Source organism: Nonomuraea sp. NPDC049480 (assembly GCF_044465905.1).
In the GTDB taxonomy this organism is placed as follows: domain Bacteria; phylum Actinomycetota; class Actinomycetes; order Streptosporangiales; family Streptosporangiaceae; genus Nonomuraea.
The window spans coordinates 1-43838 of record NZ_JBITMD010000049.1; the positions used below are offsets into that span (position 1 = coordinate 1).

Consider the following 43838-nt stretch of genomic DNA (forward strand, 5'->3'; position numbering starts at 1 on the left):
TGAACGCCTTCGCCATCACTTTCGAAGGCCGCCTGACCCCGACCACCCGATAGCCCCAGTCAAGATCGAGATACACCGATCGCTGGACAGACCCCACCGCTCGGCTGGTGCTGATTCCCTGGCAGCAGCGCTTCGCGGAGAACCTCATCCAGATGTCCAGTGACGAACGGGTGATGAGGTTTGTCGGCAGCGGCCAATGGAGCCGGGACTACGCGTTTCAGCGCCACGAGCTTGCTCTACAGCAGTGGGAACAGCGCGGCTTCGGGATGAGGGCCATCACCGAGCGCGACGACGGAGCGTTCCTCGGCTTGGTTTCCCTTGGCGACGGCGAGGCCTCGGGACTGGAAGCGCCGGTGCTGGAGATTGGCTGGTGGGTGGAGCCGCACGCGTGGGGTCGCGGCATCGCGACCGAGGCCGCGGCGGCGGTACGGGACGAAGCCTTCAAGCGGATAGGCGCCTCGTCGCTCACGGCCTGCTTCCACCGTGACAATGTCCAATCGAAACGGATCATGGCGAAGCTCGGTATGAGCTTCGCTGGCGAGGTTACTGACCGATACGGGAAACCCGCCCGCATGTACGCCCTGCGCCGTGCTAAGTGGATGGTGGCTACCAACGCCAACGCCAACGCCTCGCGTCCCTGACGCAATATGCAGGAGCCAGACGGACGATGAGCTTGAATTGGGGTGAGCGACCGCGGCTTCGGCGGCGGCCACCGCCTCGACGTCGCACCCGGCCGCTCCGTTGATCTGGTCTACGGCCAGTACTCCTGGCTCAACGACAAGTTCTCCTGGCCGGCGGGAACAGGGGACTCCAATTCTTCGGCATGATTCACGCCCGCCCGCGGTTGCCCCGCCGGAGCGGGTCGCGCGCGGCGACGCCGTCGAGATCGCCAGAGTGTCACGGCCGGCCGCGCCGGTCACCTGCCGGCCAGGAGACATCCGAAGACGCTGATGGTGACGCGATCTGCCCTGGTCGGGACTGGAGATCGTCAGCCCGCACGACCCCGAGGCCCGCTACTGCCGCAAAGAAGCAAGACGACCACCAAGACCGAATGGGTCGGCTATCGCGACCACCAGAGCGAGACCGGCCCGGTCCCACAGCCCCTTTTCAGCAACTCTGCCAGAACCCGCCATCCACCCACTGAAGATCGCCGACAGCATCCGGCGGCTGTGACAGATACCACCACTGAGTCGGCCCGGCCCGGGCGAGCGCCGAGCTGGGGTTTTCGCACGCCGCCGGTCGTGGAGCCGCTCCGATCGGTTCAGTCGTTCCTGCCTCGCCTGAAATTCTGCCGTCGGCCACGGACACGTAGGAATTGAAAGCCCGCAGCGTTCGGAAGGTCTGACGAGGATGACGCGTGAGTGAACAAGACGACCGGTCCCGGTTTGAGGCGGTGTACCGGCGAACCTATGAGCAGATCCTCGGTTATGCCGTGCGGCGGTGTTCGTTTCCCGAGGACGCCGCCGATGTTGTGGCCGAGACCTATGTGATCGCCTGGCGGCGGATAACCGAGCTTCCCGACGGCGAGGCCGGCAAGTTATGGCTGTACGGCGTGGCCCGTCGGGTCCTGGCCAACCACCGCCGTAGCGAGCGGCGCAGGCTCACCCGGCACGCCGAACTCACCGACGAGATCGAACACCTCTACGCCGCCCCCTCCCACCACAGTGAGCAGCACGGCGTGGACGAAGCCATGGACATGCTCGCCGACAGCGATCGTGAACTGCTGGCCCTGACTCTCTGGGAGGGGCTCGACCCCGGCGAGATCGCCACAGTGCTGGACTGCTCCCGCAACGCCGCCCGTATCCGCCTGCACCGGGCCCGCAAGCGCTTCGCCAAGGCCCTGGAGAAGACCCGCCCATCGGCCCCTGGTTTCGCATCACGGCCGCTCATCGAGAAGGAGTCAGGGTGAACAACGACCAGATCTTCAAGGACCGGGCGCGAGTGCTGGACGAGGACCTGGCCGGCCGGGCGTCCACCGCGGGGGCTGACACGCTGCTGGCGGAGATCGTCTCGCTGGAGCGCGTTCCGGCCCGGCGGCGGCTCATGCCCTCTCCTGGCCGCGCTCTGCTCGGCCTGGCCGCGGCCGCCGCCGCGGTAGCGGTTATCGCCCCTGCGATGCTGTCTGACAGCACGATCTCTGTCGCACCTCAGCCCAGCACGTCGGTGTCCGCGACGGCCGAACCGACCGCCCGGCAGATCCTGCTCGCTGCTGCCGTCGCCGTGGAGAAGGCCCCTGCGAGCGGCGACTACTGGCGCACCGCGACCGTCAACCAGTGGATGTTGACCGACCCCACCCGCAGCTATGTGCTCGAGGGCAGCCGGTCCCTTGAGACGTGGCTGGCGAAGCGGCCGGATCTGCAGTACTGGCGCATCCGGCAGGATCTCGGCGTCAAGCCCGCGACCCCGCAAGACGAGGCGGCCTGGCGGGCCGCGGGGGCGCCTACCAGCTGGCGATACCCCAAAAACATGAAGACGGAGGAGCTGTTCTCCGTCCCGTCCAAGCCGCTGGAGGCAGCGGCAGGTGAGCGGACCGCCGAACGGCTTTACGGCAAGTGGAAGGGCTCGGCCGGCGACATGGCGGGGGAGTCGATGACCTGGAAGGAGGTGCGCGCGATCCCGGGCGAGCCCGACAAGCTCCGGAACTACCTGGAAGAGCGCATCGGCCGGCTAGAGCTGGCCGGATCCGGGATGGACGTGGAGGAGGCGAGGGCGCACATCCTTCTGCGAGACTGTGTGGGCATCATCAGTGGCCTGCCGGCCTCGCCCGAGGTCCGAGCATCCGCGTACCGGATCCTTGCGTCTCTGCCCGGCATACGGGCCGAGGGGGAGATGACAGATCCGCTGGGCCGGCGCGGGCAGACGCTCAGCTATCAGGAGGAGATAGAGCCGGGCCTGTTCACCCAGGTTCAGCTCGTGGTCGATTCCAGCACCGGCCTGCTTCTTGCCGAGGTGAGGACGAACACCACCAAGCTCGCGAACGGGCGGCAGGTGGAGCTGCGTCTCTCCACCTCGTTCCAGGCGATCGGCTGGACCGACGAACGCCCAGAACTGCCCACGTATCGGAACTGAGCCGCTCGCCAATCCGCGCGCGAGGGTCGGCGACGCATCGTCTTCTTAGTGATCACCGCCGCCGACGCTTGCCAGGGCTGGCGGCGGGCGAATAGTTGGGCTGGTAAGCCGGCGGCGACGAGGCCACATCGTCGGACACGACAATGTGCCGTCAGGTCGGCTCCTGGCGCGGCGGTGGCGGTGGTGTCCCGCGCCGTGTGCGGGCCACCACCGCCTCAGTGGTTCAACCACCTAGATCACTTACGTCCCCTCTCCACCACCGCAGCGGCATCGAGGACGAGTCGCGAGAACTCGGCGGTGTGGGTCAGTGGCAGGTAGTGCCCGGCGCCCGGCACGATGAGCAGCCGTCCGTCAACGCAGGCCTCGAGAAAGCGGCGCTCGTGGCGCCGGAAGTGGTCGCGGGCGCCGTTGATCAGCCATACGGGGCCGGGATACTGCGCGAGTTCCGTGAGAACGTCGAAGTCGTCGAAAGCCTTCGCCACATCCGGGATCACCTCGGTCGCGATCCCGCCTCCCACGACCGCGTCCGCAACCGGTCGTGGGAGAGCGGCGTTGAACTGCCAACGGCTGATCCACTCACCGCGGTCCGGAAGCCGCATGAACGCGCGGTGCGCCAGCTGGAATGGCCTTTCCAGTGCCCGCCCGGGAATGAAGCTCGAACCGGCGACGACCAGACCGGCCACGCGTTCGGGGTGCCGGGCGGCCGCGGCGATGGCGACGTAGCCGCCGAGCGAGTGGCCCACGACGAGAGCCGGCTCGTCGATGGCGTCGACGACTGCTTGTACCGCATGGGAAAGCGTGAACGGCGAGCCGCGATGGGCGCCGTGGCCAGGTAGGTCGATCGCCCTCACGGGATGCCGCGCACCCACTCTCTCCACCTGCTCGACCCAAGCCGAACCGCTGATGCGGATGCCATGAACGAATACGACGGGGACCACAGGACCTCCAAACACAACGCACCGTTGCGCTGCACAGTACCCATCCGCTCGAACACAACGCAACGGTGCGTTGTATTTCTCGACGGGTTCTGGCCGCTGGCGACCTTCAGCGTCCCGCTGTCGATCTTCGGCTTCGGAGCCGCCGTGATCGCGGTGCTCGTGATCGCAGCCCACATTGCGCTCGCTCTCTGAGCATGGCGGACCCGCAGAATGATGTGCGCGGCCGTGAACCTGAGCAGCTTCTCGCCCGACTGTGCAAGGTGACGGAAGGGACGAGATGACCGATGAGCTGCTGGTGGTCCGTGCCCAGTTGGGCGAGCGGGCTGCCTGGGCCGAGTTGGTAGCCCGATGGCGGGTGCCGGTGTGGACCTACGTGCGGCGGATGCTGGATGCCGAGCGGGCCGACGATGTGACCCAAGAGATCTGGCTGGCCGTGGTCCGTGGCCTGCCCGGGCTGCGGGAACCCGGCCGATTCGCACCCTGGCTGTTCACGATCGCCCGCCGCTCGGTGACCGACCGCCTGCGCGGCGAATACGCCAGGGAGAAGGAATGCCTGGCGACCGACGAGGTGATCGTTGAGGACCCCGTCGAGGCCATGGCGGATCGCGCCGAGCTCATCGCCGCCTTGACAGGGCTACCGGTCCTGGAGAGGGAGATTCTCGTCCTGTTTTACCTGGAGGACCTGTCGATAGAGGAGTGCGCGCAGATCTGCCTCGTCCCGGCCGGCACGGTCAAGTCCAGGCTCAATCGGGCTCGTCGGCTGCTGCGGGAGCACCTGGAGGAAAGGGGATACCGGCCGTGATCGAGGAGGAGCCGCGTCTGTCGGCGCAGGAGATGATCGAGCGGCTTGAGCCGTCGCTTTCGCCGTGGCGGCGTGTGCGCGCCGTAGCGGCGCTGCTGGCCGGGCTGGCCGGTGTGGTGTTCGTGGCCGCGCTGTGGTGGAGTGAGCCGGGTCCGTTGCCCGGCCGTACCCACGGGGCGTTTACGCTGTTCACCGTGTTCTGCCTGGCGTGGGCCGGCTACGGCTGCTGGCTGCTGACGCGCAGGGTGCCGTTGTTCGCCACCGACCGGGTGATCGCCGCCTGGATCGCCCTGGTCGCCTCGCTGGTCACCACCGTGGGTGTGGCGGGCATCGCCGTGCAGCGCGGTATCGGCCTGGGCGCCGCGTTGGCGGTGGGGGGCGTGTTCGTCGCGGCGGCGCTGGCGCTGCTCGTGCGGGCTCACGCTCGCCGGGCCGAGTTGCTGCGCCGCAAGCGCGAGCTGACCGGCGGGCTTGCCGGTGGAGAGCAAGCGTGAACGCGCTGGAGACCAGCGAACTGGGCAAGCGCTACAGGCAACGCTGGGCGCTACGTGAGGCCACCATCGAGTTGCCCACCGGGGCTCGGTGCGCGCTGGTCGGGCCGAACGGGGCGGGCAAGACCACGCTGCTCAACTTGGTGACCGGGCTACTGGCGCCCACCACCGGCCAGGTGCGCGTCTTCGGCAGGCCGCTGGAGGTATCCAGGGTCGCGTTCGTGGCTCAGGACAAGCCGCTGTATCGGCGGTGGAGCGTGGCTGATCTGCTGCGTTTCGGCGCCGCGACCAACCCTCGCTGGGACCAGCAAACCGCCACCTCGTTCCTGCTCGCGCATGATATCCCCGTCAAGCAGCGGGCAGATCGCCTGTCAGGTGGACAGCGCACTCTGGTGGCGCTCGCCCTGGCGGTGGGCAAGCGGGCCGATCTGCTGGTGCTGGACGAGCCGCTGGCCGAGCTGGATCCGCTGGCGCGCATCCAGGTGATGGACGCGGTGCGCGAGCTGGAAACCACCGTCCTGCTGTCCTCGCACATCCTCGCCGACCTGGCCGAGGTGTGTGATCACCTAATCCTGCTCGGCGTCGGCCAGGTCCGGCTGTGCGGCGGCTTCACCGAGCTCCTGGCCTGCCACCCGGCCACCACCATGGAGGACCTCGTGCTCGACTACCTGCGCAACCCCGGACCGGTCCGATGACGGGACCCATCGTGGGGCCGCTGTGGGTGGCCTGGCGTGGACAGCGCGCCCAGGCTGCCGCCATCGCCGCCGTCGTGATGATGTACGGCGTGGCCGCCGTCGTGGAGCACGTGGAGCCGGACCTGTCCGGACTCACCGAACAACTGGCCGGCTTGCTGCCAGGGGCAGCCTGCCTGGTGTGGGGCGCGCCGCTGATCTCCCGCGAGTTCGAGACGGGAACGCACAAGCTCGCTTGGACCCAGAGCCTGACCCGCGGCCGCTGGCTGGCCGCGATCCTGGCCACCGCGGCCACCGGCGCTCTGGTCGCGGCAGCGCTGCTGGCTGCGCTGCTGGCCTGGGCGCTGCCCCCCACCGGCGGCGATCCGATGAACTGGCCGTACTACGAAAGCCACGGCCCGGTGCCGTTCGCCAGAGTGCTGTTCGCCCTGACACTCGGAGCCGCCCTCGGTGCCGTGACCAGGAACACCCGCATCACCATGCCCCTGTCCGTCCTGCTGGTCGGCATCAGCCAGCTCACCGGCCGGGCGCTGCGCGGCCACCTTGAGCTGCCCTACTGGCCAACGCAGTGGATGGAAACGGCCTCCTATCTCATCCTCACACTCGTCCTGACCGGCGTCGCCTATCTGGCGATCCGACGGCGACCCTGAAGCATTCTCGCCGTCAGGCGCCACCCCTGGCTGACGCATGGCCTGGAAGCGGTACCCCGGGCTGCGGTTTCCGGCTACAGCTGGTCATAGACTAGTTAAGAATTGACTTATATAAGTCGCAGGTGGCATTATCGCTCCGTGCAGGCCTTCGACGTGCTCGGCGATCCGGTCAGACGCCGGGTATCGGAGCTGCTCGCCGACGGCGAGCAGACCGGAGGCGCGGTCAGCGGGATCATCCGGGCGGAGTTCGGGATCTCGCAACCGGCGGTGTCGCAGCACCTGCGGGTGCTGTGGGAGTCCGGGTTCGCAACCGTCCGCGCGGACGGCACCCTCGCCGGTACGCCGTCGGCTCGGCGCCACTACAGGAGGTCGACATCTGGCTGGAGCGCTTCCGCCGGTTCTGGAGCGAGCGCCTGGACGCGTTGGGCACCGAACTCGCGCGCGGCAAGCGCGAGCGCCGCGAACAGCACGAAAACACTGCCGGGACATCGTCCCCCGGACAGACAACCGTCTACGGAGAACGAGGAAACACGTGATCGACATCGTCAACCAGATCAACGCCACCCACCGGGAGATCGGCAACCTCGCGGTCGCCACCGGCCAAGGACGGTCGCTGCTGCTGCGCCGCACCTACGACGCCGCGATCGAGGACGTGTGGAGCGCCTGCACCGACCCCGACCGGATCAGCCGATGGCTGGCCCCGATCGACGGCGACCTTCGGCTCGGCGGCACGTTCCAGCTCAAGGACAACGCCGGCGGTGAGATCCTGCGCTGCGAGAAGCCCCATCTGATCAAGGTGACCTGGGCTCTCGGGGACGGCATGAACACCGAGGTCGAAGTCCGCCTCGCGCGTGGCGAAGACGGCGGCACCGTCGTGGAGTTGGAGCACGCCTCTCCCGCCGAGATCGTCGACGAGATGGTGCGCGCCTACGGGCCCGGCGGCGTGATCGGTATCGGCGGCGGCTGGGATCTCACGCTGCTCGGCCTCGACCTGTTCCTCCGCGGCGCGACGTTCGACCCCGCGACCTGGGAAGACACGCCCGAGGCAAAGGAGTTCGCCACCCGCAGCTGCCATGCCTGGGGACCGGCGATCCAAGCCGCCTGGGGAACCAGTGGCGACGATCTCGCCGCGGCCATCGCGTTCGGAGTGCAGCACTTCGCCCCCGAGACCACAGGGGACGACAACGGCTGACCGCCGCCCGGCGGAGGCCGAACTGCCCCGTCAACCCCGAAGTGGGCGAGGTGCCGTGTCTCCTGGATCTCGGGGGACGCGGGAGGCGATCCATGCGGCGTCCGGCAAGGCGGAGGAGGCACCGATAGCGGAGCTATCGGCGCCGACAACGCAGCCGGCACCGCCCAGTACGCATGAGAGGCGCAGACCGATGACCGAGAACGTCACCGCAGCGGCCGGTAGGCCGCCCGATGCGGCCGCAGGCTCCACGAGGACGTTGCTGATCTGCGGCATCGTCGCCGGCCCGCTCTACATCGTCGTGGTCGTCCTGCAGATGCTCACCAGGGACGGGTTCGACATCAGCCGGCACCCGGCCAGCATGCTGAGCAACGGTGACCAGGGATGGATCCAGATCGCCACCTTCGCGGTCAGCGGCCTGCTGTTCGTGGCGTGCGCGATCGGGCTGCACCGGGTGCTGGGTCCGGTGGCGGGCCGGGGCGGCACCTGGGGACCGCGGCTGATCGGCGTCTTCGGCGCCGGGATGGTCGCCGCGGCCTTCTTCTCCGCCGACCCCGCCGACGGCTTCCCACCGGGCACTCCGGCCGGCCCACCCTCGACCATCAGCTGGCACGAACTGGTGCACTTCCTCGTCGCCGGGGTCGCCTTCCTCGCACTGATCACCGCATGCTTCGTCTTCGCCCGCCGGTTCGCCGTGGCCGGCCGCGGTGGCTGGGCGGCCTTCAGCACGGTGACCGGCGTGCTCTTCCTGGCGACCTGGATCTCGATCTTCGCGCTGCAGGGCGCCCGGGCGGCCAGTGTCGCCTTCGCCGGCGCGATCGCGCTCGTCCTGGCATGGACGTCGCTCCTGGCCGCGCACCTGCTGACCCGATCCGGCGGAGAGTAGCGGCCGTCCTCGACTTGAGGATGCCCGACCGCGGCGCTCGGAGACACCTGTCAAGCGTTGGATAGGCCAGCTCGGCCGTGAACCATACAAGCCCTCGGCGAGCTCGGAGTCAGGTGGATGAGCGCGATCCGGTTGAGCTCCGTACGCCCGTAGCAGAGGAAAATCGTGAGAGATCGGGTGGCACTAGCATGACCGCCATGCATCCGCCCGCGCCCCACACCCCATGGAATCAGCCGCCCCAACCCGTTCCCGCCGGAGCGCAGGCGCATCTCGTACTCGATGTGAAGCGGCATTGGCTTGGCGTCATGCTGGCCATGATCACGCCCAACATCATTCTCAACGGCCACCAGATGCTGGGCCGATGGGGCCGTAACACGATCCCGCTTCCTCCTGGCCAGTATCATCTTCACGTCCACCTGCCCTATTTCCTCCCCGCAAAGATCGGTCCTGCGGACCTGACGGTCTGGCTCCAGCCGGGGATGGCGCTCGAACTCGAATACCGCGCCCCCATGTGGGCCTACTCCCGCGGCGCCCTCGGCCCCGCCCCTCAGCCATGGAACGGGAAGGGCTGCATGATCGCCTTACTGGCGATCGCGGGCGGCTGGTTGGCGCTCCTGCTGATTCTGATCGCCGTTTCGGTACTCTCGCTCGGCTAAGTAGTGGGTCTCACCGGTTCGGTGGACGTCGAACCGGCGGCGGTGTCATGAACCCGGTGAAACCTGTCAGTTCCGCCTTGATGTGACCACGGTTGATGCGCCTGACCTGCTACTGGCCAGTTCTATCTGAACGGATTGGAGGCCGAGGCGTTCCTCTGAAGTGGCCATTTGTGAGAGAGGTTTGGGGTTCAGCCCGCATAAGGTCAAACCCACATTCGGTGGATCATGAACGGGTGTTGGAGTGCTCTTCCTCGCACCACGCGGGGCACTGTTTCATGTGGTCGGGCCTCATTCCGGATGGATCGTCACTACGTTCCAGCGTGCTGGCATGCCGTCGCCATGGCACTCCACCGCGGTCGCTGACCTGCCGCAATCAGCATGCCGCCATAAGGGACGAGCTCTATGATCAGGTTCGTCCTGATCATAGAGCTCGGAGAAGATGTCAATCACATGCGTCGTGCCATGGTCCTTCTGGGTGGCGTCGCCCTTGCCGTCGGCGCGTTCGCCCTCTTCTACCGGGGCCCGGGACAACCGTTCATCCGCGGTTACGTGAGCGACGTCGGCGCCACCATGCTGGTCTACGCGTTCGTGGGGCTGCTGTGGCGCACCACCGCCGCACGCCGCACCCTGGCCACGGCCGCGATCGCCGCCGCCGTCGAGTTCTACCAAATAGTCGGCATGACCCCGCCGGGCATCGGCGGTGTCCTGGTCGGCGCGTTCCCCGACCCATGGGATCTGGTCGCCTATGCCATCGGTGTGGTCGCGGCCCTGGCCTGGGAACGCCGATTCGTCCGATCCGGTGATCAGACCGGCTGACTCTCGGACTCCACCCCACCGGCACGCTGACGGTACGGATGCCCCACAGCGGCGAGGTCATCGGGTTCGTCCTGCGCGGCGGCCAGCGCAGGACGAGGTCCGGCCCATATAAGTCCAAAACCCACATTCACCAGGTGTTGCCACTGGCGAGGAGCCTGATGGGCGGCGCGCGGCGGACACGGGTTGATGTACCGGATAAGGGGCGGTTATCCGGTACCGGCGGAGGGGCCGTGACCGGCGCCACGGCGGTGACCACGCGGGCCCAAGGTCCTTGATCTCAACTGTGGTTGAGGTTGCAGGATGAGCGATCAGGACCTGCCCTGCGCCTGACCATGAGGAGCGCCTACGTGACCACGGATCCCGGCTTCTATTCGATCATCGACTACACCGTTGACGGCTTTGACACCCAACACGAGCTCGTCGAGGCGTTCGCGGAGATCCAGGAGCGGTGGGTGCGTTTCTATCCCGGCTACCGGTCGGCCCGTTTCCACGTGAGCACGGACGGCACCCGCGTCTACAACATCGTGCACTGGGACAGCGAGGCGGACTACCGCAACTTTGTCGAGACCTCCGACGCCGAAGGCCGGATGGCCGCCATCCGCAAGGCCCTGGAGGGCTTGTCGGGCAAGGCCGAACCGCGCATGAGCGGGGTTCCCACCTACACCGTCGTCCGGGAAGTCGGTCCCGGGCCGCAGCGCCTCGACTCCTGAGCACACCGGCGTCCGCTCAGAGGGCGCCCCCGCCAGCCTGGGGAACGGGGCGACGCGGGGACGAGGCGGGCGCCTGTGACCCAGGCCGCCAATCACATCAAAGGACGTTCATGAAGGTCGAGATTTACGCCGATGTGCTGTGCCCGTGGTGCTACATCGGCAAACGACGATTGACGACAGCACTGGAGATGGTCGCCGACCGGGACCAGGTGGAGATCGTCTGGCGCAGTTACGAGCTCGCCCTGGAGGAAGGCCGGGTCCCCGGCTCCACGGCCGCCGAGGCCATGGTCGGATGGTGGGGTGACCAGGCGTCGGCCCGGGTGGCGCGGATTCAGGCGCTGGGTGCTGCGGAAGGTCTCGAGCTGAACCTGCACCTGGCCCGGCCGGTCAACACCTTCGACGCGCATCGGCTGTGCCATCTGGCCGCCGAGCACGGTCAGGCCGACCAGATGATGGAGCGGCTGCTTCGCGCTTACCACACTGAAGGGCTCAACGTGGCCGACCCGCAGGTGCTGCAGCGCCTGGGTGCCGAGGCCGGCCTGGATGCCGGGCGGGTGGGCGCCGTCCTCGCCAGGGACGACTACGCCGAGGCGGTGCGGGCCGACCGGCGGCGCGCGGCCGAGCACCGTATCACCGGCGTCCCCTCCCTGGTGATCGGCGGCAGGCCGCCGGTCTCGGGCGTCCAGCCCGCCGCCGAGCTACGCCGGCTGCTGGAGCACGGCCTGACCAGCCCGCACGATGCCCCGGCGGGCGGGTGAACGACACGGCGGCGCCGCGTGGAGGTCAGCGGCGGGCAGGAGTTTTCGCGGTCGTGCGCCAGGGCGCCTGGTACGCCCATTGCCAGGCCAGTTCGAGCGGGCCGCGGTCGTACCGGCGCAGCCACAGCGTGGACAGCGTGATGAACAGCAGGCAGATGACGGCCCACGCCGCGGGCACCCACCACGGACGCAGCGGGTCGAGCTGGGCCGCCAGGCCAAGGCCCCAGCCGTAGCAGAGTGCGCCGGCCGCCAGGTTCTGGAAGACGTAGCTGGACAGCGCGGTGCGTCCGACGTTGGTGACTCCTCTGAGCATCAGGCCGGGTGCTCTGTCGCGCTTGAGCAGGATCGAGGTGATCAGTCCCAGTAGGCCCAGGGCGACCAGTGGCGCGAGGAGGTAGCGGTCGACGGCGAACCAGGCCGGCCCGGCGTACGAGGTGAGGAGGTTCAGTGGCGCGCCGACGCCGAGCCCCGCCACGGTGAGCCTCCTGCGCAGGGCCGCGCCGCGCTCCTCGAACAGGCCCCCGCGCAGCAGCAAGGTGCCCAGAAGGAACAGCACGATGCCCATGGGGATGATGAAGATCAGCTCCACGCGGTACACCGCGGCGTTGTGGAGGCGGGAGAGCACCTGGTCGAGCCAGCTGCCCTGGGTGTACAGGGTCCCGGCGGCGCCGGCGAAGGCCTCGTCGTCCGTGGCCAGCAGGGCCAGCGTGAGCAGGCCCACCAAGGTGATGTGGAGCGCACCCGCGGCTGTCATCCAAGCCCTGATGGCGCGGTGGCTCCTGCCGATCACATAGGCGACGATCATGGAGGTGACCGCGTAGCCCATGAGCACGTCGAACTCGAAAATCAGGATGAAGTGTAACGTGCCCTCCACAAGCAGCAGGGCGGCGCGCCACAGGTAACGGCCCGGCCAGGCCAGCCCCTTGCGCACCGCGCTGCGGTACTGCAGTTCCATGCCGATGCCGAACAGCAGCGTCAGCAGGCCCAGGAACTTCCCGTTGGACAGGAACCGCAGGAATGTCTCCACAGCTCCGGTGTTGTCGAATCCCAGGAAGCCGGCAGGGCCGGCGGGATCGGTGAAGATCCAGATATTGGTCCCGAGCGTGCCCATGATCGCGATACCGCGCAGCACGTCCAACGCGTCTATTCGTTTCGCCACACTTCAAGCCTCGTGGGGAGAATTCCCGTCGGCCTCGTCTCACGAGACGAAAACGGCCGTACATCGATCGATGTACGGCCACATTCCTTGGTCGCGAGCCCGGCGATACCTTGGTCGCGAGCCAGCAGATCAGAGTGCCTCGTCATCTTGGATATGAAGCGGAAACTGCCGTGGAGCTCATCGCCCAAGTGTCAGGTGTCGGAGTCGTGCGGGGCCAGCCCGTGCTCGTACGCATAAATGACGGCGCGCACCCGAGTGGGCAACCCGAGCTTGCGGAGGAGACTGGCGACATGGGTCTTCACCGTCCCTTCCTCGATGGTCAGGGCTCTGGCTATCTCCGCGTTGCTCAGTCCTCGGGCCAGTTGCCGGAGCACCTCGAGCTCGCGAGCGGTGAGCCGCCGCTGGGCGTCGTCGGCGGGCGAGGGTGAAAGCATGGCGAAGCGGTGGATCAGGCGGGTGGTGACCCGCGGGTCCACCAGCCCGTGCCCATGGTGCAGCGCTCGTACCGCCTCCAGCAGCAACTCCGGGTCGCTGTCCTTGAGCAGGAATCCCGCAGCCCCCGACTGGAGCGCGCCGAACAGATATTCGTCGGTGTCGAAAGTCGTCAGCGCGAGCACCCGCGGCGGCGTGTCCACGTCGGCGAGCTGACGGATCGCGGAGATCCCGTCGACGTACGGCATGCGCAGGTCCATCACCACCACGTCGGGCCGCCGCCACAGCGCCTGGTGCACGGCCTCGGCCCCGTCGGCGGCCTCGCCGACCACCTCGACGTCAGGCTCGCCGTCGAGCGTCAAACGCAATGCCTCTCGTACGGCCGGCTGGTCGTCGGCGATCACCACCCGAATCGTCATGCCGCGCCCTCCCCGATCGGCACGGTGGCCTTCACCAGCCAGCCGCGATGCTCTTCTGGGCCGGACAGGAGCGTGCCGCCATGCTGGTGTACGCGTTCGCGCATGCCTCTGATGCCCTGCCCCTCCGCGCCTGCCCGGGTGTGGCCGATGCAGCCGTTGTCCTCGATCGAGACCGTCACCGTGCCAGGGCTGCGCCGCAGCCGCACCTCCACCTCTGTGGCGTCCGAGTGGCGGGCGACGTTGGTGAGCGACTCCTGCACAACGCGGTAGACCGTGCGACCGACGCCGGGGGGCAGCGGCGTGCCGGTGCCGCTGCGGCGGACCATGATGCGCAGTTGAGGGGTGGACAGCCGCCGGGCCAGGTCCTCGATCTCCTCCGCGTCCGGCCCGGCAGGTGCCTTGCGCAGGGTGTCGAGCAAGGCGCGTACCTCTCCGAGCGCGGAGGAGGACAGGTCGGCGATGGTGCTCAGCGCCTTGTCGGCGGCCGGCGCCTCGCCGCGCAGTGCCCTGCGGGTGGCCGTGGCCTGCATGCGGATCGCCGTGAGGTGGTGGCCGACGCTGTCGTGGACGTCGCGGGCGAGCCCGGCGCGTTCCTCGGCCATGGCGCGCCTGGCCTCGGCGTGGCCGAGCTGGGCCGACTGTCGGGCCCGCTCGCCGTGCAGCCGCAGTGCATGACCGACCGCGACCGGGGCCACGCCCATGATGACCAGGTCGGTGACCACGGAGAGCCCTTTGTAGGCCTGCGGTATGTGCAGGCCGTATCCGGCGGTCCACACGATGGACAGGCCCATGACGAGCCACGGGCGGCGCGGGAGGTGAAAAGCCGCCGCGCCGAACATGACCATGGTCACCAGCCGGCCGGGCCAGCCCGGTATCACGAGACCCAGCAGCGCTAGGGCAGCTGACAGCAGCGCACCCGCCAGAGGGAGCCGCGCCCGCAACGTCAAGGGCAGGGCGGCGGCGAGGCTGGCGCCCGCCAGGAGGGGCAGGCCCTGCCCCGGCGACTCCCCGTCGAGGACGCCGTCGAGCGTGGCGAACCCGATGAGCGCGGCCGTGGCTGCGAGCACGAGCAGCCCTTCTCTGACGAACACGGCGGCTACGCTACTTCGCCGGCCCGCAGGAGGCGCCGCGTGGCGGCAGCTCGCCCGTAGTGAGGTAGCGGTGCACGTGCTCGCGTACGCAGGGGTGGCCGGAGAAGTAGAGCGCGTGCCCGCCCACCGCCTTCAGGTAGTGGGCGCCGGGGAGCGCGGCGGCCAGCTTTCGGCCGTCGGCGGCCGGGGTGTTGTCGTCGTATTCGCCGTTGGCGATGAGCACGGGCGGCAGTCCCGGCGCCTTGATGGTGTGAGGCGGGTACGTCCTGGTGGGCGGCAGGCCCGCACAGTGGTTGGCCATCGGCCACACCGCCCGCCAGCCGATGTGGGGCGTGTCGCGGCGCAGGCTTTTTTCCAGCTTCACGAGCCGGTCGTAGCCGGGGTAGGGAAGGTCCGCGCAGAGGATGACGCGTGACAGGTTCGGGTCCGGAATACCCTCCACCTTGGCGAAGAACGAGGCGTCGCCGGCCTGTGCCCGCGCGAGCCCGGCGGCCAGGCGCTCCCAGGTGGCCTCGTGCGTGAAAAAGGCGCGGGAGGCGATCTGGGTGTCGCTGATGCTCACGTCGGCACCGGCTTCGGGCGCGGGGATGGGCTCGCGGCGGGCCGTGGCCATCACCTCGTCCCAGACGGCCACCGGGTTCTTGCCGTGCAGCGCGCAGGTCGCGGTGGTCTCGCACCAGGCGGCGAAGCGTTTGAAGTTGGCCTCCAGTGCCTTGGCCCGCCGTGGGAGCCACTCACCGAGGTCGGGCGTGGTGTGGTCGACGACGCTGTCGAGGTACATCCGGCTTACCTTGCGGGGGAACAACTCGGCGTACGCCTGCCCGAGCACAGTGCCGTGCGAGTTGCCCAGGTAGGTCAGCTTGGCCTGGCCGAGCGCCTTTCTGATGGCCTCCATGTCGTGCGCGATCTGCCAGGAGTTGAGGTTGCCCGACAGCTCGCCGGCCTCCTTGGCGCATGCCTTCCCGAAGGTACGGTTCTTCGCGGCATAGGCGTCGTAGGCTGATCTGCTCGGGAACACCCACTCGGTGGCGAAGGGCGCGGGGATGGGGCAGTTGATCGCGCTGGACTTGCCGAACCCCCGCGGGTCGAAGATCACCACGTCGAACCATTGAGTCAGGTCCGCGAAAGCCTTCTTCCATTGGTGGAGAAGCGTGATCTGCTCGCCAGGCCCACCCGTGTTGACCAAGAGCACTCCTTTCTTGGTCGCCTGATCCTGGGCGGGCAGCTTGGCCACGCCGATCGTGACCTTGTGCCCTGACTGGCGTGCCCAGTCGGCGGGCACCTGGATCTGCGCGCACTGCAGACCGTCCCCGCAGTCCTGCCACAACGACGGGGTGGCCGTGACCGGCGCCACGGCGGTGACCGCGCCGATGACGAACGAAGCAACGATGTTCATGCAGGAAGGATCGCCGGGGCGGCGGCGACCGCGCGTCTCTCTTTCGGCAGATCTTTCACTGCGCTGCCGGGGCCAGGCGGGCTACTGGAACCACGGCGGGTCGTTGACGCGGACCAGGTAGTCCGCCTGATCGCGCGGCAACTCCTCACCGCCGTCCACTACGCCATCGAACCGCTCTGACGTCAGTCCCGGTGCAGGGACAGGGGCCCGCAGCATCCGGCGCAGAAGATCTCTCGTTGAACCAGGTCTGCCCCTTCTGAGATCGAGAAGTGGCCGTAGCAGGGTTTTGCTGGTCGATTCCTTCGGGGGTCAGTAGCTGAACGTCGTCGCGCCGTCGCCGATCCAGCGCCACATGGGCACCGTGCCGCCGATCTCGGCCGACTTGATCAACTGGGTCTCGTCGAGTCCCTTGGCGGTGAAGCAGATCGGGCAGACCAGGAACGTTCCACCTGCGTTCTGGTACCGCTGGACCAGGTCGGGCAGCGGCGGGCAGCCGTTGCAGGCAACCCCGGTCGCGACGCCGTGCAACGCCAGCCGCACCGCCTCCTTGGTCAGGAACATGAGCGTCGGCCGGCCTTCCTCGGCCGCTCCGACCGCGACGAGGAACGCCACGGTGACCCGCTCGGGGTCCTCCAAGCCGGTGGTCAGGCTGATGACCGCTTTTCCGGACATGTCACTCCTTTTGCTGCGTTTTCTCTTTCGCTCATGAGATTGCGTGACGCGCGACCTGCGGCCTAGTACTTTTTCTGTAGCGGCGAGATCTGCCCGCCGCGAGAAGGATGGGGCCATGAAGCGCTACGGCCAGTACTGCCCGGTCGCGCGAGCCGCCGAAATCCTGGCCGAACGCTGGACGCTGCTGGTCATCCGTGAGCTGCTCTGGGGCGAGGACCGGTTCAACGCCATCGCCCGCGGCCTTCCCCGGATGTCGCCGTCGCTGCTCGCGGCGCGGCTGCGCGAGCTGCAGCGGGCCGGTCTCGTGCAGCGCCACATCATCGACGGTGAGCCTCGCTACCGGCTCACGCCGGCCGGACAGGAGTTGCAGCCGCTGCTGGAGCAGATGGGCGCGTGGGGCGTGCGCTGGATGCATGAGCTGCGCCCGGACGAGTTCGACCCGGTGCTGCTGATGCTCCAGATCAAACGGGAGTCGCAGCGTGCCCGCATGCCCGAGCGAGCGGCCACGGTGCAACTCCACTTCCGGGACGCGCCAACTGCTCAGCAGCGATGGTGGCTGGTGCTGTCCCGATCCGGCGGCGCCGACGTGTGCGACACCGATCCGGGCTTCCCGATCAGCGTGTGGCTGGAGACCGAGGTACCGACCCTCACCCACATCTGGCTGGGCGACATGAGCTGGTCGGCGGCGCTACGCGGTGAAGCACTGCGCCTGACCGGCGACTCCGCCGCCTGCCAGGCGCTGCCTCAGTGGCTCGACGTCAGCCCGTTCGCTGCGATCAAGCGGGCGGCGGCGTCACTCCCCCGGTGAACCCGGCGGAACCGGCGAACGGCTGCCGCGGCCGCCATGGCGAGCAGGCCGGTGAGGCAGAGCCAGGCGACGGCGTCGCCCACCCACCGGCTGTACGGGGTGGGCCGTCCCTGGATGGGCACCGTGACGGTCATCGTGTGGTCGGTGGTGCGGGCGTCGCTGGTGAACCAGCTCGCCTCGTACCCGATCATCCGGCCCTGGTGGTCGACGGCCAGGGAGGTCCCGAGCCGAGCGGACCGGACGACGCTCATTCCGTTCTCCACGCCGCGCAACACGGCCTGCTGCCCGAGCGCGTCGGTGACCTGTGCATAGTCGCTGGAGGGCAGGAGCAGGATGTCGGCCCCGGCCTGCCCGGCCTGCCGGATCAGCGGCATGAAATTGGCGTCGAAGCAGATGACGGTCGCCAGCCGGCCGTACGGCGTGTCTATTGTGGGCACCACCCCGGGGCCCGGCACATTGCCGTCACCGACGGGCGTGGACGTCTTGAGGTAGTTCCAGACGACCGTGCCACCCGGGTCGATCATGATTGCGCGGATCTCGACGTTGGGGCTCCGCTCTCTGGGCAGCAGGTAGACCACGCCGATCTGAAGATAGATCCGTTCCGCTCGGGCGACCGCCCGCGCTCGTTCGACCACCGCTGTCCCCTCCTCGACGAAGTCGTAGGCTGCGGCCTCGGACCACAGGACGATTCTGGCTCCCGACCGGGCGGCCGTCACCGTTCGGTCGAACAGGTCGTCCACCGTCGGGCTGTAGTACCGCCGTCTCAGCTCCGCGCGTGCCGCCGCGCCACGCGGCCCGGCCTTGATGCCGGCGGCCACGGACGCGTCGTCGGCTGCCCGGTTCGGCGCCAGCGCAGCCACCCGGACGGTCGAGCCGGCCGGTGGGTCGAACACCAGCCTCGCCCCGCCCAACAACAGGACGGCGGCCAGGCTGCACACCCAGACGACAGTGCTCCGTCCGGCGGCTCGCAGGTCGAAGCCGCGTTCCCACAGCTCGTTGCAGACCGGTGCGGTCCAGGCGATCAGGAAGGCGAGCCCCCACAGGCCGGTCACCGACACCGACTGCAGCAGCGGCAGGTTTCCCACCTGGGTGCCCACCGGATGCCCCATCGTGCCCATGTCCCCGGTGCTGAACAGGAATGCCAGCGCGACGTCGGCCGCCGGGAAGACGAGGGTACGGGTCAGCCCGCTCAGCCAGCGGCCGAGCAGCCCGTCCAGCGCGTACGGTACGACGCCGAGCGCGCCGGCGCCGACCGCGATCATCGCGATCTGGTCACCTGGAAAGACGCCCCGGAAGCTGATCACGGCGCCGACGGCGATCGCGATGGCCAGAGCCGGTAGCGCCCATCGGGCCCGGGTGGTCCGGGTGAAACGCAGCAGCAGCACCGGCGCCACCCACGCGGCCAGCGGAATGGTGGTCTGCAGAACGGTGAACGGCAGCAGGGCCGCACCGGCCAGCAGCCAGAGCCACGAGCTCATCGGTTCCCCCGCTCCGCATCCGACGGGATGGCCCTGACGAGCAGCAGCTCGCCGTCCACGTCCCACAGCAGATCGAGTACGGCCCGCAGGCCGGCCTGGTCGACGGCCAGGTTCGGCATCACTGTGCGGTCGCCGTCCGACTGGACGACCACCGCCCCGAACCGGCGGCGTAGTTCGTCGTTGAGGCCGCTCGGGAGTACCCCGCGGACCTCCACCCTGTAGTTCGTTGTCATTTCGCGCCCTTTCGTCGCATGGCGCGAAGCATCGCGGGCAACGGGGGGAGAGCACACCACCCAGGGTCTGGACCACCCAGGGTGGAGGGCGGGGCGGCGTCAGATCAGGCCGAGGTCGCGCCCGCGTTGGACGGCTTCGGCGCGGGACGTGACGCCGAGTTTGCGGTACAGGCTCTTGCTGTAGCCCTTCACCGTGTTCATCGACAGGTAGAGCTCCGCGCCGATCTCCCGCTGGCTCAGCGGACCGCGCAGAGCACGCAGGATGGAGTGCTCCCGGTCGGTGAGCGGTTCCGCCGGCCCGCCGGCCCGCCTGGTCACGGCTGTGGTGCTCCGCCCGGCACGCAGGCGCGTCTCGGCGAGTGCGGCGGCCACCGCGGGGAACACCGGCCCGTTCCGCGCCACCTCGTCGGCCTCGGACAGAGCGGCCGACACCGCCCGGCGGTCCCCGCAGGCCAGGTCCAGCTCCGCCAGAGTGACCAGGGCTCGCACGACCTGAGTGGGATGACCGGTGATCTGGGCCAGGTCCACGGCGTGGAGCAGCAGATCCCGCGCCCGAATCAGATGCCCGTCGCGATGGGCGACGACACCCTCGGCCAGCCGCAGGAAGACCACTGCCGGCGCGGCGGCGTCCCCGAGTTCGGCCTCGATCGCCACGACCTCGGGCAGCACGCCTCGCAGCAGCACGCGGACGCGCTCGGTATCGCCTCGGTTCGACAGGGCGATGGCGAGCAGGCCGGTGGCCTGGAGCCGGGTGAACGCGGGCAGGCCGGCCACCGCGGCCCGTTCCACCGCCTGCGCCAGCACCCGCGCCGCGTCGTCGTGGTGACCCGTGCCCGACAGTACGCTCCCGAGAGCGATCCGGGAGATCACCCAGCCGGGGGTCCCCGGGTCCGCCTCCAGTTCGACCGAACGGCGAGCCATGGCGAGGAGTTCTTCCGGAGTCCAGCCGTCCTGGGCGTACACGGCTCGAAGCGTCATCGCCGCCGCGTGCCCGGACCGCCACCCGGCTGGAGGGGCGGTGTCGGCGGTGATGGCGGCCTCCGCGGTGTCGAGCAGCGGGGCCACGCGGTGAAGGCGGCCGGTCAAGCCCGCGGCCGACGCGAGCGAGATGCCCAGCCTCGGGTTGGCCCGTACGGTCTCTGCGTCGAGGCTGTCACCGAGCCGCAGGTAGGCGCCGATCGCACCGCGGGCGAGGAAGTCGTCGTCGGCGGCGGCCAGCAGCTCCGCCGCACCGTCCTGGTCACCGGCCGCGATCAGGTATCGGATCGCCTGCTCCTGATCTCCGGCGTTCGCATGCCACCCGGCGGCCCGGCCCAGGAGCCGCGGCCCGGCTTCCGGAGCCACTGTGAGCAGCTCACGTCGGAGAGCTTCGCGGAACAGCCGGTGATAGCGGTACCAGAACCGCTGGGAGTCCAGCGCGACGAGGAACAGATCGGCCCTTTCCAGCTCAGCCAACGCCAGCTGGGAGTCGGCACGTTCCAGGACTGCGTCGCACAGCGGGCCGCACAGCTGCTCGAGCAGGGATGTGCGGAGCAGGAAGTCCCGGTGCCCGGCGCTCAGGCCGTCGAGCACCTCGCTGGTGAGGTAGTCGACGACGTGCCGCTCGTCGCCGCCGAGCGTGTCCACACTGGCCGGAGGGCTCGGGGCGGCCCGGATCGCCAGCGCCATCAGCTTGATCCCAGCCGCCCAGCCTTCGGTCCGGTCAACCAGGGCGGCGATCCCATCGGTGTCGAAGGCGTCGCCGGCCACCCCGCCGACCAGACCGGTCGCCTCGTCGCCGGTGAAGCGCAGCCCCGCCGCACGGATCTCGGCCAGCTCTCCGCCGACGCGGAGCCGGGCCAGTGGCAGCGCCGGGTCCAGCCGGGAGGCGACGACCAGGCGGAGGGAAGGCGGCAGGTAGCTGAGAAAGAATTCGACGGCCTCGTGGATCCGCCGGTCCCGGAGCACGTGGTAGTCGTCGAGCACGAGGGCGTGCCGCTCTGTCGTCGCTTCGAGGTCGTTGAGCAGGGTGGGCACGGCCACCTCGAGCGGGTCGACCTCGGTCACCCGCAAGGCCTTCAGCGCCGCGCCGCCCAGCGCCGGGCTCGCCGTCCGCAGGGCCGAAACCAGATAGGTCCAGAACCGGTGCGGCTCATCGTCGGAGTCGTCCAGGGTGAGCCACGCGACGGCGGTGCCGCCTGCGGGGGCGATCCGCCGGGCCCAGTCGGCGAGCAGGGTGGTCTTCCCCCATCCTGCGGGCGCGACCACGACGGCCAGGCGCTGGGAGTGGTCGCCGAGCAGCGCGGTCAGCCTGCTCCGGCCAACGGTGCCCGGCCGGACCGGCGGGATCAGCAGTTTGCCGTTGATGAGTGGGGACGCAAGCCCTGGCGCGGCAGGCGGCCGCTCGTCCTGCAGCGCCATCCGGTCTCCGCTCGCCCAGAACAGGTGATGTCGCCCAGTGTGCCACCCGTTCGCAGCCTCTGCCTGCGGAGCGTCAGGCGTCGGGCATCGCTACTGATCTGGGGCACCGGCTCGCCGGTCCATCGGGGGGCGTTCAGGGATTACTCCACCCTTGTGGGCTTGCGGGCGGTGAGGCGCTCGACTATCGCCTGAACGAGTATGTCCGAAGCCTTTCGAGCGAAATGGTCCACCGCTGGGTCACTGGTCGGTCGGGAAGCCGCGCATCGTGAACGCATCGAGGAGCTATCAACCGGCGCTCGCAGGATGGGTGTCACAAGAAAGCACCAGCTAGGGAGTGTCCCCATGTCCACCACCGCCACCATCGTCACCGTCCTGGCCGCCCTCTGGGTGGGTTTCTCTGCCTTCTCCCTCCTTCGCCGCGCCGAGTGGGTCGTGAAGCCGCTGATGGACTACGGCGTCCCCCGCTCGTGGTGGACCTGGCTCGGCGCAGCCAAGGCCGCAGGGTCCGCGGGCCTGCTGGCCGGCCTGTTCGTGCCGGTCGTCGGCGTCCTGGCCGGGATCGGCCTGGTGCTGTACTTCGCCGGAGCCGTCGTCACCGTGCTCCGGGCGCGCTCGTACTCGACCGTCGTCTTCCCCCTCCTGTACATGGGCCCGGTGATCGCCGCCTTGATGCTGGGACACATCGCCTGACGGCAGCTTCTTGCCGACCCGCTTTCCTTGATCACGCGATCTGGGCGGCGTGCGCATCGATGAAGGGCAGCATGCGTTCCGCCTCTTCGAGCACCGCTTCGGGATCGGCCAGCGGCCGGAACGGTGAAATGAGCACGGTCCCGTCCTTCAGCGTCCATGTGCCACCGACGAAGCCGTCCACGAGGAACGTCGGAACGCCGCCCGAGGCTGCCGGGGCGATGCGCTTGCGATCCTCCTCGCTGATCACGCGCGTCCGGTCCTGATGGCCGAGCAGACTGTTGTCGAACGCGGGCAGGAACCGCACCGGGGCCGGCAGGCCGGGGTCGGCGAGCGTCGCCTCGGGCACGTCGAACAGCTCCTTGCCGTCTTCGTTCCGGTAGACGCGCAGGCGCGGCCTGAGCCCCTCCACCACCTCACGCAGCCGCGTCACACCGGCCCAGGCCTGCACGTCCATGACGCTCGCCGGCCCGAAAGCCGCCAGGTAGCGCAGGACCATCGTCTCGAGCCGACGTTCCGCGGCCATGGGGATGCCCGTCCACTCCTCCGCGAGGGTCACCTCGATCGAGGACCGGTTCTTCCACTTTCCCCAGACACCGGCCGACGGGCCGTGGACGAGCGGCTCCAAGAGTTCCACCGCATCGGCGAGCCGGCCCGCATGACGTCCGGGGAACCGCTCGCCGAGCAGCCGGCCGAGTTCGCGCCGGGTCAGCGATCGGCCGCTGAGCGCCTCCCGGCCGATCTGTGCCAGCTCGCCGAGGTCGAGTCCCTCGATCTCCTGCGCGTAATAGGCATGCCGCAGGGCGACGCTGACGATGGGCTCGACCGCCGGCCGGAGCCAGGCGAAGTCGTGGGGACACACCAGGTGCACGGTCCTGCGGATCACGGTCGAGCGCACCACGCTGCGATCGTGGATCAGCGATTCCAGGTGTTCGTGCCGGAAGCCGTCGATGCGCGTCCACAGCCCGACGTACGGCCAGTTCGGTTCCTGCCCTTGAACGGCGACCAGATGCCGGACCACGTCCAGGGGCGTGCCAGAGGTGCGGCTCAGCAGGAACTGCCGGTCGAGGAGCGTACGGTTGAGGGTGCGTTGAGAGACGATCAATACTCCGCCTTCATGGGCTACGGCGTTCCAGATGATCTTAGCGACGAAACTCCTGAACCACCTGGAATCACCCTGGAGCCGTTGGCCGCCGGAACTTCGGCAAGAAATTCGGCGGAACCTGTCGAGAACCGATGCCGGCCGTTCGTCACACGGAAGACGCAGGCCCTGCCAACCACGAGGAGCAACGGTGAAGTACGCGATGCTGATCTTCGGCGACGACCGCGAGTGGACCGCGCTGTCCCCGGCCGACGAGCAGGACGTGATGAAGCAGGTCTACGAGTGGTTCGAACGGTGGCAGCTGACCGGCAAGATCGCCGACGGCGGCGTCGAGCTGCAGGCCCGGGACACGGCAAAGACGGTGCGCGCCGGGGCGAACGGCCGGCCGGTCATCACCGACGGGCCGTACCTGGAGCTCAAGGAGGTCATCGGTTCGGTCGTCATGCTGGACTGCGACGACATCGACGAGGCCGTGCGGATCGCGGCCACCTGGCCACTCGCCGCCGGGATGAGCGCGCTGGAGGTCCGTCCGGTGATGAGCCGCGAATAGCGGTGACGCTGGGCGCCGGTCTCACAGCCGGCGCCTCAGCTCACCTCTCACAGCCGGCGCCTCAGCTCACCTCTCACAGCCGACGCCTCAGCTCACCCACCCGGCGCGATATCAGCTCCCGTTCGGCCGGGTTCGTCGCCAGCTCCAGAGCCCGCTCCCCCGCCGCCAGCGCCTCGGCCGGACGGTCGAGCTCGGCCAGCAGGTCGGCCCGGGCGGCGTGCCACAGGTGGTAACCGGAAAGCCGGTCCCCGAGCGCGTCCACCTCATCCAGCGCCGGAGCCGGGCCCACCGCGAACCGTGTGGCCACTGCCCGGTTCAGCAGCACTACCGGCGACGGGTCCAACGCGTACAGCTGGTCGTACAGCGCCCGCACGTAGGCCCAGTTGGTGGCCGCGTACGAGGCGGCCAGGGCATGCAGGGCGGCGATGCCGGCCTGCAGCTGGTACGGCCCTGGCCGGCCCTGGCCCACCGCCGCCCGCAGCCGCAGCGCCGCCCGTTCGATCGCCGCCTTGTCCCACAGCCGCCGATCCTGCTGCTCGAGCAGCACGATGCGGCCCCACGAGTCGAACCGCGCGTCGGCGCGGGCGTGGTGCAGCTCCAGCAACGCTGCCAGGCCGGCGGCCTCCGGCTCACGGGGCAGCAGCTCGGCCAGTTGGCGCGCCAGCTCGACCCCCTCGCGGGCCAGTTCGCGCCGCTGAGCGGACCGGCCACTCGACAAATACCCCTCGTTGAACACCAGGTAGATCACCGCAAGCACGGCCGGTAGCCGGTCGGCGTACTCATGCGGCTGCGGCACCTCGAACCGGATGCCGCGCTCCCACAGCTGGCGCTTTGCCCGGGAAAGCCGCTGCGCCATCGTCGGCAGCGGCACCAGGAACGCGGCGGCGATCTCGGCCGTGCTCAGGCCGCCGGCGGCGTACAGCGTCAGCGCGACCCGGGCCGGCTCGGCGAGGTCTGGGTGGCAGCACGCGAAAACCATGGCCAGCCGATCGTCCACGCCCGGTTCCTGCGGCGGTTCCGCGGCCACCTGTGCCATCCTCTTGCGGCCGACGGCGTCGCGGCGCAGCCGGTCCAGCGCCTTGCGCCAGCCCGTGGTGACCAGCCAACCGGTGGGGCTCTCCGGCACACCCTCGTCGGGCCAGCGCTTGAGCGCCTCGGCCAGCGCGTCCGACAGCGCCTCTTCGGCCCGGTCGAAGTCGCCGAGCCTCCGGCTGAGCGCGCCGAGCATGCCGGCCGCGTCCGTCCGCCAGATCCGGTCCAACAGTTCCGCCACGTCGCCCACCGCACCATGGTGCAATACCCGCGGGACCGAGGCGCTTTTCCCTTCCCGTCGCGCAAGTTCCAAGGTACGAGGCCAGCGCCATCGTCTTCTCCGGTGACCAAGCCGGCAGCCGTCGACAGACAGTACGTCCGGAGTTGACCGGTCAGCTCACCTGCTCGAAAGCCGATACAGTCGCTCCAGCCCAACCAGGCGAACACGTGCGTCACCATCGGCAGAAGCCTGCAACTGCGCGCTGAAACCCGCTCCCCCGTAGCAGGCGAGAACGGTGTCACGCATGTCATAACCCTTCTGATCCAGCAGGTCACGTGCCCTGGTGAGCCGCTCGAGATGATGACGTCCCATCACCTCACCCCACTTGGCCTCACCCAGCGACAGGATCCGCCGTGGCCGCCCAGGCTCCTGTGGGCCCAGCGCTGCCACATCGACCTCGAACAGAACCATACTTCTCAGAAGTACAGTTCTGTGGAAGTGGGACCGAGTGTAACCATGAGCATCCCGGCGGAAGTCAGGCCGGGCTGAGATCCACCGGTGCGCCGGGCGGAGGGGATGACGCCGGATCTGTGCTCTCTGCTCACCGCTGAGCAGGCGGAACAGTTGGTCCTGCTCGCCGAGCAGGGCTACTTGAACACAGGGTGCCCCTGGTCCGGCACAGCAACGCGGTGATCACCATCCTGTACGGCAGTGCCGTACAGGCGACCGTGCAGGACCCTATTGCCGACTTCCGGGCGTGCCTTTGTGGAGTCCCGGGCAGCGTCATCAGCATGAATGGTGGAAGACGGAAAAAGATCGCCATCAGCACCATTTTCGCCGGCTCGGCCCTGCTCGCGGCCGCCGCCTGTGGGGGCGCCCACACCCAGTCCAGTGCCGTCAAGGCGGCGCCCGCGGGGGGCGCCATCGCCGGCCTCATGTCACCGTCCGGGCCACCGGGCGACCCCAACCCCAGCGGCAGCCCCGGTCAGGAACCCGGCAGTATGGCGAGCCTCGAGAAGGCGGGCGCCGCGGCCATGAACGCCGTCAAGGACTCCACGGTCCTCTCGGTCCAGTCGGAGAACGACGGCCAGATCTGGGACGTCCAGCTGGCCGGATCCGACGGCACAGAACGGCTGCTGGAAGTGGACGCGACAGGAAAGGCGGTCTCAGGAGCCAGGGTCAAAGATACTGGCAAAGAGGAAAAAGCCAGGGTCATGGGCATCGTCAAGGACGCCGAGCTCACCTTCGAGGACGCGGTGGAGAAGGTGTCCTCCTCGGTGCCGCAAGGCAAGATCACCCACATGAGCCTGGACAGGTACAACAACAACCTCCTCGTCTGGGATGCCGATGTCGTCACCCCGGACGGCACCTGGCACGGGGTCAAGGTCGACGCCAAGACCGGCACCATGACCAGGAACGGCCAGCAGAACTGAACTCGCGTCAGCTGCTGTGCACCGGCGTGCCGTCGACCAGAGCCTGTCGGCGTGCATCAAGGCAGTGCACTCATTCGATGGATACGGAATTCCTCGATCAGAACGGGGCCTGCCCGACGGGCAGGAGGCCGGTGCTCGCCGGGCTATTCTCGGTGAGCACCGGCCCTGGTGCTGCCCGGATGATGCCGACTAGGACGTTCTCTTGAGCCAGGCCCACAACAGTTTCAGCGGTTTGGCAAATTTCGCGAGCACTGCGGTGGCGACCGCGCTGCAGATCCAGTGCGATGTGCAGCCTTTGTACACTTGGTTCCAGGTCTGGAACTGTTTTACGTTCATGCGGGCTTTGTATACGTCGATCCGGTAATAAAGCGAATTGTCCCGAAGGCTTTTTACCGAGACGACGCCGTCGTAGCACTGGCCCGGGTCGTCAACGCTGAAGACCCACCCGTTCATGCTGCACTGCATGTAGTAGCCGTTCGGCTCGGCCTGGGCGGCAGGTGCCGTGACCGTGAACAGCGAAGCGAGTATCGCGAGCACGAGCGCTGGTACGGCGGCTCTGCGAATCCGCATTCTTGGCATCTTGCACTTGCTGGACAAAGTACTCCTCCGAACTGAGTTGCTGTCCGACAACGAGACGCTTCTGCTGGCGCATCCCTCCTTGACCCCGGTCTGCCCGGTTCGGTTTACAGGTCGTGTGGAGAGGGGAGACCCGCACCCGATTGGCTGAGTGAGAAGCTTGCTGGCAATAGTCACCCACTCACCGCCACTCGCCTCACAACCTTGGAACATCCTGGACACTCCTGGACGGAGACGTGACTGCGGGAGGAGGGGAAACGGTGGCTGGCCAGCCTGCTCAGGACGCAGGGCCGGATCCAGGTGCGGTGACCGATCTGCGGGACCTCGCTCGCGAACTGGACCAACTGCGCTGCCGTGCGGCGCGAGGGACTCGAAAGGTCCGCGTCAGCCTGAGCGATCTCGCGCGGAGGGTGGATCTGCCGCGTTCGACCGTGCACGCCTATGTCAGCGGCAAAATCCTTGCTCCCATCGAGCTCCTTGATCGCATCGTCATCGCCTTGGGCGCGACGCCCGCCGAGCAGGCGGCCTGGAGTGAGGCGTGGTTCCGGATCGCCAAAGACCAGCATGAGAGACGACAACCCGACCCCGTCCAGACCGAGCTCTCCGCGCCTCTGGCGGCACCGGATCGGCATGGATCAGGGTTAGTACGGTGGCCTGCGCCGCGACAGTTGCCGCCGGTGCCCAGGGGGTTCGCCGGTCGGCGTGACGAGCTGGACCAGCTGACCGCCATGCTGGAGACCGCGGGAGTGGACGGGACGACCGTGATCTCGGCGATCGCCGGGGTAGGCGGGATCGGCAAGACCTGGTTGGCGCTGCACTGGGCGCATCGGCACCTCGACCGGTTTCCGGACGGACAGTTGTTCGTCGACTTGCGTGGGTTCGCTCCGAACACACAGCCCATATCACCCATCGCCGCGGTCCGGGGATTCCTGCACGCCTTGGGGGTCGAGCCGGAACGTATCCCGGTTGACCCCGATGCCCAGTTCGGGCTGTACCGCAGCCTCCTGGCAGACAAAAGAATGTTGATCCTTTTGGACAACGCCCGCGACACCCAGCAGCTCACGCCCCTGTTGCCCGCCAGTCCCACGTGCACGGTACTCGTGACGAGTCGTGATCAGCTAGCTGGACTGATCACCGCGCACGGCGCTTACCCGCTCGCACTTGATGTCCTCGACGAGCGCGATGCCCATGATCTTCTCGCGCATCGCCTTGGGCAGCGACGGCTGGACTCCGAGCCGGCCGCAGTCGCGGACCTGTTGGCTCGGTGCGCCGGGCTGCCGTTGGCGTTGGGCATCATGGCCGGCCGCGCGACTGCTCACCCTGACTCTCTCTTGGCCGACTGGGCTCGCGAACTTCGCGATGCCGCCACCCGGCTCGCCGCGTTGGACTGGGGAGACCCGGCCGCGAGCCTGTCGGCCGTGCTGTCCTCGTCCTATGACGCCCTGTCGGCGGAGCAGGCCATGGTGTTCGAGCTGCTCGCCCTGGCCCCTGGACCGGATATCGGTCTGCACGCGGCAGCGAACCTCACCGGATTGCCCGCCGTCCAGACCGGCCTCGTGCTGCGGGCGTTGGAGGAGATGTCCCTGCTGCAGCAGTACGCACCGGGCCGATACCGAATGCACGACCTGATTCGGCTCCACGTCGCCGATCAAGCCCGACTCGCCCGATCCAGCAGCGACCGGGATGGGGCACTACGCCGGCTGGTCGACTACTACACGCACACCGCCTTCACCGGTGAACGGCTTCTTGATCCGTACCGACCGTCGATCACGCTCGACACTCCCGCGCCCGGTTGCCGCCCGCAGCCGCTGTCCAACGAGACGGCGGCGCTGAAGTGGTTCGAAGCCGAGCATGCTTGTCTCCTGGCCGCCCAGCAATTCGCGGTCGCGTTGGGCCGGCACGGGGTCGTATGGCAGTTGGCCTGGGCATTGAACAGCTTCCACAATCTGCAAGGACACCTGCCCGAGCAATTGACCGTTTGTCAGCACGCGCTTGCCGCCGCGCGTGAACTGGCGGATCCGGCCGGCCAGATCCTGGCCCATCGGCGCCTCGGCAGTGTCTTGACCAGGCTGGGCCGGCACGGCGAAGCCATGGACCACCTCCAGCACGCCCTCGGGCTCGCCGAGGACACCGGCGACCTCCCCGACCAGGCGCACACACATCAGGTTCTCGCGACCGCCTGGGCACAGCGCGGGCAGGTCCAGCAAGCGTTGGAACACGCCACCCACGCCGTACGCCTCGTCCAGTCACTGGGCGACGAGGTATGGGAGGCGGACACGCTCAACGCGGCGGGCTGGCTCCATGCCCGGCTCGGCCGGCACCGGCAGGCCCGCGCCCAGGGCGAAGGCGCCCTGGCGCTGTTCCGGCGCCACGGTGACCGCGATGGAGAGGCGGCGACCTTGGACACCCTCGGCTATATCGCGCAACAGTCTGACCGGCACACGGAGGCGCTCGCCTACTATCGGCAAGCTTTGCATCTGCTACGCGACATCGGGGATGCCTATCACGAGGCGGAGACCCTGGACCGGATCGGTCATGCGCACGCCGCTCTCGGCAACTGCGAGGACGCGCACCGGACCTGGCAACAGGCTCTCCAGCTCTACCAGGCCCAACATCGCGCTACCGAGGCGGACCGGATCCGCCGTCAGCTCGAGCGACAAGCAGATGTCACTTTCCCCACAGGGGAGGGCCACGATCCCTAACGGTCCCACAGCGCGCTGATCGGCAGCGCGGTCAGTCGATCGCCGAAGGAGAGCGATCGCCTCCCGGTGTGGAGCACGAACCCATGGACGAACTGGTCCCCGAGAGAGTCTCTGAGCGTGGTCAAGCCCTTGAAGTCCCTCAGGTCGACGGCGTCCGTGGCCTTGGCTTCCACACCGATCACCCGGCCGTTGGTCCGCTCGACCACCAGATCGACCTCTGCCCCCTGGCTGAGGCGCCAATGAAAGAGATTCACCCGGAAGGGGGACCACGTCGCCTGCTTGGCCAGTTCGTTGACGATGAAGGTCTCCACGAGCGCCCCACGCGCGGGTGCCACGCGCGCTCCCAGCCCTTCGGCGTCCACCGACAGAAGGTGCGCGGCCAGCCCGGTGTCGGTGATGTGCACCTTGGGTCGCCGTACGGCTCTGGCGTTGAGATTGCGCGACCACGCGGGTAGCGAATGCACCAGGAAGACCGTTTCCAGCAGTCCCAGGTAGCGGCTGACCGTCGTGCGGTGGAGTCCGAGGTCGCCGGCGGTTTTGACCATGTTGAGCTCCTGAGCGGTGGCGGCTGCGGCGAGTCTCAGCAGCTGTCGCAGGTTGCCGGCCTCATCGACCTTCGCCATCTCGCGAATATCCGTGTCGATGATCGATTGCACGTAGGAGTCGTACCACTCGGCACGGGCGAGCTCGGATCGCATGGCTATGACTTCGGGGAAGAAGCCCCTGGCGATGAGGTCGAAGTAGTCTGCCCTGCCGCAGGAACTCTGCGCCGTGGTCCTGAAGGACTCCGGCTCCTCGAACGCCCTCGAGAGAAAGGACGTGGTGCCACCGGCCAATTCCTGTTGCGCGAACGGCCAGACGTCGATGATGGCCGCCCTTCCGGCCAGGGACTCGCTGAGCGACGGGGTAGCCAGAAACCTGGTCGAACCAGCGAGGACGAATTGCCCGCGTCCCGGTGAACGGTCGACTGACGCCTTGATCGCCAGCACCAGATCGTCGCCGCCTCGCCGGATTTCGTCGATCAGCATCGGTCGGGGTCCGTCGGCGACGAATACTTCCGGGTCAGCGTGTGCGGCGGCACGCAGTGTGCCGTCGTCCAAGGTCAGATACGTGCCGCCACGACAAGCCTCCAGCTGACGAAGCAGGGTGGTCTTCCCCCAGCTGTAGGGCACGCGATCATCGCCTAGGTAGGCTGGCAGGTAGGCCCGGCCGTCACCGCAGCAAGGATCGCCCATGTCCCGCCTCAAGGTCGCCATGACCCACGGCTCCAGGAATGTCATCCTGGTCGCCGACGGCGCCCCCGACGACCACTTCACCACCGCCGAACTGCCCCGCGCGGTGCAGCGGCTGTGCGCGTGGAAGGGCGGCAGCGACGCATCTACTTCGTCCAGGACACCGCGGACGGCGCCGCGAACGCCTGGTTCTTCAATCCGGACGGCTCGCCCGCCCTGCTGTGCGGCAACGGCATGCGCGCCGCCGGCCGCCTCATGCTCGACCGGCACCAAGCCGACGAGATGGTCCTGCACACCGGCCCCTACGCCTTCACGGTTCGAGCCGCCGAAAGCACCGCCCAGGGCGTGCGGCAGGTCGCCGTCGAACTGCCCGCCGTCGACTTCACCCCCCACGACCCGATCGTGGCGGGCGTCGCCTGGCCGTATGTCGACCAGGCCAACCCCGCCTACAGCCCTCAGCGAACCGTCACGGCTCTCGCCGTGCCGAACAGCCACCTGATCACCCTGGTGGACCGCTACGACGAGGACGAGCTGATCGCCACCGGCAGTCGCGTGGCCGACGACAGCGCCAACTTCCCCATCGGCGCCAACGTCTCCTTCGTCCAGCGGCTCGGCGAGGACGAGGTCTACATCCGCACCTTCGAGCGCGGCGCCGGACTGACGGAATCCTGCGGCTCCGGCGTCTCCGCCTCCCGCGCCACCCTCTCCCGCCTCGGGCTGGTCGACCCCGACGCGCGCGTACTGGTCCGCAACCCGGGCGGCCCCTCCCACAGCTGGCTCCAGCAGACCGGCGACGTGTGGCAGCCGGTCCTCGAAGGCAACGCCACCGTCATCCTGCGGACCGAGGTCGACACCGCCGACGTCCTCGGCGACGCCCCGCTCGACGTCGCCGGCGAAGCTTTCATGGACGAGATCGAAGCCTTCGACGCCCTCTTCCAGGACAACCTCAAGACCCTCCGCACCGCGGGCATCAACCCCGCCGTCGCCTGGCACTAGCACTGGGTACACCTGCGCACCACCAAACCCCGATCGAGGGGTGAGACGGAGGTTGGAGCGGCGTCTCACTTGGTGTTCGGCAATCAAACTGGCAGTCCTGGCTGTCCATCGACGATGGAACCGTCTGGTTGCTCGCTGCGCCATGGCCGAAGTGATCCACTGAGCCCGACTTTGAGGGCAGGGTCTCCTTCCCGCGAGTTGGTTCGAGCGCATTATCGGGTTCACGAGAGCGGATGACCTGGCGGAACAGGACCGTCCGAAGATCGCTTCCCCCGCGTGACGGGTGATCGTTTCCCAGAACTGTCCGGTGGCCTTGCACGTCAGGCATTCAGCGATCTACGCACGGCGGCGTCCACCAGATCGTGGATCTTCTGCTCGGTGAAGATGCCGGGCAGTGTCAGCCGCTCCACGATGAGCCAGTTCAGAGTGAGGTAGAGAAGCACCACCGAGGTCGAGTCGCCGGGCAGACCCGAAGCGGCGTGGTAGCCGATGTTGGCGTCGAGGTCCTCGCGGATGCGCTTGGTCAGCACGGCGCGCAGCTCAGGACGCCGAGTGGACTCCAGCCGGAGCTCGAGCAGTGCCAGGTAGCCGGAGTTGAAGGCGGAGACCCGATCCACCAGCTCGTGCATGAGCTCGGCATAGCGGGTTTCGTCCTGCACGCCCTCCCGGCCGCGGGCGATCGTGGCCTCGTCGGGCAGCAACCGCTCATAGACGCGTCCGCCGACCTGGGTGAACAGGTCGTCGCGGTTGGCGAAGTAGTTGGACGCCGTGCCCGGGGGCACGGCCGCCTCCGCATCGACGGCCCGGAAGGTCAGCCCCCGCGCTCCCTCCCTGGCCAGCACCTCGATGGCCGCGTCGATCAGCGCCTGCCGCCGTTCCGGATTTCTCCGCACTTGACACCACTCCATCCTTAGTACTACTTTCAAAGCACTTCAGACAGAGTACTACATCAGGAGTTTAACGGTATGCGGAAGCTTGTCTACTACGTCGGCGTCTCACTCGACGGCTACATCGCGGGCCCCAACGCCGAGTTCGACTTCTACCCCGTGTCGGACCAGATGGCCGCTTGGATCAACAGCCGCTACCCCGAGACGCTCCCCACCCACATCCGCAAGCTTGTCGGCCTCGAGGGCGTGCCCAACAAGGTCTTCGACACGCTGGTGATGGGCCGCGGCACCTACGAGCCGGCCCTGGACGTCCCCACCACCAGCCCGTACTCCCACCTGCGCCAGTACGTCGTCTCCAGCACGCTGACGATCGACGACCCGACGGTGCGGGTCGAGACGGGGGACCCGATCGAGCTCATCCGGCGGCTGAAGGCCGAGGACACCGGCATGGACATCTACCTCTGCGGCGGCGGCAAGTTGGCCGCCTCCCTGCTCCCGGAGATCGACGAGATCATCCTCAAGAGCTACCCCGTGGTGGCGGGCACGGGCATCCCCATGTTCTCCGGACAGTTCCGCCCCACCCTGTTCACCCCCGCCCAGCGCGAATCCTTCGACAACGGCGCCCAGGTCACCTGGCTCACCAGGGCTTAGAACCGCAAGGAGAAAGCATGCATATCAAACTCCCAGCCTTGATCAACCAGGCCAAGACCGGCCGTCAGGCCCGGTCGTCGCACCGGCACGAGCACCCGGCGCGCGACCTCAAGCCCACGGGCCGGACCAATCCCTCCCGCCGCCCGACCGCCGCCCCTCGCCGCAGCGGATATTGAGGGGGCCGGCACGGCATCAAACCTTGAAGGTGCCAGCCGACCAAGATCCCGTCCGATCAATCGATCGGACGGGATCCCGTCAACTTCAGTCCAGCCGTCTCATGAACGGCCCGTGGTTGTACACGAGGTCGACCTTCATCTGCGAGTCGTTGCCCCAGCAGCGGGCCTTTTGCCTGCATCACGCGGACACCCGAGGGCCGCTTCCAGTTCGTGGTCTCCAAAGACTTGCCTGGGCCCAACGACTCGTGCCTTCGGGTGTACCAGCGCGCCTTGGAGGCGTACCACCGAATCGTCGGCCTCGTCTTGGGCCAGATCGCTATCGACGGACCGGTCATCAAGGCACCCGGAGGCGGAGAATCCGCGGGACGCTCGCCATGACCGAGGCGAGATCGCGGTCAGTAGCGCCCGCCACGGGCTCCACCGATGATTTCTTGCGAGCCGCAGGGTCAGTACGGCCATGACTGATGTGAACAAGCCGCCGGTCGTCTCCCGCCGGGAGTGGCTGGCCGCAATCGACACCCTGCGCGTCCGGGAGAAGGCGCACACCCGTGAGGGCGACGCGATCGCGGCCGCCCGCCGACGGCTCCCCATGACCGAGGTGGACCCGTCGGCCCCACTCGTCGGAGGCACGGGGCCCGTCCCCCTGATCGACGTCTTCGAGGGCCGCACCCAGTTGTTCGTGTCGTATCACATGTGGCACGACGGCCACACCGCCGCCGACCAGTGTGAGGGCTGCACCTTCTTCACCGGCCACGTCCGCGAACTGTCCTATCTGCACCAGCGTGACGTCACCTTCGCCGTCTTCTGCCAGGGCCCCTACGAGGAATCCGACCGCTACCGCCGCTTCATGGGCTGGGACATGCCCTGGTACTCCGTACCCGCCGAGTCGCACGAACGGCTCGTCGCCGGCCGCCACTTCGGGATGAAAGCCAGCTACCTCCGCGATGGGGATCGCGTCTACGAGACGTACTGGACTACCAGTCGCGGCGTCGAACCCATGGCGCCCTCCTACGGCATCCTCGACATGACCGTCTACGGACGGCAGGAGACCTGGGAGGACTCCCCGTCCGGCTGGCCGCAGGCGTACGAGACTCTGGGCCAGCAGTTCCGCAAGGACGGACGGCCGACCGCGCAATGGGGACGGATCGCCGCAGGCCACGACGACGATCTCCACAGCCGACAGCCCAGCACGGGCAGCTCTGGCTGCTGTTCGTGAACCCAAGCCCCGACGGCCGTCGCGGCGGCGTGGTCGAAGCATGAAGGTCGTGCGGAGAGCCCGCCCCTCAGTTACGACTCGCGCCTGGTCAGCGGTCCGTTCCGAGGTCGCAAGGAGTGTCGACATGGCGTTCGTACCAGGCGACGAATGAGTCGAGTCTCTTCGCGTCCGCCGGGCGGCGGGCGAAGTCCTCGACGGAGATGGTGAGTTGACCGTCGATGAGGGGGTCGAAGTGCAGGCCGGGCTGCGAGGCAGAGAGCTGCGACGGCTGGGTGTGGGCGTGGAATCGGATGCCTCAATCGTGGGGACACGAAGATCGGGGCATTCCGGATGAGGGACTTACGGAGGGCGGGTGGTCGCGAGCAGAAGGTGAGGGCAGTTCGCAGCACAGCTACTTGAGGTCGGAGACGAAGGCCTTGGCCAGCCGTACGACGGCTGACTGCGCGACGGAGGACTCGAAGGCCGGGGCCAGGTAGCCGGGGCTACCGACGATGCCGCCGCCGGTGGTCGTACCTCGGTAGGTGAATTCGAGGGTGCGGTCGCCGAGGAGGACCTCGACCAGGACCTCGTGAGTGGTGCCTTCTTCAGGGCGGTTCGGCCGGTACGTGGAGGACACCACGGCGAACGCCTTCTCACCGAGGCCGGAGATGTTCTGGCGGACCTTGTAGTCGGTGTGGATGCCGGCGTCACCGACACCGCCCTTGGCGTTGTAGCGGTCGAACTTCTTGGCGGCCCGGTCGAACTGGAACTTCGAGCCGAAGCCGTCCTTGCCCCAGTTGGTCAGATGGATGCGCAGCGTGCCGCCACGGGCGGTGAACTTCTGGCCGGGGCCGTGTTCGACGACCTCGCTGATCTTCCAGGTGCAACTGGTCTGCTGGATGCGGCCGGAGTTGCCGCCGACGGACGGGCCCTCGACGGTGGGGAAGAAGGCCGACCTGATGTCGGAGGTGGTGAGGATCGCGCAGGGGCCGGAGAGCTTCACGGCGGCGGCGTCCTTGGCCATCTCGGCGGTGATGAGCTCGGCGACTTTGCCCGTGGCCTCGCGGACCGAGTCGCCGGTGGGGTATTTGTCGCCGGTACGGTTGCTGCCGCCGTACGAGATCTCGATCAGCCAGGGGCCCTGCCGCACGTACACGGTGGCGAAGAGGCCGCTGAGGCCGATCGAGCTCTGGCTGTACGACGCGTCACCGACGGTGAGTTCCTTGAGCGGGCCGAACGCGGAGCCGGTGGTTCTGCCGTCGATCCGTTTGCCGTCGCGGACGTTGACGCGGCGCTCATACGATTTCTTGTCGCGGTCGAACTGGTCCTTGGCGTAGTCGAGCGCGTTCTGGGATCTGCTGCTGCGGGCCTTCACGGTGATCTTCAACGAGCGGTGGCCGAGGACGCCGGAGCCCACGTCCATCTTGTTGTTGGTCCACGAGCAGGCCGCGTGCTTCTCGGTCTCGGTGGCCACGCTGGTGGACGCGTCGTTTCCCCCGTACTTGCCGTCGGTGACCAGAGTTTTGCGATACGCGTCGGGAATGGCGGCGCAGAGCTGGTCGCCGGTGAGCGCCCGCAGTTTCACCGCCGCGACCGTCGGTGTCGCGGACGCGACGGGCTTCCGCCGGGTGGCGGAGGTCGCGGCCGGGCGAGGTTCGTCGCTGAACGCGCGCAGGAGCAACCAGCCGCCGGTCGCCAGCCCGCCGACCATGAGGACGCCGAGCACGACGACCAGCCCGATCAGCAGCCCCTTCCCGCCGCCGCGGCGAGGCGGAGATGGCGGTGGCCCGTACCCACCGGTCTGCCGGCCCTGCGCTCCGGGTCCCCGATGCTGCCCAGGCGGCCGGCCCTGCGGCCATTGGGGATGAACGGGCTCGTTGGACGGCGGGTACGGCGTGGGCATCGCGACCTTTCAACCGGCAGATGGCTGGTTGCGACTCTACGGAGAGCCGAATGCCCGGTCTGTCAGGTGAACACCCGACAGGATGATCGCGTTTTGGCCCGGCCAGGCCATTCTTGGTCCCGGCCTCAACGACCAAATCCTTGGTCAGCAGGATCTCAGCCCGGCTGCTTGATGCTCTCGATGATCCGGGCGAAGCCTTCCTCTCCATGGCCTGCGTCAATCTGGCGTTGGATGAGCCGTTGGACCATGGCGATCACCTCGGTGCTGATGCCCTGGTCGGAGCTGGCGGCGAGGAGGTCGCTGAGGTTGGAGAACTCCAGGCTCTGTTGCCCTTCGACGGTGTAGTCCCCACCGTCGACGACTGCGGCAAACCCTTCGAAGGCGCCGGTCATGGCGGTCAGCCAGGGTGTGGCCATGGCGGCGAACTCGCCCGCCGTCACTCCGGCGGGCGCGACCATGGCGGCGCCGTGCAGGAATCCGGCGAACATGACGTACATGCCCGCGAGTAGGGCGAGGTCGTACAGGGACGCCAACCCGGCATCCTCACCGAAGTAGGTAGAGGTTCCCCACAGATCGAGCAGCGGCTTGTACCGATTGAAGACATCGCCCGATCCGCTGTAGAGGATCGATGCCCCAGGCTGGCCGATCATGTGCGGTACGGCCATGATGCCGCCGTCCAGATACGCGACCCCCGCATGGGCAGCCCAGGCGGCCAACTCCCGTGACTGAGCCGGTGACGTCGTGGTCACGTTGATCAAGGTTCGTCCGGCCAGCTCATCGGAGAGCGGATCGAGCACCTCATGGACCGATGCGTGGTCCAGCAGGCATACGATCACCAGCTGACCGGCCCGGACCGCGTCGCCGGCCGTGGCGGCGGCCTTGGCGCCCTGCGCGACGAGGTTGTCCGCCTTCCCCGGTGAGCGGTTCCAGACGGTTGTCGCGTATCCGGCCTTCACCAGGGCGCCTGCGAGGGCGCTGCCCATCGCCCCCAGCCCGAGAACGCTCACCTGGACGTTGTTGTCGGTTGTCATTTGGGGCTCCCCCTTGTGTTCATCGATCGTCTGAATCCTCTCCGGTGCCGGTAATGTTGACCAGTACGGACTAAATAGTTGGGTACTCACTTGTGGGTAAGTACGTCTTGGAGGGGGAGGATGGCAACATCAGCACGACGTGGTCCCTACTTCTGCGGCATCGACGCGGCGATGGACGTGGTCGCCGGCAAGTGGAAGTCGCTGATCCTCTGGGAGTTGCACCACTACGGGACCCGCCGGTTCGCCGCGCTCCGACGCGGTCTGCCGGGCGTCAGCGAGAAGATGCTGATTCAACATCTGCGCGAGATGGAAGAAGACGGGCTCGTGCATCGTGAGGTGTACCGCGAGGTGCCGCCGAAGGTCGAGTACTCCCTGACGGAGCACGGCGTCTCACTCAACGCCGCCCTGGCCCCCTTGGGAGAATGGGGCACCGAACGCATGCAGCGGATCGGGGCCGAAAAGGTCTCCGTCGACGGTGCTGAGACAGCGCGGCGATAGAAGCGGGCCTGCCGGTAGGAGTGGAACGGCGAACCGGGTTTGGTGTCACGTCTGGTGACGCTGTGCGCGATGATGATCGGCGGCGACCCCGTCGTGATCTTTGGGGAAGCGGCCGGTGTGGTAGGTGCCGGCCACCGCGCCCGAACGCGACCGGCACGGCGAACCGGCCGCGACGGCGCATCGCGGGCACTGGTGACGTTCGATTGGTCTACGGCCGTTCCGGTGACCTCGTAGTGCCCGTGGGGGCATGATCCCAGCGTTCGGTGAGGAGGGCGGGAGAGGGCGCGGTCCCGGGCAGTTGGGGGTGGCCGGGGCGTAGGCCGTCGAGAGCGATGGCGATCGCACGCTTTCGGGCGTTGTGGGCTGCGTCGATCAGATCGGTACGGTCCTGCCGGTCGAGTTGTTCGATCAGGGGGGATTTGCCGAGTTGTTCGATCAGTAGCGAGATGTCCATGGCCGTGACGTCCGGTCTGAGTACCCCGGCGGCGTGCGCGCGGGCCACCAGATCACGCATCAGCTCGTCGGACCTGGTGAACTTGGCGGCCATCTCGTCGGTGACGGCGATCGTGCCGGCCAGCGGCCCGAGGGAGCCGCCGCTGAACTCGATGCAGGCGCTGATGTAGTGAGCGAGCCCTTCCCAAGGGTCGTCATGCTGCAGGCCGTGTTCGGCGGCCTGAATCCACTGGTCGAGGGATAGCGCGCACAGGTGCTGGAAGAGCTCGTCCTTGGAGCGGTAGCGGCGGTAGAGGCTGGCGATGCCGACTCCGGCGCGTGCGGCGATCGTCGCCACCGATGCATGGGCTCCGTCCACGGCCAGGACCTGCTTGGCGGCCTGCAGGAGGGCGTGGTCGTTGCGTTCGGCTTCTGCGTGCCGGGGAGCTTTGCGGGCCATGCGCTCACTGTAGTCGGCTTGCGAAGCGATTCACTCCGTTATAGCTTTCGCAAACGAAGCGAATTTATCCGTTTGGAGGAAGTGTCATGCGAGCTGTGGTGATGGAGGAGTTCGGAGGGCCGGAGGCCCTGCGGATCCGGCAGGTCGAAGATCCCGTGCCAGGGCCGGGGCAGGTGCTCGTCGCGGTGGCGTATGCGAGCATCACGTTCGTCGAGACGCAGGTGCGCTCGGGCGACGGGCCGTTCGGCAGGCCAGCGCTCCCCCGCATACCCGGCAATGGCGTGGGCGGTCGCATCGTCGCCGTCGGAGCGGACGTGGACCCAGCCCTGGTGGGGACGGTCGTGGTCACCACCACAGGCGGCGAGGGCGGCTACGCCGAGCTGGCCCTGGCTCGGGCACAGGATGCGGTTTCGGTTCCCGCGGGTCTGGAGCTCAAGGACGCGGTCGCGCTGCTGGCCGATGGGCGTACGGCGCTGCTGCTGTACCGGCAGGCGGAGATCAAGCCGGCCGAGCGGGTTCTGGTGGAGGCCGCGGGAGGAGGTGTCGGCAGCCTGCTGGTGCAACTCGCCGCCGCCGCGGATGCCCACGTGATCGGCGCCGCCCGAGGCGTCGGCAAGGCAGAGCTGGTCACCTCGCTGGGCGCGACCGCCTATGTCGACTACTCCCGGCCTGACTGGCTGGATCAGTTGGCGGAGGCGACCGGCGGCGCCGGACTCGATCTCGTCTTCGACGGGGTCGGCGGCCGGATCGGCACCGAGGCGATCGGGGCCCTACGTGAAGGCGGACGCGTGAGCATCTACGGCATGGCCAGCGGCGCCGACACCGAACTCGACGAAGGCGAACTCCAGGCACGCTCCATCGGCGTCATCGGGCTCACCGCCGCGCCGAGCCCCGCCCAGACCCGCGCGCTCATCGTCGACGCGCTGAACCTCGCGGCCGACGGGAAGCTGCGTCCGGTCATCGGCCAGACGTTCCCGCTCGAGGCGGCAGCCGCCGCGCATCGAGCGATCGAGTCGCGGACCACCACCGGCAAGACCCTGCTCATCCCCGCCGGCGATGCGCGCGGCTGAGATCAGAACCCACATGTCCCCCAAGCCCTCTGCCAGAGCCGGAGCGCGGGAGTGGATCGCCTTGGCGGTCCTGGGCGTCCCCGCCGTGTTGGTCATGATGAACATGTCGGTGCTCTATCTGGCGCTGCCAAGCCTGAGTACCAGCCTGGAGCCCGACGGCCCTCAGCTACTGTGGATCACCGACATCTACGGTTTCATGGTCGCCGGATCGCTGGTCACCATGGGTACCCTCGGCGACCGTCTCGGGCACCGCCGGATCCTGCTGGCCGGCGCCGTCGCCTTCACCGGCGCATCCGTCATCGCCGCGTACGCCCCCGGTGCCGGCCCACTCATCGCGGCACGGGCCGTCCAGGGAGTGGCCGCCGCCGCGCTGGCGCCGTCCTCACTGGCCCTGATCCGCGCCCTGTTCCTCGACGTCCGGCAGCGCACCCTGGCCATCACGATCTGGATGATGGCATTCATGGGCGGCGGTGCGCTCGGCCCGCTGGTCGGCGGTGTGCTGCTGCAGTACTACTGGTGGGGCGCGGTGTTCCTGCTCGCCCTTCCGGCCATGGCCCTGCTGCTGGTCACTGGCCCCTTCCTGGTCCCCGAATCTCGCGCTTCGGCTTCCGGGCGGCTGGACGCGATCAGTGTGCTCCTGTCGCTGCTGACTCCTCTGACGATCGTGTACGGCATCAAGGATCTCGCCGTCCGCGGCCTTGCCCTGCCGTCCGTCGGCGTTCTGGCCGCGGGCCTGGTGATCGGCGCCGTCTTCGTACGCCGCCAGCGGCGGCTGTCCAACCCGCTCCTGGACCTGGGATTGTTCCGGATCCCCGCCTTCGCCGTAGCTGTCACAGGCATGGTGCTGGTGGGGATCGTGCTGTTCGGGACCAGCCTGCTCACTTCGCAATACCTGCAACTGGTGCTTGGCTTCTCTCCGTTGGAGGCCGGCCTGTGGCAGCTGCCCAGCGCGGTCACCGGTACCGTCGTGGCCCTGGTGGTCTCCAGCCTCACCGGCCGAATCCGCCCAGTCGTCCTCATGAGTGCCGGAGCCGCGTTCGCCGTCATCGGTCCCATCCTGCTCACACAGGTGGACAACGACCCTGTCGTCCTGGTGTCCGGCTCCGTTCTTCTCTTCGCCGGGCTGACCCCGTTCATGGCGCTGGGCACCAACCTGGTCGTCGGCGCGGCACCGCCCGAACGCGCCGGGGCCGCCTCAGCGATCTCCGAGACCGGCGCCGAACTCGGCGGTGCGCTCGGCATCGCCGTGCTCGGCAGCATCGCCACTGGCGTCTACGGCAACTACATGATCGGCCACACGCCCGACGGCGTCCCTGCCAAGGTCGCCGAAGCCGCCCGCGAGACGTTGCCCGCCGCACTCCAGGCAGCCCAGCGACTGCCCGAAAGCCTCGGCATCCCGTTGGCCCAGACCGCCCGGGACGCGTTCGCCCACAGCCTTGGCGTGCACGCGCTCATCACGATCCCCCTGCTCATCGCGCTCGCCCTGCTGACTTTGACCCTGCGACGCGCAACCCCGCCACCACCACCACCGAGCCAGTCCGAGCAGGCCACGACGCCCACCCCGGCGTTCGACTGAAAGGGACCGAGCGATCATGCAAGTCGAGGTCTACTTCGATGTCCTGTGCCCGTGGTGTTACATCGGCAAGAGACGACTGGCCGCCGCCGTGAAGGGCCGAGACGATGTGAATGTCGTCTGGCGCAGCTTCGAACTCGATCCGGACGGAGGCCCCATCCCGGGCCTGACGGCGGCGCAGGTGATCGCCACCTACCAGAACGACCCGGCCCGAGCGAGCGCCCGGGTGGCCCATATCCAAGCGCTTGGCGCAGCCGAGGGACTCGAACTCAACCTGCACCAGGCCCGGCCGGTCAACTCTTTCGATGCTCACCGCCTGATCCACCTGGCCGCCACCAGCGGCCTGGCCGACGCCGTTGTGGAACGTCTCCTTCACGGTTACCACACCAAAGGCCGCAACATCGCCGATCCGAACGTTCTCCAAGCGCTCGGCGTCGAGGCCGGACTTGATCTCGCCCGGGTAGGTGAACTCTTGAGCGGCGACGCGTTCACCGGTGAAGTCCGAGCCGATGAACGCCGCGCCACCCAGAGGGGAATCCGAGGCGTGCCTGCACTCGTCATTGACGGAGCCCCGCCAGTGTCGGCCGTTCAGGAGCCTGCCGCTCTGGCAAGCCTCCTGGATCGCGCGACACGCTCCTGAGCTTGGATCCACGGCAGGTGATCATGACTGTTTCTTGGACGATCCCGAGGACGTTCCCGCCGCGATGGTCGACTACGTCGCCGAGCAGCTGTCCTGGTCTGATCACTCCTGCGATGAGACGCTGTCTCCGGGGCAACATCACGAACTCAACCCCGGATCCGAAGACGAGGAAGGCCAACCGAAGCGAGAGCCCGAACGTTCTCAGTCAGCACCTAGGAGGACACGCACATGCGCACCTTCAAGACCATTGCTGTCGGAAGCCTGGCCGCGCTGGCACTCACCATGTCTGCTATCCCCGCTCACGCCATGACCATGGCCGGCCCCAGCAGCCGGCAGATCGCACCGCAAACCCCGGACGCCTGCCTCTACTACCTCAATACCGTCGGTTATCCCACGACCACGGAGAGGGCCCAGGGATGCAACCACGGGAGTTTTTCGTTCAGTACCTGCGTGGACTGGCTCATATCCAGGGCGGGAGTAAGCGTCTCCCACGCCCAGCGCGCATGCTACCTCGCATACTTCTGATCTGCCGTACGCCGCTGCTGGATGGTTGATTCCGGCTGATCGCCCGGGCCGGCGGGGCCCGGGTGGTCGGCCTCGTCCTGGCCGGTCAAGAGGCGTTCCTGTTGAGGGCAGCCATGTGACACCGATCGGCCGTGCGTGACGGCTCCGAACAGCAGGAGGTGCCGACCGGTTTCCAGATCCCGGAGCCGCCCGGCCAGAGCCGCTTCTACGTACGCACCCTTCGGAACGATGCCCCGGGTCTCGGGCTCTACGATCTGAAGACCGGAACGCCGGCGGACCTGGGCATCGGGACGAGGCCGCGCAGGGCCAGGTCCCGGTCACCGACCGGGCCGGACGGATGATGACGTACCGGGTCGACCTGTCCAGGATTCCCTGACCCGTCCGTGGGGCAAGCCCCGGAGGGGGTCACATCGCCTTCACTCGTCGTCCAGCAGGTCGTACAGGTCCAGGCCGCTGGGCTCGGTGAGCAGGGCGGACGCCGCGGGCTTCAGAGGTTGTTCGGTCCAGATGCATTTGCCCGTG

General features: G+C 68.2%; 48 protein-coding genes and 2 pseudogenes. 32 read left to right on the forward strand and 18 right to left on the reverse strand.

Features of this window, described 5'->3' with window-relative positions; genetic code table 11:
* The first annotated feature begins 107 nt into the window (after nt 1-107).
* The 4 genes from ACIBX3_RS58790 (at nt 108) to ACIBX3_RS58805 (ending at nt 3069) form a co-directional block, all read left to right on the forward strand.
* Nucleotides 108-641 carry a GNAT family N-acetyltransferase gene (locus ACIBX3_RS58790; protein ID WP_397129577.1) on the forward strand — a complete coding sequence of 178 codons (534 nt, stop codon included), beginning with the start codon at nt 108-110 and terminating at the stop codon, nt 639-641.
* A 42-nt stretch (nt 642-683) separates the two neighbouring features.
* Nucleotides 684-827, forward strand: coding sequence for a hypothetical protein (locus ACIBX3_RS58795; RefSeq protein WP_397129578.1), 144 nt, complete (start codon nt 684-686; stop codon nt 825-827).
* A gap of 530 nt (nt 828-1357) precedes the next feature.
* On the forward strand, nt 1358-1909 hold the full coding sequence (locus ACIBX3_RS58800; protein WP_397129579.1) for an RNA polymerase sigma factor: 552 nt from the start codon (nt 1358-1360) through the stop codon (nt 1907-1909).
* On the forward strand, nt 1906-3069 hold the full coding sequence (locus ACIBX3_RS58805) for a CU044_5270 family protein (protein ID WP_397129580.1): 1164 nt from the start codon (nt 1906-1908) through the stop codon (nt 3067-3069). The genes ACIBX3_RS58800 and ACIBX3_RS58805 overlap by 4 nt, the downstream gene beginning before the upstream one ends.
* A 236-nt stretch (nt 3070-3305) precedes the next feature.
* Here the strand turns inward: ACIBX3_RS58805 and ACIBX3_RS58810 are convergent, their stop codons facing one another.
* Entirely contained in the window at nt 3306-4022 is a 717-nt protein-coding gene (locus ACIBX3_RS58810; protein ID WP_397129622.1) for an alpha/beta fold hydrolase, read from the reverse strand.
* On the opposite strand from ACIBX3_RS58810, the gene ACIBX3_RS58815 reads away from it, so the two are divergent.
* The 12 genes and pseudogenes from ACIBX3_RS58815 (at nt 3924) to ACIBX3_RS58870 (ending at nt 11657) form a co-directional block, all read left to right on the forward strand.
* Nucleotides 3924-4199: a hypothetical protein gene (locus ACIBX3_RS58815; RefSeq protein ID WP_397129624.1), complete on the forward strand. Its 276-nt coding sequence runs from the start codon at nt 3924-3926 to the stop codon at nt 4197-4199. The genes ACIBX3_RS58810 and ACIBX3_RS58815 overlap by 99 nt on opposite strands.
* An 85-nt stretch (nt 4200-4284) precedes the next feature.
* Nucleotides 4285-4809 carry an RNA polymerase sigma factor gene (locus ACIBX3_RS58820; RefSeq protein ID WP_397129581.1) on the forward strand — a complete coding sequence of 175 codons (525 nt, stop codon included), beginning with the start codon at nt 4285-4287 and terminating at the stop codon, nt 4807-4809.
* Nucleotides 4806-5303 (forward strand): hypothetical protein, encoded by a 498-nt coding sequence (locus ACIBX3_RS58825; protein ID WP_397129582.1) that lies wholly within the window; start codon nt 4806-4808, stop codon nt 5301-5303. The genes ACIBX3_RS58820 and ACIBX3_RS58825 overlap by 4 nt, the downstream gene beginning before the upstream one ends.
* Nucleotides 5300-5995: an ABC transporter ATP-binding protein gene (locus tag ACIBX3_RS58830; protein WP_397129583.1), complete on the forward strand. Its 696-nt coding sequence runs from the start codon at nt 5300-5302 to the stop codon at nt 5993-5995. Before ACIBX3_RS58825 ends, ACIBX3_RS58830 begins: the two co-directional genes overlap by 4 nt.
* The gene (locus ACIBX3_RS58835; protein ID WP_397129584.1) at nt 5992-6642 is read left to right on the forward strand and encodes a hypothetical protein; all 651 of its coding nucleotides are present in this window, start codon (nt 5992-5994) and stop codon (nt 6640-6642) included. The genes ACIBX3_RS58830 and ACIBX3_RS58835 overlap by 4 nt, the downstream gene beginning before the upstream one ends.
* A gap of 153 nt (nt 6643-6795) precedes the next feature.
* Nucleotides 6796-6900, forward strand: a pseudogene (locus ACIBX3_RS58840) (transcriptional regulator); the annotation flags it as partial.
* Between the two features lie 274 nt (nt 6901-7174).
* Complete coding sequence (locus ACIBX3_RS58845) at nt 7175-7834, forward strand: SRPBCC domain-containing protein (protein ID WP_397129585.1); 660 nt, start codon at nt 7175-7177, stop codon at nt 7832-7834.
* 190 nt (nt 7835-8024) lie between these two features.
* The gene (locus ACIBX3_RS58850) at nt 8025-8717 is read left to right on the forward strand and encodes a DUF998 domain-containing protein (protein WP_397129586.1); all 693 of its coding nucleotides are present in this window, start codon (nt 8025-8027) and stop codon (nt 8715-8717) included.
* A 188-nt stretch (nt 8718-8905) separates the two neighbouring features.
* Entirely contained in the window at nt 8906-9373 is a 468-nt protein-coding gene (locus ACIBX3_RS58855) for a hypothetical protein (RefSeq protein ID WP_397129587.1), read from the forward strand.
* A gap of 450 nt (nt 9374-9823) precedes the next feature.
* A complete protein-coding gene (locus ACIBX3_RS58860) occupies nt 9824-10189 on the forward strand; it encodes a DUF2809 domain-containing protein (protein ID WP_397129588.1) in 366 nt (121 codons plus the stop codon).
* Between the two features lie 347 nt (nt 10190-10536).
* Nucleotides 10537-10899 (forward strand): antibiotic biosynthesis monooxygenase family protein, encoded by a 363-nt coding sequence (locus ACIBX3_RS58865; protein WP_397129589.1) that lies wholly within the window; start codon nt 10537-10539, stop codon nt 10897-10899.
* 110 nt (nt 10900-11009) lie between these two features.
* Nucleotides 11010-11657: a DsbA family oxidoreductase gene (locus ACIBX3_RS58870; protein ID WP_397129590.1), complete on the forward strand. Its 648-nt coding sequence runs from the start codon at nt 11010-11012 to the stop codon at nt 11655-11657.
* A gap of 25 nt (nt 11658-11682) precedes the next feature.
* Here ACIBX3_RS58870 and ACIBX3_RS58875 read toward each other — a convergent pair whose 3' ends face one another.
* The 5 genes from ACIBX3_RS58875 to ACIBX3_RS58895 all read right to left on the reverse strand — a co-directional run bounded on the left by ACIBX3_RS58875 (nt 11683) and on the right by ACIBX3_RS58895 (nt 16826).
* Nucleotides 11683-12816, reverse strand: a complete 1134-nt coding sequence (locus tag ACIBX3_RS58875; protein ID WP_397129591.1) for a DUF418 domain-containing protein — start codon at nt 12814-12816, stop codon at nt 11683-11685.
* A 191-nt stretch (nt 12817-13007) separates the two neighbouring features.
* Nucleotides 13008-13667 carry a response regulator gene (locus ACIBX3_RS58880; RefSeq protein ID WP_397129592.1) on the reverse strand — a complete coding sequence of 220 codons (660 nt, stop codon included), beginning with the start codon at nt 13665-13667 and terminating at the stop codon, nt 13008-13010.
* Nucleotides 13664-14758: a sensor histidine kinase gene (locus tag ACIBX3_RS58885; RefSeq protein ID WP_397129593.1), complete on the reverse strand. Its 1095-nt coding sequence runs from the start codon at nt 14756-14758 to the stop codon at nt 13664-13666. The genes ACIBX3_RS58880 and ACIBX3_RS58885 overlap by 4 nt, the downstream gene beginning before the upstream one ends.
* Before the next feature lie 10 nt (nt 14759-14768).
* Entirely contained in the window at nt 14769-16154 is a 1386-nt protein-coding gene (locus ACIBX3_RS58890) for an alpha/beta hydrolase (protein WP_397129594.1), read from the reverse strand.
* A 309-nt stretch (nt 16155-16463) separates the two neighbouring features.
* Nucleotides 16464-16826 (reverse strand): DsrE family protein, encoded by a 363-nt coding sequence (locus tag ACIBX3_RS58895; protein WP_397129595.1) that lies wholly within the window; start codon nt 16824-16826, stop codon nt 16464-16466.
* Between the two features lie 115 nt (nt 16827-16941).
* On the opposite strand from ACIBX3_RS58895, the gene ACIBX3_RS58900 reads away from it, so the two are divergent.
* On the forward strand, nt 16942-17634 hold the full coding sequence (locus ACIBX3_RS58900) for a winged helix-turn-helix transcriptional regulator (protein WP_397129596.1): 693 nt from the start codon (nt 16942-16944) through the stop codon (nt 17632-17634).
* On the opposite strand, the gene ACIBX3_RS58905 is transcribed toward ACIBX3_RS58900, so the two are convergent.
* The 3 genes from ACIBX3_RS58905 to ACIBX3_RS58915 all read right to left on the reverse strand — a co-directional run bounded on the left by ACIBX3_RS58905 (nt 17571) and on the right by ACIBX3_RS58915 (nt 21745).
* Nucleotides 17571-19112, reverse strand: a complete 1542-nt coding sequence (locus tag ACIBX3_RS58905; RefSeq protein ID WP_397129597.1) for a nitrilase-related carbon-nitrogen hydrolase — start codon at nt 19110-19112, stop codon at nt 17571-17573. The genes ACIBX3_RS58900 and ACIBX3_RS58905 overlap by 64 nt on opposite strands.
* The gene (locus ACIBX3_RS58910; RefSeq protein ID WP_397129598.1) at nt 19109-19345 is read right to left on the reverse strand and encodes a hypothetical protein; all 237 of its coding nucleotides are present in this window, start codon (nt 19343-19345) and stop codon (nt 19109-19111) included. The genes ACIBX3_RS58905 and ACIBX3_RS58910 overlap by 4 nt, the downstream gene beginning before the upstream one ends.
* Nucleotides 19346-19444: 99 nt before the next feature.
* Nucleotides 19445-21745: a LuxR C-terminal-related transcriptional regulator gene (locus tag ACIBX3_RS58915; protein WP_397129599.1), complete on the reverse strand. Its 2301-nt coding sequence runs from the start codon at nt 21743-21745 to the stop codon at nt 19445-19447.
* A gap of 342 nt (nt 21746-22087) precedes the next feature.
* Here ACIBX3_RS58915 and ACIBX3_RS58920 point away from each other — a divergent pair, with 342 nt between their 5' ends.
* Complete coding sequence (locus ACIBX3_RS58920) at nt 22088-22435, forward strand: DoxX family protein (protein ID WP_397129600.1); 348 nt, start codon at nt 22088-22090, stop codon at nt 22433-22435.
* 31 nt (nt 22436-22466) lie between these two features.
* Here the strand turns inward: ACIBX3_RS58920 and ACIBX3_RS58925 are convergent, their stop codons facing one another.
* Complete coding sequence (locus ACIBX3_RS58925; RefSeq protein ID WP_397129601.1) at nt 22467-23537, reverse strand: winged helix DNA-binding domain-containing protein; 1071 nt, start codon at nt 23535-23537, stop codon at nt 22467-22469.
* Between the two features lie 187 nt (nt 23538-23724).
* On the opposite strand from ACIBX3_RS58925, the gene ACIBX3_RS58930 reads away from it, so the two are divergent.
* Nucleotides 23725-24084, forward strand: a complete 360-nt coding sequence (locus ACIBX3_RS58930; protein WP_397129602.1) for a YciI family protein — start codon at nt 23725-23727, stop codon at nt 24082-24084.
* A gap of 73 nt (nt 24085-24157) precedes the next feature.
* On the opposite strand, the gene ACIBX3_RS58935 is transcribed toward ACIBX3_RS58930, so the two are convergent.
* Entirely contained in the window at nt 24158-25357 is a 1200-nt protein-coding gene (locus ACIBX3_RS58935) for an RNA polymerase sigma factor (protein WP_397129603.1), read from the reverse strand.
* A 156-nt stretch (nt 25358-25513) separates the two neighbouring features.
* Complete coding sequence (locus ACIBX3_RS58940) at nt 25514-25807, reverse strand: hypothetical protein (protein ID WP_397129604.1); 294 nt, start codon at nt 25805-25807, stop codon at nt 25514-25516.
* Between the two features lie 320 nt (nt 25808-26127).
* Between ACIBX3_RS58940 and ACIBX3_RS58945 the strand changes: the two genes are divergently transcribed.
* Nucleotides 26128-26769 (forward strand): PepSY domain-containing protein, encoded by a 642-nt coding sequence (locus ACIBX3_RS58945; protein WP_397129605.1) that lies wholly within the window; start codon nt 26128-26130, stop codon nt 26767-26769.
* Nucleotides 26770-26958: 189 nt separating this feature from the next.
* Here ACIBX3_RS58945 and ACIBX3_RS58950 read toward each other — a convergent pair whose 3' ends face one another.
* Complete coding sequence (locus tag ACIBX3_RS58950; protein WP_397129606.1) at nt 26959-27339, reverse strand: hypothetical protein; 381 nt, start codon at nt 27337-27339, stop codon at nt 26959-26961.
* 311 nt (nt 27340-27650) lie between these two features.
* Between ACIBX3_RS58950 and ACIBX3_RS58955 the strand changes: the two genes are divergently transcribed.
* Nucleotides 27651-30047 carry an ATP-binding protein gene (locus tag ACIBX3_RS58955; RefSeq protein WP_397129607.1) on the forward strand — a complete coding sequence of 799 codons (2397 nt, stop codon included), beginning with the start codon at nt 27651-27653 and terminating at the stop codon, nt 30045-30047.
* On the opposite strand, the gene ACIBX3_RS58960 is transcribed toward ACIBX3_RS58955, so the two are convergent.
* Nucleotides 30044-31327, reverse strand: coding sequence for an ATP-binding protein (locus tag ACIBX3_RS58960; RefSeq protein WP_397129608.1), 1284 nt, complete (start codon nt 31325-31327; stop codon nt 30044-30046). The genes ACIBX3_RS58955 and ACIBX3_RS58960 overlap by 4 nt on opposite strands.
* 69 nt (nt 31328-31396) lie before the next feature.
* Here ACIBX3_RS58960 and ACIBX3_RS58965 point away from each other — a divergent pair, with 69 nt between their 5' ends.
* On the forward strand, nt 31397-32275 hold the full coding sequence (locus ACIBX3_RS58965; RefSeq protein WP_397129609.1) for a hypothetical protein: 879 nt from the start codon (nt 31397-31399) through the stop codon (nt 32273-32275).
* Nucleotides 32276-32595: 320 nt separating this feature from the next.
* Here the strand turns inward: ACIBX3_RS58965 and ACIBX3_RS58970 are convergent, their stop codons facing one another.
* Nucleotides 32596-33168 carry a TetR/AcrR family transcriptional regulator gene (locus tag ACIBX3_RS58970; protein WP_397129610.1) on the reverse strand — a complete coding sequence of 191 codons (573 nt, stop codon included), beginning with the start codon at nt 33166-33168 and terminating at the stop codon, nt 32596-32598.
* 72 nt (nt 33169-33240) lie between these two features.
* On the opposite strand from ACIBX3_RS58970, the gene ACIBX3_RS58975 reads away from it, so the two are divergent.
* The 4 genes and pseudogenes from ACIBX3_RS58975 (at nt 33241) to ACIBX3_RS58990 (ending at nt 35205) form a co-directional block, all read left to right on the forward strand.
* Nucleotides 33241-33813 (forward strand): dihydrofolate reductase family protein, encoded by a 573-nt coding sequence (locus ACIBX3_RS58975; protein ID WP_397129611.1) that lies wholly within the window; start codon nt 33241-33243, stop codon nt 33811-33813.
* A 17-nt stretch (nt 33814-33830) separates the two neighbouring features.
* Nucleotides 33831-33989, forward strand: a complete 159-nt coding sequence (locus tag ACIBX3_RS58980) for a hypothetical protein (protein WP_397129612.1) — start codon at nt 33831-33833, stop codon at nt 33987-33989.
* 252 nt (nt 33990-34241) lie between these two features.
* Nucleotides 34242-34364 (forward strand): annotated as a pseudogene (locus ACIBX3_RS58985) (IS5/IS1182 family transposase); the annotation flags it as partial.
* A gap of 82 nt (nt 34365-34446) precedes the next feature.
* Complete coding sequence (locus ACIBX3_RS58990; RefSeq protein ID WP_397129613.1) at nt 34447-35205, forward strand: DUF899 family protein; 759 nt, start codon at nt 34447-34449, stop codon at nt 35203-35205.
* A 391-nt stretch (nt 35206-35596) separates the two neighbouring features.
* Here the strand turns inward: ACIBX3_RS58990 and ACIBX3_RS58995 are convergent, their stop codons facing one another.
* Nucleotides 35597-37087 carry a hypothetical protein gene (locus ACIBX3_RS58995; RefSeq protein ID WP_397129614.1) on the reverse strand — a complete coding sequence of 497 codons (1491 nt, stop codon included), beginning with the start codon at nt 37085-37087 and terminating at the stop codon, nt 35597-35599.
* Between the two features lie 155 nt (nt 37088-37242).
* A complete protein-coding gene (locus ACIBX3_RS59000; RefSeq protein WP_397129623.1) occupies nt 37243-38118 on the reverse strand; it encodes an NAD(P)-dependent oxidoreductase in 876 nt (291 codons plus the stop codon).
* Nucleotides 38119-38289: 171 nt separating this feature from the next.
* On the opposite strand from ACIBX3_RS59000, the gene ACIBX3_RS59005 reads away from it, so the two are divergent.
* A complete protein-coding gene (locus tag ACIBX3_RS59005) occupies nt 38290-38616 on the forward strand; it encodes a winged helix-turn-helix transcriptional regulator (RefSeq protein ID WP_397129615.1) in 327 nt (108 codons plus the stop codon).
* Nucleotides 38617-38824: 208 nt separating this feature from the next.
* Here ACIBX3_RS59005 and ACIBX3_RS59010 read toward each other — a convergent pair whose 3' ends face one another.
* Entirely contained in the window at nt 38825-39508 is a 684-nt protein-coding gene (locus tag ACIBX3_RS59010) for a TetR/AcrR family transcriptional regulator (protein ID WP_397129616.1), read from the reverse strand.
* An 86-nt stretch (nt 39509-39594) separates the two neighbouring features.
* Here ACIBX3_RS59010 and ACIBX3_RS59015 point away from each other — a divergent pair, with 86 nt between their 5' ends.
* From ACIBX3_RS59015 to ACIBX3_RS59035, 5 genes are all read left to right on the forward strand, one after another.
* A complete protein-coding gene (locus tag ACIBX3_RS59015) occupies nt 39595-40578 on the forward strand; it encodes a zinc-binding dehydrogenase (protein WP_397129617.1) in 984 nt (327 codons plus the stop codon).
* A 13-nt stretch (nt 40579-40591) separates the two neighbouring features.
* A complete protein-coding gene (locus ACIBX3_RS59020; RefSeq protein WP_397129618.1) occupies nt 40592-42154 on the forward strand; it encodes an MFS transporter in 1563 nt (520 codons plus the stop codon).
* Between the two features lie 16 nt (nt 42155-42170).
* Entirely contained in the window at nt 42171-42791 is a 621-nt protein-coding gene (locus tag ACIBX3_RS59025; RefSeq protein WP_397129619.1) for a DsbA family oxidoreductase, read from the forward strand.
* A 228-nt stretch (nt 42792-43019) separates the two neighbouring features.
* On the forward strand, nt 43020-43316 hold the full coding sequence (locus ACIBX3_RS59030) for a hypothetical protein (RefSeq protein ID WP_397129620.1): 297 nt from the start codon (nt 43020-43022) through the stop codon (nt 43314-43316).
* A 131-nt stretch (nt 43317-43447) separates the two neighbouring features.
* The gene (locus ACIBX3_RS59035) at nt 43448-43657 is read left to right on the forward strand and encodes a hypothetical protein (RefSeq protein WP_397129621.1); all 210 of its coding nucleotides are present in this window, start codon (nt 43448-43450) and stop codon (nt 43655-43657) included.
* Nucleotides 43658-43838: the final 181 nt, after the last annotated feature.

Bases quoted from the DNA above. Each gene is read 5' to 3' on its own strand.
- ACIBX3_RS58815 (WP_397129624.1), top strand. From the start codon at position 3,924: ATGCCGCGCACCCACTCTCTCCACCTGCTCGACCCAAGCCGAACCGCT.
- ACIBX3_RS58820 (WP_397129581.1), top strand. From the start codon at position 4,285: ATGACCGATGAGCTGCTGGTGGTCCGTGCCCAGTTGGGCGAGCGGGCT.
- ACIBX3_RS58835 (WP_397129584.1), top strand. From the start codon at position 5,992: ATGACGGGACCCATCGTGGGGCCGCTGTGGGTGGCCTGGCGTGGACAG.
- ACIBX3_RS58850 (WP_397129586.1), top strand. From the start codon at position 8,025: ATGACCGAGAACGTCACCGCAGCGGCCGGTAGGCCGCCCGATGCGGCC.
- ACIBX3_RS58855 (WP_397129587.1), top strand. From the start codon at position 8,906: ATGACCGCCATGCATCCGCCCGCGCCCCACACCCCATGGAATCAGCCG.
- ACIBX3_RS58860 (WP_397129588.1), top strand. From the start codon at position 9,824: ATGCGTCGTGCCATGGTCCTTCTGGGTGGCGTCGCCCTTGCCGTCGGC.
- ACIBX3_RS58870 (WP_397129590.1), top strand. From the start codon at position 11,010: ATGAAGGTCGAGATTTACGCCGATGTGCTGTGCCCGTGGTGCTACATC.
- ACIBX3_RS58880 (WP_397129592.1), bottom strand. From the start codon at position 13,667: ATGACGATTCGGGTGGTGATCGCCGACGACCAGCCGGCCGTACGAGAG.
- ACIBX3_RS58890 (WP_397129594.1), bottom strand. From the start codon at position 16,154: ATGAACATCGTTGCTTCGTTCGTCATCGGCGCGGTCACCGCCGTGGCG.
- ACIBX3_RS58895 (WP_397129595.1), bottom strand. From the start codon at position 16,826: ATGTCCGGAAAAGCGGTCATCAGCCTGACCACCGGCTTGGAGGACCCC.
- ACIBX3_RS58900 (WP_397129596.1), top strand. From the start codon at position 16,942: ATGAAGCGCTACGGCCAGTACTGCCCGGTCGCGCGAGCCGCCGAAATC.
- ACIBX3_RS58905 (WP_397129597.1), bottom strand. From the start codon at position 19,112: ATGAGCTCGTGGCTCTGGCTGCTGGCCGGTGCGGCCCTGCTGCCGTTC.
- ACIBX3_RS58910 (WP_397129598.1), bottom strand. From the start codon at position 19,345: ATGACAACGAACTACAGGGTGGAGGTCCGCGGGGTACTCCCGAGCGGC.
- ACIBX3_RS58915 (WP_397129599.1), bottom strand. From the start codon at position 21,745: ATGGCGCTGCAGGACGAGCGGCCGCCTGCCGCGCCAGGGCTTGCGTCC.
- ACIBX3_RS58920 (WP_397129600.1), top strand. From the start codon at position 22,088: ATGTCCACCACCGCCACCATCGTCACCGTCCTGGCCGCCCTCTGGGTG.
- ACIBX3_RS58940 (WP_397129604.1), bottom strand. From the start codon at position 25,807: ATGGTTCTGTTCGAGGTCGATGTGGCAGCGCTGGGCCCACAGGAGCCT.
- ACIBX3_RS58945 (WP_397129605.1), top strand. From the start codon at position 26,128: ATGAATGGTGGAAGACGGAAAAAGATCGCCATCAGCACCATTTTCGCC.
- ACIBX3_RS58950 (WP_397129606.1), bottom strand. From the start codon at position 27,339: ATGCGGATTCGCAGAGCCGCCGTACCAGCGCTCGTGCTCGCGATACTC.
- ACIBX3_RS58960 (WP_397129608.1), bottom strand. From the start codon at position 31,327: ATGACATTCCTGGAGCCGTGGGTCATGGCGACCTTGAGGCGGGACATG.
- ACIBX3_RS58975 (WP_397129611.1), top strand. From the start codon at position 33,241: ATGCGGAAGCTTGTCTACTACGTCGGCGTCTCACTCGACGGCTACATC.
- ACIBX3_RS58980 (WP_397129612.1), top strand. From the start codon at position 33,831: ATGCATATCAAACTCCCAGCCTTGATCAACCAGGCCAAGACCGGCCGT.
- ACIBX3_RS58990 (WP_397129613.1), top strand. From the start codon at position 34,447: ATGACTGATGTGAACAAGCCGCCGGTCGTCTCCCGCCGGGAGTGGCTG.
- ACIBX3_RS58995 (WP_397129614.1), bottom strand. From the start codon at position 37,087: ATGCCCACGCCGTACCCGCCGTCCAACGAGCCCGTTCATCCCCAATGG.
- ACIBX3_RS59000 (WP_397129623.1), bottom strand. From the start codon at position 38,118: ATGACAACCGACAACAACGTCCAGGTGAGCGTTCTCGGGCTGGGGGCG.
- ACIBX3_RS59005 (WP_397129615.1), top strand. From the start codon at position 38,290: ATGGACGTGGTCGCCGGCAAGTGGAAGTCGCTGATCCTCTGGGAGTTG.
- ACIBX3_RS59010 (WP_397129616.1), bottom strand. From the start codon at position 39,508: ATGGCCCGCAAAGCTCCCCGGCACGCAGAAGCCGAACGCAACGACCAC.
- ACIBX3_RS59015 (WP_397129617.1), top strand. From the start codon at position 39,595: ATGCGAGCTGTGGTGATGGAGGAGTTCGGAGGGCCGGAGGCCCTGCGG.
- ACIBX3_RS59020 (WP_397129618.1), top strand. From the start codon at position 40,592: ATGTCCCCCAAGCCCTCTGCCAGAGCCGGAGCGCGGGAGTGGATCGCC.
- ACIBX3_RS59025 (WP_397129619.1), top strand. From the start codon at position 42,171: ATGCAAGTCGAGGTCTACTTCGATGTCCTGTGCCCGTGGTGTTACATC.
- ACIBX3_RS59030 (WP_397129620.1), top strand. From the start codon at position 43,020: ATGCGCACCTTCAAGACCATTGCTGTCGGAAGCCTGGCCGCGCTGGCA.